50 protein-coding genes and 1 tRNA gene are annotated in these 46,229 nt (G+C 39.2%); 18 read left to right on the forward strand and 33 right to left on the reverse strand.

Annotated features, from left to right (window positions below; genetic code table 11):
- Positions 1 to 264: 264 nt before the first annotated feature.
- The 3 genes from eno to HY841_05205 form a co-directional block, all read right to left on the reverse strand.
- Positions 265 to 1,557, reverse strand: a complete 1,293-nt coding sequence (eno, locus tag HY841_05195) for a phosphopyruvate hydratase (protein MBI4930136.1) — start codon at positions 1,555 to 1,557, stop codon at positions 265 to 267.
- 78 nt (positions 1,558 to 1,635) lie between these two features.
- Positions 1,636 to 2,472, reverse strand: coding sequence for a hypothetical protein (locus tag HY841_05200; protein ID MBI4930137.1), 837 nt, complete (start codon positions 2,470 to 2,472; stop codon positions 1,636 to 1,638).
- 107 nt (positions 2,473 to 2,579) lie between these two features.
- Positions 2,580 to 3,554 (reverse strand): acetyl-CoA carboxylase carboxyltransferase subunit alpha, encoded by a 975-nt coding sequence (locus tag HY841_05205; GenBank protein ID MBI4930138.1) that lies wholly within the window; start codon positions 3,552 to 3,554, stop codon positions 2,580 to 2,582.
- A 160-nt stretch (positions 3,555 to 3,714) separates the two neighbouring features.
- On the opposite strand from HY841_05205, the gene HY841_05210 reads away from it, so the two are divergent.
- The gene (locus tag HY841_05210) at positions 3,715 to 4,575 is read left to right on the forward strand and encodes a 4-(cytidine 5'-diphospho)-2-C-methyl-D-erythritol kinase (GenBank protein MBI4930139.1); all 861 of its coding nucleotides are present in this window, start codon (positions 3,715 to 3,717) and stop codon (positions 4,573 to 4,575) included.
- On the opposite strand, the gene HY841_05215 is transcribed toward HY841_05210, so the two are convergent.
- The 10 genes from HY841_05215 to ggt all read right to left on the reverse strand — a co-directional run bounded on the left by HY841_05215 (position 4,568) and on the right by ggt (position 15,017).
- Positions 4,568 to 5,644 carry an LptF/LptG family permease gene (locus HY841_05215; protein ID MBI4930140.1) on the reverse strand — a complete coding sequence of 359 codons (1,077 nt, stop codon included), beginning with the start codon at positions 5,642 to 5,644 and terminating at the stop codon, positions 4,568 to 4,570. The two genes, HY841_05210 and HY841_05215, sit on opposite strands and share 8 nt — an antisense overlap.
- On the reverse strand, positions 5,644 to 6,015 hold the full coding sequence (gene crcB / locus HY841_05220; GenBank protein ID MBI4930141.1) for a fluoride efflux transporter CrcB: 372 nt from the start codon (positions 6,013 to 6,015) through the stop codon (positions 5,644 to 5,646). Before crcB ends, HY841_05215 begins: the two co-directional genes overlap by 1 nt.
- A complete protein-coding gene (locus HY841_05225) occupies positions 6,005 to 6,568 on the reverse strand; it encodes a phosphatase PAP2 family protein (GenBank protein ID MBI4930142.1) in 564 nt (187 codons plus the stop codon). Before HY841_05225 ends, crcB begins: the two co-directional genes overlap by 11 nt.
- Positions 6,565 to 7,986: a hypothetical protein gene (locus HY841_05230; GenBank protein MBI4930143.1), complete on the reverse strand. Its 1,422-nt coding sequence runs from the start codon at positions 7,984 to 7,986 to the stop codon at positions 6,565 to 6,567. The genes HY841_05225 and HY841_05230 overlap by 4 nt, the downstream gene beginning before the upstream one ends.
- Positions 7,987 to 7,988: 2 nt before the next feature.
- Positions 7,989 to 9,710, reverse strand: a complete 1,722-nt coding sequence (locus HY841_05235) for a two pore domain potassium channel family protein (protein MBI4930144.1) — start codon at positions 9,708 to 9,710, stop codon at positions 7,989 to 7,991.
- 60 nt (positions 9,711 to 9,770) lie between these two features.
- Positions 9,771 to 11,087, reverse strand: coding sequence for an OmpA family protein (locus HY841_05240; protein MBI4930145.1), 1,317 nt, complete (start codon positions 11,085 to 11,087; stop codon positions 9,771 to 9,773).
- A 174-nt stretch (positions 11,088 to 11,261) separates the two neighbouring features.
- Positions 11,262 to 12,269 (reverse strand): GTPase ObgE, encoded by a 1,008-nt coding sequence (obgE, locus tag HY841_05245; GenBank protein ID MBI4930146.1) that lies wholly within the window; start codon positions 12,267 to 12,269, stop codon positions 11,262 to 11,264.
- Positions 12,262 to 12,834 carry an adenylate kinase gene (locus HY841_05250; GenBank protein ID MBI4930147.1) on the reverse strand — a complete coding sequence of 191 codons (573 nt, stop codon included), beginning with the start codon at positions 12,832 to 12,834 and terminating at the stop codon, positions 12,262 to 12,264. The genes obgE and HY841_05250 overlap by 8 nt, the downstream gene beginning before the upstream one ends.
- Positions 12,835 to 12,839: 5 nt before the next feature.
- Positions 12,840 to 13,379 carry a hypoxanthine phosphoribosyltransferase gene (hpt, locus tag HY841_05255; GenBank protein MBI4930148.1) on the reverse strand — a complete coding sequence of 180 codons (540 nt, stop codon included), beginning with the start codon at positions 13,377 to 13,379 and terminating at the stop codon, positions 12,840 to 12,842.
- Between the two features lie 9 nt (positions 13,380 to 13,388).
- Positions 13,389 to 15,017, reverse strand: a complete 1,629-nt coding sequence (gene ggt / locus HY841_05260; GenBank protein MBI4930149.1) for a gamma-glutamyltransferase — start codon at positions 15,015 to 15,017, stop codon at positions 13,389 to 13,391.
- Positions 15,018 to 15,258: 241 nt separating this feature from the next.
- On the opposite strand from ggt, the gene purE reads away from it, so the two are divergent.
- From purE to HY841_05280, 4 genes are read left to right on the forward strand one after another with little or no spacing between them, the layout of a single operon-like run.
- Positions 15,259 to 15,771: a 5-(carboxyamino)imidazole ribonucleotide mutase gene (purE, locus tag HY841_05265; protein ID MBI4930150.1), complete on the forward strand. Its 513-nt coding sequence runs from the start codon at positions 15,259 to 15,261 to the stop codon at positions 15,769 to 15,771.
- A gap of 18 nt (positions 15,772 to 15,789) precedes the next feature.
- Positions 15,790 to 17,685 (forward strand): tetratricopeptide repeat protein, encoded by a 1,896-nt coding sequence (locus tag HY841_05270; protein ID MBI4930151.1) that lies wholly within the window; start codon positions 15,790 to 15,792, stop codon positions 17,683 to 17,685.
- Positions 17,682 to 18,473, forward strand: coding sequence for an alpha/beta fold hydrolase (locus HY841_05275; protein MBI4930152.1), 792 nt, complete (start codon positions 17,682 to 17,684; stop codon positions 18,471 to 18,473). The genes HY841_05270 and HY841_05275 overlap by 4 nt, the downstream gene beginning before the upstream one ends.
- Positions 18,474 to 18,499: 26 nt before the next feature.
- Positions 18,500 to 18,667, forward strand: a complete 168-nt coding sequence (locus tag HY841_05280; protein ID MBI4930153.1) for a hypothetical protein — start codon at positions 18,500 to 18,502, stop codon at positions 18,665 to 18,667.
- On the opposite strand, the gene HY841_05285 is transcribed toward HY841_05280, so the two are convergent.
- Positions 18,664 to 20,544 (reverse strand): ATP-binding cassette domain-containing protein, encoded by a 1,881-nt coding sequence (locus HY841_05285; GenBank protein MBI4930154.1) that lies wholly within the window; start codon positions 20,542 to 20,544, stop codon positions 18,664 to 18,666. The two genes, HY841_05280 and HY841_05285, sit on opposite strands and share 4 nt — an antisense overlap.
- A gap of 103 nt (positions 20,545 to 20,647) precedes the next feature.
- Here HY841_05285 and rbfA point away from each other — a divergent pair, with 103 nt between their 5' ends.
- Genes rbfA through HY841_05305 form a run of 4 tightly spaced genes read left to right on the forward strand, consistent with a single transcriptional unit; the run spans position 20,648 to position 23,599 of the window.
- Positions 20,648 to 21,046 (forward strand): 30S ribosome-binding factor RbfA, encoded by a 399-nt coding sequence (rbfA, locus tag HY841_05290; GenBank protein ID MBI4930155.1) that lies wholly within the window; start codon positions 20,648 to 20,650, stop codon positions 21,044 to 21,046.
- On the forward strand, positions 21,047 to 21,859 hold the full coding sequence (locus HY841_05295; GenBank protein ID MBI4930156.1) for a class I SAM-dependent methyltransferase: 813 nt from the start codon (positions 21,047 to 21,049) through the stop codon (positions 21,857 to 21,859). It begins immediately after the preceding gene.
- 34 nt (positions 21,860 to 21,893) lie between these two features.
- Positions 21,894 to 22,301, forward strand: a complete 408-nt coding sequence (locus HY841_05300) for a GxxExxY protein (protein MBI4930157.1) — start codon at positions 21,894 to 21,896, stop codon at positions 22,299 to 22,301.
- A gap of 47 nt (positions 22,302 to 22,348) precedes the next feature.
- Positions 22,349 to 23,599 carry an ABC transporter permease gene (locus tag HY841_05305; GenBank protein ID MBI4930158.1) on the forward strand — a complete coding sequence of 417 codons (1,251 nt, stop codon included), beginning with the start codon at positions 22,349 to 22,351 and terminating at the stop codon, positions 23,597 to 23,599.
- On the opposite strand, the gene HY841_05310 is transcribed toward HY841_05305, so the two are convergent.
- Together HY841_05310 and dusB are read right to left on the reverse strand one after the other, a co-directional pair.
- Positions 23,596 to 24,216 (reverse strand): YdeI/OmpD-associated family protein, encoded by a 621-nt coding sequence (locus HY841_05310; GenBank protein MBI4930159.1) that lies wholly within the window; start codon positions 24,214 to 24,216, stop codon positions 23,596 to 23,598. The genes HY841_05305 and HY841_05310 overlap by 4 nt on opposite strands.
- Positions 24,217 to 24,229: 13 nt before the next feature.
- A complete protein-coding gene (gene dusB / locus HY841_05315) occupies positions 24,230 to 25,225 on the reverse strand; it encodes a tRNA dihydrouridine synthase DusB (protein MBI4930160.1) in 996 nt (331 codons plus the stop codon).
- A gap of 85 nt (positions 25,226 to 25,310) precedes the next feature.
- On the opposite strand from dusB, the gene HY841_05320 reads away from it, so the two are divergent.
- Positions 25,311 to 26,255 (forward strand): CPBP family intramembrane metalloprotease, encoded by a 945-nt coding sequence (locus HY841_05320; protein ID MBI4930161.1) that lies wholly within the window; start codon positions 25,311 to 25,313, stop codon positions 26,253 to 26,255.
- Positions 26,256 to 26,278: 23 nt separating this feature from the next.
- On the opposite strand, the gene HY841_05325 is transcribed toward HY841_05320, so the two are convergent.
- The 8 genes from HY841_05325 to HY841_05360 all read right to left on the reverse strand — a co-directional run bounded on the left by HY841_05325 (position 26,279) and on the right by HY841_05360 (position 33,688).
- Positions 26,279 to 26,725: a GatB/YqeY domain-containing protein gene (locus HY841_05325; protein ID MBI4930162.1), complete on the reverse strand. Its 447-nt coding sequence runs from the start codon at positions 26,723 to 26,725 to the stop codon at positions 26,279 to 26,281.
- Positions 26,726 to 26,925: 200 nt separating this feature from the next.
- Positions 26,926 to 27,264 (reverse strand): helix-turn-helix transcriptional regulator, encoded by a 339-nt coding sequence (locus HY841_05330; GenBank protein MBI4930163.1) that lies wholly within the window; start codon positions 27,262 to 27,264, stop codon positions 26,926 to 26,928.
- Positions 27,265 to 27,867: 603 nt separating this feature from the next.
- Positions 27,868 to 29,124, reverse strand: a complete 1,257-nt coding sequence (locus HY841_05335; GenBank protein ID MBI4930164.1) for a PP2C family protein-serine/threonine phosphatase — start codon at positions 29,122 to 29,124, stop codon at positions 27,868 to 27,870.
- Positions 29,125 to 29,553: 429 nt separating this feature from the next.
- Entirely contained in the window at positions 29,554 to 30,000 is a 447-nt protein-coding gene (gene tnpA, locus HY841_05340) for an IS200/IS605 family transposase (GenBank protein ID MBI4930165.1), read from the reverse strand.
- Positions 30,001 to 30,098: 98 nt separating this feature from the next.
- Entirely contained in the window at positions 30,099 to 31,031 is a 933-nt protein-coding gene (locus HY841_05345) for a UDP-3-O-(3-hydroxymyristoyl)glucosamine N-acyltransferase (protein MBI4930166.1), read from the reverse strand.
- A gap of 9 nt (positions 31,032 to 31,040) precedes the next feature.
- Positions 31,041 to 31,565, reverse strand: coding sequence for an LPS export ABC transporter periplasmic protein LptC (gene lptC, locus HY841_05350; protein MBI4930167.1), 525 nt, complete (start codon positions 31,563 to 31,565; stop codon positions 31,041 to 31,043).
- 76 nt (positions 31,566 to 31,641) lie between these two features.
- The gene (locus tag HY841_05355) at positions 31,642 to 32,955 is read right to left on the reverse strand and encodes a hypothetical protein (protein MBI4930168.1); all 1,314 of its coding nucleotides are present in this window, start codon (positions 32,953 to 32,955) and stop codon (positions 31,642 to 31,644) included.
- A complete protein-coding gene (locus HY841_05360; protein ID MBI4930169.1) occupies positions 32,942 to 33,688 on the reverse strand; it encodes a type III pantothenate kinase in 747 nt (248 codons plus the stop codon). The genes HY841_05355 and HY841_05360 overlap by 14 nt, the downstream gene beginning before the upstream one ends.
- Before the next feature lie 92 nt (positions 33,689 to 33,780).
- Here HY841_05360 and HY841_05365 point away from each other — a divergent pair.
- Together HY841_05365 and HY841_05370 are read left to right on the forward strand one after the other, a co-directional pair.
- Positions 33,781 to 33,853 (forward strand) — tRNA-Phe (locus tag HY841_05365).
- Positions 33,854 to 33,959: 106 nt separating this feature from the next.
- The gene (locus tag HY841_05370) at positions 33,960 to 34,673 is read left to right on the forward strand and encodes a hypothetical protein (protein MBI4930170.1); all 714 of its coding nucleotides are present in this window, start codon (positions 33,960 to 33,962) and stop codon (positions 34,671 to 34,673) included.
- 42 nt (positions 34,674 to 34,715) lie between these two features.
- Here the strand turns inward: HY841_05370 and HY841_05375 are convergent, their stop codons facing one another.
- Positions 34,716 to 35,891, reverse strand: a complete 1,176-nt coding sequence (locus HY841_05375) for a hypothetical protein (GenBank protein MBI4930171.1) — start codon at positions 35,889 to 35,891, stop codon at positions 34,716 to 34,718.
- A gap of 130 nt (positions 35,892 to 36,021) precedes the next feature.
- Between HY841_05375 and HY841_05380 the strand changes: the two genes are divergently transcribed.
- From HY841_05380 to HY841_05400, 5 genes are all read left to right on the forward strand, one after another.
- Positions 36,022 to 36,690 (forward strand): hypothetical protein, encoded by a 669-nt coding sequence (locus HY841_05380; protein ID MBI4930172.1) that lies wholly within the window; start codon positions 36,022 to 36,024, stop codon positions 36,688 to 36,690.
- A complete protein-coding gene (locus tag HY841_05385; protein MBI4930173.1) occupies positions 36,668 to 36,883 on the forward strand; it encodes a hypothetical protein in 216 nt (71 codons plus the stop codon). The genes HY841_05380 and HY841_05385 overlap by 23 nt, the downstream gene beginning before the upstream one ends.
- 144 nt (positions 36,884 to 37,027) lie before the next feature.
- Complete coding sequence (locus tag HY841_05390) at positions 37,028 to 37,789, forward strand: DUF1738 domain-containing protein (GenBank protein ID MBI4930174.1); 762 nt, start codon at positions 37,028 to 37,030, stop codon at positions 37,787 to 37,789.
- A gap of 136 nt (positions 37,790 to 37,925) precedes the next feature.
- Complete coding sequence (locus tag HY841_05395; GenBank protein ID MBI4930175.1) at positions 37,926 to 38,636, forward strand: N-6 DNA methylase; 711 nt, start codon at positions 37,926 to 37,928, stop codon at positions 38,634 to 38,636.
- Positions 38,637 to 38,736: 100 nt separating this feature from the next.
- Positions 38,737 to 39,204, forward strand: coding sequence for a hypothetical protein (locus HY841_05400; GenBank protein MBI4930176.1), 468 nt, complete (start codon positions 38,737 to 38,739; stop codon positions 39,202 to 39,204).
- A gap of 151 nt (positions 39,205 to 39,355) precedes the next feature.
- On the opposite strand, the gene HY841_05405 is transcribed toward HY841_05400, so the two are convergent.
- Positions 39,356 to 40,618: a M48 family metalloprotease gene (locus tag HY841_05405; GenBank protein ID MBI4930177.1), complete on the reverse strand. Its 1,263-nt coding sequence runs from the start codon at positions 40,616 to 40,618 to the stop codon at positions 39,356 to 39,358.
- A 260-nt stretch (positions 40,619 to 40,878) separates the two neighbouring features.
- On the opposite strand from HY841_05405, the gene HY841_05410 reads away from it, so the two are divergent.
- On the forward strand, positions 40,879 to 42,033 hold the full coding sequence (locus HY841_05410; protein MBI4930178.1) for a hypothetical protein: 1,155 nt from the start codon (positions 40,879 to 40,881) through the stop codon (positions 42,031 to 42,033).
- Between the two features lie 130 nt (positions 42,034 to 42,163).
- Here HY841_05410 and HY841_05415 read toward each other — a convergent pair whose 3' ends face one another.
- From HY841_05415 to HY841_05445, 7 genes are all read right to left on the reverse strand, one after another.
- Positions 42,164 to 42,373, reverse strand: a complete 210-nt coding sequence (locus HY841_05415) for a hypothetical protein (GenBank protein MBI4930179.1) — start codon at positions 42,371 to 42,373, stop codon at positions 42,164 to 42,166.
- 351 nt (positions 42,374 to 42,724) lie between these two features.
- A complete protein-coding gene (locus HY841_05420) occupies positions 42,725 to 43,522 on the reverse strand; it encodes a DNA adenine methylase (GenBank protein MBI4930180.1) in 798 nt (265 codons plus the stop codon).
- Positions 43,519 to 43,815 (reverse strand): hypothetical protein, encoded by a 297-nt coding sequence (locus HY841_05425; GenBank protein ID MBI4930181.1) that lies wholly within the window; start codon positions 43,813 to 43,815, stop codon positions 43,519 to 43,521. The genes HY841_05420 and HY841_05425 overlap by 4 nt, the downstream gene beginning before the upstream one ends.
- 25 nt (positions 43,816 to 43,840) lie before the next feature.
- Positions 43,841 to 44,788 (reverse strand): site-specific DNA-methyltransferase, encoded by a 948-nt coding sequence (locus tag HY841_05430; protein MBI4930182.1) that lies wholly within the window; start codon positions 44,786 to 44,788, stop codon positions 43,841 to 43,843.
- 26 nt (positions 44,789 to 44,814) lie between these two features.
- The gene (locus HY841_05435) at positions 44,815 to 45,171 is read right to left on the reverse strand and encodes a hypothetical protein (GenBank protein ID MBI4930183.1); all 357 of its coding nucleotides are present in this window, start codon (positions 45,169 to 45,171) and stop codon (positions 44,815 to 44,817) included.
- Between the two features lie 70 nt (positions 45,172 to 45,241).
- Positions 45,242 to 45,631: a replication protein gene (locus HY841_05440; GenBank protein MBI4930184.1), complete on the reverse strand. Its 390-nt coding sequence runs from the start codon at positions 45,629 to 45,631 to the stop codon at positions 45,242 to 45,244.
- 15 nt (positions 45,632 to 45,646) lie between these two features.
- On the reverse strand, positions 45,647 to 45,835 hold the full coding sequence (locus HY841_05445) for a hypothetical protein (protein MBI4930185.1): 189 nt from the start codon (positions 45,833 to 45,835) through the stop codon (positions 45,647 to 45,649).
- Between the last annotated feature and the right edge of the window lie 394 nt (positions 45,836 to 46,229).

Here is a 46,229-nt window from a genome sequence, read left to right on the forward strand (position 1 = left end):
AAAAAAATCTTTAACACAGAGAACACTGAGCAGACAGAGTTACACAGAGAGTTCTGCTCTGTGAAACTCATTAAACTCTGTGAACTCTGTGTTGAAAATCGTGGATATAACATCTTAATCTGAATAATGTCTATTATATATGACTAAAAACTTTTCGATGAATAAAATTAGGAAAGTTAAATGAATGAACAATGATTAATATCATCTTATCCGCAGAATATCAAACACAAAAAACAGCAACAACTCATAGGAAAATGGAAAATTTTACAACGCAGCAAATCGAAATGTTTTTCCAAGATAGCATGCTGCTTCTCCCAGGTGTTCTTCTATTCTTAAAAGCTGATTGTACTTTGCAACTCTATCAGAGCGCGATGCGGAACCTGTTTTGATTTGCCCTGTATTTAACGCGACAGCCAGATCAGCGATGGTATTGTCTTCGGTTTCTCCTGAACGATGGCTTATCACAGCCGTATATGCATTTTTATAAGCGAGTTGAACTGCGTTGATAGTTTCGGTCAGCGTTCCTATCTGGTTCACTTTTACAAGAATGGAATTTGCCATGCCGCCATCAATTCCTTTTTGCAGACGCTGAACATTGGTTACGAATAAATCATCTCCAACTATTTGAATCTTCTTTCCAAGTTTATCGGTAAGAAACTTCCATCCGCTCCAATCATCTTCAGCTAATCCGTCCTCAATAGAAATTATCGGATATTTTTTAACCCAATCTGCCCAGTAGTCAACCATTTCGGAGGAAGAAAGTTTTTCTCCTGTAGATTTTTTCAAATAATATTTTTTCGACTTTGCGTCATAGAATTCTGATGAAGCTGCATCTAAAGCGATGAAGACGTCTTTTCCGGGTTTATATCCTGCAGATTCAATTGCTTTCAGAACAAATTCTAGCGCCTCTTTATTTGATTTAATGTTCGGAGCAAAGCCGCCTTCATCCCCAACATTCGTTGAGAAATTTTTCTCCTTAAGAACTTTTTTCAGGTGATGGAAAATTTCAACGCCCATTCTTAATCCCTCACTGAACGTAGCTGCGCCCACCGGCATGACCATAAATTCCTGAATGTCCAAACCGTTGTCTGCATGTGACCCACCATTCAGAATATTCATCATCGGAATGGGAAGTGTGTTCGCGTTGACACCGCCAATATATTTGTAAAGCGGCAAGCGGCATTCTTCTGCAGCGGCACGGGCTGCCGCAAGTGAAACTCCGAGCATTGCGTTGGCACCAAGATGTTCTTTGTTTTCGGTTCCGTCAAGCGCAATCATTTTTTTGTCAATATTGCCCTGGTCAAAAATGTACATTCCGTTCAACTCTTGCTTGATAACAGTGTTGACATTGTTTACAGCTTTCTGAACTCCTTTTCCGAGATACTGATTTTTCTCTCCGTCACGCAGTTCAAGCGCTTCGTGCTTTCCGGTGGAAGCTCCTGATGGAACGGCCGCTCTGCCGAAGAATCCAGTATCGGTAACTACATCCACTTCTACTGTAGGATTTCCTCTTGAATCAAGAATCTGTCGGGCGGTTATGTTTGTGATGAATGGCATTTTTCTTTTCTATATAAAAAAAAGCCCTCTAAGTTTTATTCAGAGGACTTTTTCATTTATTCATTTATATTTTTCTTATTAGCCAGTAATCTTATTTCTCAACGCTGTGACTGTTTCGCGGATTTTCGGCAGCGATTCAACACCAATCTTTGGATTTTTCCCAATAGCAATTAGCTGCGCTTTGAACGGCTCCATATCCTGAATGAGTTTTGCACAATCGGCATTGCTCTTGTAAGCATCCAGCAATTGAAATATATATTCAAACGAATGGCAATGAGTGCTTATATCAGCATAGATGCCTTTCGTAGTAGGGCTTGAGGGATTTGTATTTAATCCTTCCACAGAGATAAATAAACTTTCAACCCATCCGCCTGCTACCATCAGAACAGTAGTAGCAACACGCTGATTTGAACGAAGGTTGCGTTCAGCTTTATCAAAAGCTTTATCCAGCATTACCTGAAATGTATCGGGCTGTCCTATTTTAGAAATCAATTGTTTTGAAAACTCCGGATCAAATGCAGCGCTGATGCCAAGGTCTCCGGCAAGTTTGCCCATTTGTCCAAGATACTCAAGGGCATCCTGCGGCTGATTATAGGATGCAGCCATTCCAAGGTCAGAGCCAAAGGCGCCCATACCGATTGCTTTTTGATAATTGGAAGAAAAACTTCCGCCTTTGCTTGATGGAAGGAGAAAACTCTTGTTGTAATTAATTTTGGCAGCCGTAAGTTTCTTGGTTAAATTTCCTGGTGAAGGAATATTCACACGAAGCAAATCAAAGTTTACCCGAACTTCTGAGCTGATAGTATCGGTAGTCACTTCTACATCTTTCAGTTCTGAGTGTTCATCATCTTTACCGCCACCGCACGAAGAGAAAAATAATGCTGTAGCAGCAATCCCTACAGTTCCGATAGCCACCGGGATTAGATTAATGGGGAAATTTTTTTTGAACATATAAGTGTAATTGTTGGTTGAATTTGTGTTGCCAAAGATATATTTTTATCGGGATTTGCTACAAAAAAAAATTATCGGGCAATAGCGCTGTTTTCTCTGACTACAACTCCCATAGAACAGAATTTTTCAATGCGAGACTTCACTCTTTCTTCAACTGTCATGCTTTGCAGTTCTTTGAGATGTTTAAGAATATCTTCTTTAACCAATCTATAACTATCCTCCGGATTTGTATGGGCACCGCCAAACGGTTCCGGAATGATTCCGTCAATCAGTTTATTCTTAAGCATATCTTCCGGAGTAAGTTTTAAAACATCGGCTGCCTTTTCCTTGAAATCCCAGCTGCGCCATAAAATAGAGGAACAGGATTCAGGAGAAATAACCGAATACCATGTATTCTCAAGCATCAATACCTTATCTCCAACGCCAATGCCAAGAGCGCCACCGGAAGCTCCTTCGCCAATGATTACGCAAATGACAGGAACTTTGAGACGAGACATTTCATAAAGATTTCTTGCGATGGCTTCTGCCTGTCCGCGCTCTTCCGCTTCAATGCCCGGATAAGCGCCAGGAGTATCAATGAAAGTAACAATGGGTTTGTTAAACTTCTCTGCCAGTTTCATCAGGCGAAGAGATTTTCTGTATCCTTCAGGATTTGCCATGCCGAAATTTCGCATCTGGCGTTCTTTGGTTGTTCTTCCTTTCTGCTGTCCGATGAACATGATGGTCTTTCCATCCACTGAACCAAAGCCGCCTACCATTGCTTTATCGTCTTTAACAAAACGGTCGCCTGCAAACTCAGTAAAGTTCCCTTCGGTGATTGCTTGTATGTAATCAAGTGTATAGGGGCGGTCGGGGTGGCGCGATAACTGAACGCGCTGCCAGGGACTGAGGTTGGAAAAAATTTCAATCTGTTTCGCCTTGATTTTTGCTTCCAGTTCCCGAATGGATTTGCTAACATCCACTTTGCTTTTCTGAGCCATGTGTTTAAGCTTTTCTATCTGCTCAGAAAGTTCTTCAATAGGTTTTTCAAAATCGAGGTAGTTCATACATTTTGAATGTTGAGCGAATATACTAAATCATCGAAAAGCGAAAGGATTGAATTGTTGAATTGCCCTATTGCTAAATTGTCAATATAACAATATAACAATGAAGCAATATTCCATTCTTTGTAATTCGTAAATTCGTACCCATTCGTTATCCGTACATATGATTTGTTTCCCCAACGCAAAAATAAATATCGGACTTAACATTATCCGCAAGCGGGAGGATGGCTATCACGATATTGAAAGTATAATGTATCCGCTGAAGGGGATAGTGTATGATGCGCTGGAAATAATTCAGAGTTCGGAGTTTGGAGTTCAGAGTTCGGGAATAAAAATACCGGGAGATGAAAAAAACAATCTCTGTGTGAAAGCATACCATCTGATTGCAAAAGATTATCCGCTTCCTCCAATAAAAATTTATTTGCACAAAGCAATTCCTATTGGCGCGGGCTTGGGTGGCGGTTCGGCTGACGGAGCGTTTATGATTCGTTTACTGAATGATGAATTCAAACTGGGCTTAGCGTGGGGAGAAATGCATCATTATGCCCGGCAGTTAGGAAGCGACTGCTCTTTTTTTATAAGCAACCAACCGGTTTTTGCAGAAGGAAAAGGAGATGAGCTTGAACCTGTACAATTATCATTGAGCAACTATCACATTGCTGTTGTTTATCCGAACATTCATATCAATACTGCGGAAGCATATAGGGAAATGGACGAGGGACAAGGGACGAGGGACGAGGGGAAAAAACAATTGATAGAGTTGATTAAACTCCCAATTGAAAAATGGAAAGGGAACATTGTAAATGATTTTGAAGAAGCCATCTTTCCGAAACAGCCTGAAATAAAAAAAATAAAAGAAAAACTTTATTCGCTTGGCGCGCTGTATGCCTCCATGAGCGGAAGCGGCTCGGCTGTGTATGGGATATTCAACCCGTTGGACAGACGTCCTACGGGTTTCAAAAAAGAAACCAAAGTAAAAAAATACTTTAGAAAATTACAGGTTTGGGAAGGTAAACTCACTTAGGCGCTTTGCTCAGCATATAAAAAGCGAGGAATACATAAATCACATTCGGAATCCAAACTGCAATGAGTGCGGGATATCCACCGTTGGTTGCAAAAGTGGTTGATACCTGCATAAATAAAATATAAGTGAATGCGAGCATAAGCCCCAGCCCGATGTGCCAGCCAATTCCACCGCGCACTTTCCGGCTTGCCACTGACGCGCCAATAAGCGTAAGCACAAACGTAGCGAATGGGTATGAACTGCGCCTGTGTTTCTCCACTTCATAAAAAGGAATAAGGGATGAACCTTTTTTTTGTTCTTCGTCAATGAAGGCACTTAGTTCGGGTGTTTGCATGGCTTCAATTCTGTTTTCCCGCTTGCCGAAATCAGTAGGCAGAAAATCAAAAACAGTATCGAGTTTAGCGCCACGGGTAATCACTTCGTCCATGCCGCTTATCTGGCGTACAAAATAATTTTCCAAACTCCATTTATTTCCAGTGCTGTCCCACTTAATGTAATCTGATTTCAGAAAATAGAAGCGGGTGCCACCGTGAATTTTTTCGAGAGAGAACTGGTAGCCAGTATTGCGCTGGTTGTTGTAGCTGTTGAAATAAATAAAAGTGCCGGGAGCAATCTGGCGGTGTATGTTCCGGTCATTATTCGTGTACGGATTTCTGAGATACGCTTCTTCGAAAGCAAGGCGTGTTTTGTTTGCCTGCGGAATTACAAAATGATTCAGATAAAGCGAAAGGGCGGCAATGACGGTGGCAGCCATCATATAAGGTCGAAGCAGCCTTCTGAAGCTGACACCGCTGCCGAGTATGGCAACAATTTCGCTCCTGTATGCCATGCGCGATGTGAAATAAATCACTGCTATAAAAACAAAAAGCGGACTGAAGAGGTTTGCAAAAAAGGGTATGAAGTTCAGGTAGTAATCAAAAATAATTTCGCGGAGCGGAGGTTTTTTGTCAAGAAAATCTTCCATTCGTTCAGAAATATCAAATACAATCACAATCATTAAAATCAGAATGATGGAAAAGAAAAATGTTCCAAGGAATTTCCGGATGATGTACAAATCCAGTTTCTTCATCATGCGTGTGAACGAGTGAAGAGGTAAATTATTCCAAGGCAAACAGAAACACTGAGCAGCACATTCAGCACTGCATACATTGTATAACCCGATTTCATCAGTTCAACAGTTTCATAGCTGAAAGCAGAAAAGGTGCTGAACCCACCGCAGAAGCCGGTAACGATAAGCAGACGCAAGGTCATTTCCGTGTTAAATTTTTCTCCGAGTAAAAAAACCGTAAGTCCGAGCACAAAGCAGCTCAAGAGATTTGAAACCAGCGTGGCGATCGGAAAAACTGATTTGGAAACATGTAACATCAGCAGGGAAATTCCGAAACGCACAACGCTTCCGATTCCACCGCCAAGAAAAACATATAATAAATTAGTGAGCATATTTTTTATCTAAATGAATATATGATTTGTATCCGGTTACTCCCAGGAAAATGCCAAGCATCATGCCGCCAAGAATATCAAAAGGATAATGAACGCCCGCATACACCCTGCTGTACGAAACAATACTTGCCCAAAGATACATGCATAGTGCGAAATCTTTTCTGCGGAAAAATAAACTGAGAAACGTGATGAGGGCAAATGTGTTTGCAGCGTGCGAAGACACAAACCCGTATATCCCGCCACACTCTCCGTTGATTAGCTGGATTTTATCCTGAAGCAAGAGATTATGGCAAGGGCGGCAGCGCTGGAAAGTTTTTTTGAAAAGATGAACCGAAATCTGGTCGGAAAGTGTGATGAGAATGACGACAGACAAAACCACCAGCCACATTTTGTTTTTTGCTTTCTTCCAGACAAAAAATAAAAACAAAAGATATAAAGGAATCCACGTGAATTTATTTCCTGCAAAACTCATCACTGAATCCATGAATGGTGTGTGATGCGCATTGAAGAAAAGAAAAAGCCGCGTATCTATATTTTTTAACAACTCGATCATTTCTTTTTCATTTCATTTAAAATCTTTTGAAAGTCAGGATTATTTTGCAGGACTAACAGCGAGGAATCAGATTCCATTCTCGCGTAATCACTAAAGCCAAGCGTCAAAGCGTTTTTCAGCGATGAAAGAGCTTTTGCATTATCATTTTTTCTTGCATACAATTCAGCGAACAAATACTGGTGCTCGGAATTCTTCGGATCCACCATTTCATAAATCTTCAAAAAACTGACTGCCAGATCAAGCTGATTAGATTCCAAAACAGAAGACACATTCATGTAGGCTAGCAAACTAAGATAGCCCAGCAGCCGTTTATTCATTTGCGATTGCCCTTCATCGTTCTTATTATTCGTCTGCTTATTCAATTTTTTAATTTCATTTGTCCACCATGATAAATCTTTCAGAACAAAATTGTTTCGGTAGTTTTCCTGCCGGGTCATTTCTTCTTTTGAAAGGTTTCTCTGCCTGTCAATTTCTTTTGTCAGGTCATCAGATTTATTTAACTCTTCGATTTTTGTTTTGAATTGAGTAACTTCAGCAAGCCCATCCATATAATTGACAACCTTTTTGCAAATTAATAATACATCATGGATTTTTTTCTTTTCTTGCAGACGGGTTAATTCATTTTCATTTTTCGAAATGAAGTTTTTTATGATAGAATCATTCTTCGAAATTAAACCTACTCGCATGGCATTCACTTCAAGCCAGACAAAAGCATCCTCAGCAACTTCAGCAGGAGCCCATTCATGCTTGCCATTAAAGACAATGAGCTGGTGCTTTATGGGAGATTTATCCATTGAAGCGCTTAACTCAATCATTTCATTCATATTGAAATCTTCGTTGCCGGCAAAGCCGATGTAATCAAAGCGATTGTGAATGGGTTCACTGAGAGATGGAAATCCCGCGCCCATTCCAATGACGCAATTAATTCCTCCGTCAAATATTGCAACAGAACTTGCCACACGCGATCCGCCCGAAAACCCGCAGGCATAAATTCTTCTTGAATCAACATGGATTTTACTCTTGACATCCTCCATGAAAATTTTTATCTGCTGTTCGTTTTGCTCCCAACTCATTCCGTTTTTAGAATTATTGGAGCCTGCGAGAATGTATCCGTATTTTTCAGCAAGGTCCTTGTATTTCTCCAGCGGAAAGTTTCCGCCACCGTGTGAGTCGAAAAAAAATATTACAGGAAATTTTTCATCAGCTGAATACTTCTTTGGCAGGTAAAGCGCATAGTTAACAGAAGAATCCTTGAGGCATTTTATTTCCGGAATCGCTTTGCCTTTTTCTATGGAAGAATCATATTTCGGCAAAGTATCTGTGGAAACATGATTATCGCTTTTATTCTCTGAAGGATCGGAACTGCCCGAACAGGAAAACAAACAGAAAGCTAATAGCAATAAACAAAAGGATTTCATATTTATCGCAAAATTTTTCTCACGAATGCTACTGTGAAATAAGACATGAGAAATAAACCAATGAACGCTTCGGTGGCGGCAACCATTCTCAAAAACCCGGTCGGGTAAAAATCACCGTAACCCACCGTGAGGTAAGTGATAGCGCTGAAATAAAATGCTTCGCCAACAGTATTTATTTTATGCTGTTCAATGGCTGAAAAAATTGCTGCACTTGTAAAGTTCGTTAACACAAAATACATTATACTATAGAACGAATAAACTGCGAACATGCTCACAATCACGCGCGCGGGATTAGTGCCGTAATTTCCTATCTGATCAAACACCAGCCATTTGAATCCATATTGCGGATAAGCCCACAAAGCATTCAATCTATTTTCCTTAATTGCTTCCTGCAAGTCAGCAATTTGTTCGCATCGTTTGAAACGCACGTAGGCTTTGTCTTCGTCATCATATTGCCCGGTGCTGTTAAATTCTTCTTTGAGAATCCGGAACTGTTCTGATTTTGCCCGCCACGAAGTTTCTTCCTGACTGTAGATGAGGTGCTTCACATTATTTTTTTTCCAGTCAATAAAAATCCTTCCAAGATTTCTCATGCCCGAAATATTAAACGAATAAATTGTTGACATGCTGCCATCCTTGCCCTTAACTGAATCAAAAGCAGGAACAAGGTCAATGGCGTTTTTCAAAACACAATCACTCAAATCAAGAAAGCCGCAATGCTGAAAACGAAAATCAAAATGCGCATTAAGATTGCTTGAGCGGAAAGAAATGCTAGCTGCTTTCACATTGTAAAAACTAACGTGGTCAGAATCAAATTCTGTTTTTTCGAACGAAATTTCGCTCAACGAAAAATCCGCTGTTTGAAAATTAACATTCCCTTTCCCGAAGCGCGCCATCCAGAAACTAGTTTTGCCTGTTCCGAATTCAGCTGCTTCGAAAGAAACATCTCCTTCTCCGAAATCAACTCTTCTGAAATCAATTTTTCCTCCGGCAAATTCAACTGTCTTAAAATCTTTTTTCCCTTTCCCAAAAATCGTTTTCTCAAACGAAACGTCTCCTTTGCCGAAACGTGCATATTTAAAATCAATGTGTCCGTTTCCAAAAACGATAGAACGAAAATCCACCTGTCCATCGCCAAAATCGGTATTCACAAAAGAAACATCTCCATTTCCGAAGTGTGCGTATTGAAAAGTCACATTCCCTGTCCCGAATTTCGCGTACTGAAAATCCAATTTCCCGTTTCCGAATTTTGTTCTTCTGAAACTTACATTTCCCTGTCCAAAATCCGCCCCATTGAAATTCACCGTACCATTTGTGAAAACCGATGATTCAAATCCTGTTTTGTTACCGTCAAATTCAGCATAGGAAAAATCAGTAGTGCTTTCGCAGTCAAAAAAAGAATTTTTCGCAGAAAAATTTTTTAATACAATTTTTTCTCTTTCGGAAAGGTTGTACTTTTCTCTATACTCTGAAAGAGAGAAGTCAACAATACAGCATTCATTCAGGTTGATAGGATCTCCCGCTTTGATTTTTTCATAGAGTTGATTGATGTCTGTATGTCCGTAATCCTCCGTTTTAATTTTCTTTCCATACTCGTCATAAAAAGTTACATGCACCGTGCGCGGAAAAGAAATTCCTTCGGAAGAAATAAACGGTTTATCGGAAATCTCTACCTTGAATTCAAGGAGCGGGTTTTCTGTTTTATGTAAAAGCGAATCTGCCATCTTGTAGCGAAAGTACAAAAACAAAAACGACTACATACTTTTCAGCAATTCAGCAAGGTGTTATTTGGTTTTGCTTGACAAAGCAGTTTCTTTCTGAGAAAGTATCAGAACTTCAACTCGTATATTCTTGTTTGCCTGGGTTTGATTTTTAGGATCCGGAAAAATCGGATTGCTTCCGCCATAACCAATCGCTGAAAGCCGTTCGGCTTCAATTTCTTTTCCGGTTAAATAATTTTTTATAATATCGGCTCTGTATTGCGATAGTTTTTTCGAACTTCCTTTGAAGTCGCTTTCGTAGGACGCTTTGATCCGGTTATTGCCATTTGTATGCCCTTGTATCTCTATGGAAATTCCGGGATTCGCTTTCAGATAGGTTACGAGTTTATCCAGTTCAGAGCCGGAACCGGGCTTCATGTTATACGTGTTCGGATAAAAATAAATTTTATCCATCACAAAATTATCGCCCTCCTTACATGGAAGTAAATACACATCGTTGGTAAAGGATTTTGCCGTATCGCCCGTCATGAAGAACACTTCAAGGCTTTTGTAACCTATGGAAGAAAAAATAAGATGATAACCCGTATTTTTTTCAAGTGCCAATTGATATTGACCTTTTACGGCAGGAGGTATTTTTGATCCGGCAGTTTTATTCTTTACGATTCTTGCCATTTCCCCTTCAACAATAGTACGTTTTGCACTGTCCTTTGTTATGAATGTTGCTACTGGCAAAGCGGGCGCTTCGTTAACGGAATTAGTTTTAACAAACTGAGGTATCTTAATAGAGAAAGAAGGATTCAATGTTTTTTTAGAAATTGATTTTTTTAGTTGTTCTGTATAGCACGACTTATAAACAGATTTGAATTTTTGAGAATGTTTATTCGCATTTAATACGAACTGATAACCACAATCAACTCCTTTGATATGATATACATTCAGGATAAGCACATCTCCTTTTTTTGCCAGCACGGGAGCATGATATTGCGTATAATAAAAATCCTGCACTTTTGTTTTCGAACTTGCATCATAAAAGTTCACTGCAGAAGTAATGGATAATCCTGTTCCGGCAATAGCCATTTCGTTTTTGCAAAGATTAGCACGAATCGGTGCAATATTCCTTTCCTTAATCTCGGAAGGGCTTATATCGCCATTGTGCTGATACAAAAAGAAGTTGTAAATATTTTCTGATCCGAAAGGAAGAATTTGAAACGTGACTTCGCAATCGTCTTTCACACGGATCTTATACCAGAAAGATTCGTGTCCGTCAGGATAGCATTGAATTACCGTGTTAGTTTGAATATCAGTAATTATGGTATCTGACATATTTCTTGAGAGAGAATATATGCCGTTGGAATCAATACTGATTTCTTTTGCTATCATGCTGTCTCTTTCAACATGAATAGGTTGTGCAAATGCAAATGAAGAAATAAATAAAAACAACAAAATACTTTTACTTTGCATAGTGCAAAGTTCATTTCATTATGCTATTTTCAGAAGAAGAAACAGGGAGAGTACTAACAGGGCACTGTTAATTAAGAAGAGAAAAAAAATTGATTATTTATTAATCGCTTTCCAAAGCAAGTCTTTTAATTCGAGCAACCCCATTTGGGTGTGGGAGGAAAAATAAACTACAGGAATTTTCTTTTCTTTAAATTTTTTCTTCATTTCTTTTTTCATTTCACCAAGTAGCTCTTCATCTGCCATATCGCATTTGGAAATGCCAAGCACACGGTCTTTTTTCAGAAGTTCAGGATTGAATTGCTTCAGTTCGTTCACAAGTATTTTATATTCCTTAACTATGTCATTTGCATCAGCAGGTACAAGAAAAAGCAGAACGGAATTTCTTTCTATGTGCCGGAGAAATCTTACTCCCAATCCTTTTCCAGCGTGTGCGCCTTCAATGATTCCAGGAATGTCCGCCATCACAAATGATTGATGATCGCGGTATTTTACAATACCGAGATTGGGAACTAAAGTAGTGAACGGATAATTTGCAATCTCAGGTTTAGCTGCAGAAACAACAGACAGTAAAGTAGATTTTCCAGCATTGGGAAAACCTACAAGCCCGACATCCGCCAAAAGTTTGAGTTCAAAAATTTTCCATTCGCTTTTTCCCGGCTCTCCGGGCTGAGCGTTGCGTGGCGACTGATTCGTAGAAGATTTAAAAAATGCGTTGCCTTTTCCTCCACGTCCCCCATTAACAATGATTTTTTCTTGTCCTTCTTCCGTGATTTCCGCTTCTACTTCCCCCGATTCAGCGTCTTTAATAATTGTTCCGATAGGTACTTCAAGAATTTCATCTTCGCCATTTGAACCGGAACTGAGTTTTTTTTCTCCTTTTCCTCCTTCTTCAGCAATTACGTGCTTGCGGTATTTCAAGTGGAGCATCGTCCAAACATTTTTACTTCCGCGAACAATAATGTGGCCTCCTCTGCCGCCATCACCACCATCGGGTCCGCCTTTGTCAACAAATTTTTCCCTATGAAAATGCACAAAGCCAGCGCCTCCCTTTCCGGAACGGCAGCAAATTTTTACGTAGTCTATGAAATTACTTTCAGCCATTTTCTATCTCTTGACAAAGTTTTTGAAAGATTGCTTCAATACCTCCAACTCCCAAAATAATTCTCAGCTTCCTTTGTTTAAAATAAAAATCTTTCAACAGAGCTGTTTTATTATTGTACTCTTTTATCCGGTTGCGTACAATTTCTTCGTTTTGATCATCTGCTCTGCCAGAATCCTTTCCTCTGCTGAGAATTCTTTTTGTAAGTTCTTCTACCTCTACTTCTAAAGCAAGCGTCATGGTAATGGAAATATTTTTCCCTGCCATGAATTTATCAAGCTCCACTGCCTGAGCTGTTGTTCTGGGAAATCCGTCAAAAATAAATCCCTGCGGATGGGCATGTTTATTGACTTCTGATTCAAGAATTCTTATTGTGACTTCATCGGGAACCAAGTTACCTTTGTCCATATAACTCTTCGCGAGTTTGCCGAGTTCTGTCCCGCTCTTTATGTTCGCGCGGAAAATATCTCCTGTAGAAAGGTGAACGAGTTTATATTTCTCTACCAATTTTACCGCTTGAGTTCCTTTCCCGGCTCCGGGCGGACCAAACAAAACAATATTCAACATATAATTTATGATTTAAGAATATAAATGTCGGATAAATTTCTTCCCAAGCCATCATAGTCCAAACCATAACCGACCAGAAAATCATTCGGCATATTGATGCCTATATAATCAAGCTTGATTTTCTTTTTGTACGCATCGGGTTTGAAAAGCAAAGTGGCAATTTTTATTTTCTTTGGATTATGTTTTTGCAATTCGGAAATTATTTTTTCAAGCGTATTTCCAGAATCAACAATATCTTCAAGAATAACCACTGTTCTGCCCTTCAGGTCTTCACTTATTCCAATCAGCGTATTCACAATTCCTGTGGACTGGGTTCCTGAGTAAGAAGAAATCTTAGTAAAAGAAATTTCACATTCAATTTTCACCTTCTTCAGCAAATCAGCGGTGAAGAGAAAAGAACCATTGAGCACAGAAAGAAAAACCGGCTTCTCATTCTTAAAGTCTTTATTTATTCTTTCCGCAATCTTTTCAATAGCATTCTGAATCTTCCGGGAAGAAATAAATCTTTTGAATTTTTTATTATGTATTGTAATTGTATTTGTCATATTACTTTTTTAATAACCGGCAGATTTATCATCTCCTCTCGCATCAGCGCCACCTTCTGATTTTCCGTTCGGCAAAATTAATATTGCATCTGTTCTGCCGATTGGATTTCTCTTAACAAAATGATGTCCCTTTTTCTCAAGAGCAAAAACAGCCAGACTATCTACCGCGTCTTTCTCCACATAAATAGCATCAGGCTTCCATTGATGATGGAACTTTTTCGCATTCACCGCCTCTTGCATCGTCATACCGTGTTCAACCACATTCAGAATAGTCTGAAACACAGAAGTGATTATGGTTGAACCACCGGGAGTTCCAACCACCATAAAAAGTTTTCCATCCTTCTCCATAATAGTCGGAGTCATGGAACTCAGCATTCTTTTTCCGGGTGCGATGGCATTCGCGTCAGCGCCCACAAGTCCGTATGCGTTAGGAACTCCCGGCTTCGCGCTGAAATCATCCATCTCATTGTTCAGTAAAAATCCGGAACCGGGAACAAAAACCAAAGTACCGTAACTGCCATTCAATGTGGTGGTAACAGCAACAGCATTTTTCCATTTATCCACTATGGAAAAATGAGTGGTCTGTTCTTTTTCAGACCTCACCCCCAACCCCTCTCCTTTAAGAGAGGGGAGTAAATCCCCAGCAGAAATTTCTGAACTCAGAGTTGCTTTATCAGGATTAAAATCTTTCATACGGGAAATAAGATAGAGCGAATCAAGTAATTGTTTTACAGGGACAGAAATAAAATCCGGATCGCCAAGATATTCTGCGCGGTCAGCAAAAACTCTTTTCTCAGCTTCGACCATGAGATGAACCGTTTTCTCTTTGTTCCAACCCCAGTCTTTCAAGGGGGAATTCTCTATTATGTTCAGCAATTGTACAAGTGCAATTCCTCCGCTGGAAGGAGGCGGCATGGAAATAATTTTATAGTCCTCATACCAGCCAACAAGCGGAGTTCTCCAAACACTTTGATAATTTTTCAAATCATCGAAAGAAATAATTCCATCACCTTGTTGCATTTCTTTAACAATGTTCGCAGCAGTTTTTCCTGAATAGAATCCTTCACGTCCGTAATCACGAATCAACTTTAATGTTTCAGCAAGTTCTTTTTGAATAAGCGTATCTCCTTTTTTCCAATCAGCGGTATCATTTTTTAATAATGAAACCTGATAGTCTTTATTCCATTTTATAAAATCTTTCTTCATGCTATTGAATTCATCCGCTTGTCGGTGCGTGATTGAAAATCCTTGTTCGGCTAAATCAATTGCTGGCTGAAGCAACTCTTTCCAAGGGAGTTTTCCATATTTCTCATGTGCCCGAACCATTCCATCCACCGAACCTGGAACTCCAACAGAAAGCAATCCTTGCGTACTCAAGTTCGGCACAATATTTCCATCATTATCTAAATACATATCGCGAGTTGCTTTCATCGGAGCTTTTTCGCGGAAGTCGAGTGAGTTTATTTCTCCGTTATTCATCCGCACAACCATAAAACCACCGCCTCCAATATTTCCGGCATTCGGGTAAACAACAGAGAGTGCGAACTGAACAGCCACCGCGGCATCAACAGCATTTCCACCTTTCTTCAGAACATCAGCGCCAGCTTTTGAAGCTTCAGGATGAGCGCTCACAACCATTCCTGAATCGGCAATCAATCCATGGCTGTGCGTTTCTTCTTTAGGTTTATCCTGCTGTGAATTGCAAGAAAAAAAGAATACAGAACAAAGAATAAAGAATATTTTAAAAATACTTTTCATTGAGGAACAAATCTACTATTTTGAATCAACGAAAAACGAAACAGTACTAAAAATACGAAAGAGAAAATGAAAATGAGATTCTATAGAAAGGTTTATCTTTACAAATCAAAATTCACAGAGTATGAATCCAAAAGTTTCAATCATAATGGGCAGCACAAGCGATTGGCCTGTGATGCAGGAAGCCGCAAAAATTCTTGACCAGTTCAAAATTCCTTTTGAGGTGAATGCACTCTCGGCTCATAGAGTTCCTGAACAGGTTGCTGAGTTTGGAAAAAACGCTTCTTCGCGCGGAGTGAAAGTAATTATCGCGGGCGCAGGCGGTGCTGCACATCTTCCAGGAGTGATTGCCGCTTTCACCATCTGCCCTGTGATTGGCGTGCCGTGCAAATCAACTATTTCGCTGGACGGATGGGATTCTCTTCTTTCGATTGTGCAGATGCCTCCGGGTGTTCCTGTCGCTACGGTTGGAGTGGATGGTGGACAAAACGCGGGCATCCTCGCTGTTCAGATTCTCGCTGCAGGCGATGAAAAACTTTCTGCTGAACTGAAAACATTCAAAGAAAAGCTGAAAGAAAAAGTTCTGAAAGCTAACGCGGAACTGAAGCAGCATAAGTTCGGCAGCAGAACCAATTAATTGCATTATAGCTGAAGGATGAAACTTTTTTCAACTTCATTTCTTATTATTCTTTTCTCTTCCGGTTCAATTATTACTTCTTTCGGGCAATCATCATCTTCAATAGATTCGCTCGGACAAAAACTCAACACACTTCCTGAGGATACAAGCAAAGTTAATGCGCTCAATGACATTGCATTTAAATTAAGAAATAATAAACCCGATCAGGCTTTTCAATATGCAAGCCAGGCGCTCGCCATAGCGGAAAAGCATCACTATACATACGGCATTGCCGATGCGTTGAAAATCATGGGGACGACTCAGCATTACAAAGGGAATTACGGAGAAGCCATTGGTTATTTTCTGAAATCATTAAAAATATTTGAAGAGTTGTGTAAAACTTCATCAAACGAAAAAAGTATAAGAGCCGCCAAAAAAGGAATGGCATCTGTTTACAATAACATGGGATTGGTTTATTATGCTCAGAACAACAACGAAAAAGCAATTGAAAATTATGCAAACGCGATGAATCTCAAAGAAGAACTTGGCGACAAAGCAGGAGTTGCGTCCACACTAAGCAACCTCGGATTAATGTACTATGACATGAAGCAATACGAGAAAGCCATTGAATATATAAACAAGGCATTAAAAATTCATAAAGAGTTTGGCAATCAAATGGGCGTGGCTGCTTCCTATTCCCTTCTGGGAGATGTTTATGACGTGATGGAAAATTTTGAAACGGCTATGAAATATTTTCTGGATGCATTGGCTATACACGAAAAACTTGAAGTCAAATACGGAATTGCCGCGAACCTGACGAGCATAGGTGTCGCACAGATTCATTTAAAAAAATATCACGAAGCAATTGAAACCCTCAACAACGCATTTGATCTGTCAAAAGAAATGGGTTCAAAAGAAGGCACGAGTGAATGTTATCAGGGATTATCCAGGGCATATTTCAATTTAAATGATTTCAAGCGGGCTTATGAATACCACAAACTGTATTCCGAAACAAAAGATTCTCTTTTAAACGAAGAAAGCAGCAGACAGATTGCCGAAATGCAAACCAAATATGAAACCGAAAAGAAAGAACAGCAGATTCATTTACTGAATAAAGAAGGCGAATTGCAGAAGTCAGAAGTCAGAAGACAAAAGATAATTATCTGGTCAGTGGTCAGTGGATTGCTGATAGTGGTTGTTCTATCGCTGTTTATAATCAAGGAAAGAAGAAAGAGCGAAAAGCTTTTGCTGAATATTCTTCCTGCTGAAACAGCAAAAGAATTAAAAGCAAATGGAAAAGCAAAAGCAAAACAGTACGAACAAGTAACAGTGATGTTCACTGATTTTAAAGGATTCACAACGATTGCTGAAAAATTATCGGCAGAAGAATTGGTAAGTGAATTAGATTTTCTGTTTAAGAAGTTTGATGAAATAATTTATAAGTATCCAATCGAAAAAATAAAAACTATTGGCGATGCATATATGTGTGCTGGAGGGCTTCCAACGGCAAACAACACAAATGCAATGGATGTTGTGAAGGCAGCGATGGAGATTCAGGAGTTTATGCAAAACGGTTTACAGTCTACGGTCTACGGTTTACAGTTAAAAGACAACCGCAAACAGGAAACTGTAGACTGGAAACTTAGGATAGGCATTCACACAGGTCCGGTTACCGCAGGAGTGGTTGGCGATAAAAAATTCGCTTACGATATTTGGGGAGATACAGTAAATACAGCAAGCAGAATGGAATCGAGCGGAGAAGCAGGAAAAATAAATATTTCGGGCGCAACTTATCTTGCATTGAAAGAATCTCCCTTACTCCCCCTTTTAAAGGGGGAAAGCGCATCAGGGGGATTTGCATTTACCCATCGCGGAAAAATTCCCGCCAAAAATAAAGGAGAGATTGAAATGTATTTTGTTGAGCAGATAGTATGAAACTTCATTACAGAAAATCAGGACAAGGAAAACCGCTTTTCATTCTTCATGGATTATTCGGCATGTCGGATAACTGGGTAACGGTTGGAAAAATTCTAAGCCCCTCCCCGACCCTCCCCATTAGGGAGGGAGAAAAAAACATTTCAGTATATTTAATTGACCTCCGCAATCATGGCAAATCTCCGCATAGTGCGGAATGGGCTTATTCTTCTATGGCAAATGATATTTTAGAATTAATGAAAGAAGAAAAACTTGATACAATAAATTTAATAGGTCATTCGCTTGGGGGAAAGGTGGCGATGCAGTTTGCATCTATGTATCCTGAGAAATTAGAGAAGCTGATTGTGGTAGATATGTCGCCAAAAGACCTTCACCCGAAAGTATTTGATTTTGTAAAGCTGCTGCCATCAATCAAACTCGCTGGAATGAAATCAAGAAAAGAAGCGGAAGGAAAACTCTCATCAATTATCAAAGAGAAAGAAGTGGTTCAATTGCTTTTAAAAAATCTCTATTGGAATGATGCAAATAAACTGGAATGGAAATTCAACCTGGAAGCAATTGTAAAAAATATGCATACCATAGGAAACACGTTCAGTTTAAAAGAAAAGATTGAAATACCTGCCCTGTTCATACGAGGCGAGAAATCAAATTACATTACGGATAAAGATGTTCATGAAATAAAAAAAATATTCCCCCACTCAGAATTTAAAACCATTAAAGGTGCCGGACATTGGGTGCATGCCGATAAGCCGATGGAGTTTGCAAAAGCTGTTAGAGATTTTTGTTAACTTTGTACTATAAAAATTATTCGTCAATGGAATTAACTATTTCAATAAAAGACAAAAAAATATACATCTCTCTTTTGCAATTCTTAAAATCACTTGGCATAAAAGTGGATGCAAAGAAGAACGGAAAACGGCACCATCTCTACACAGGAGAAAAAATGGCGAACGCTTTGGAAAAATTAGCTAAGTCGTACTAAACAAAGACCTGCATATCATACAACTTCTTGTACACTCCCCCATTGGAAAGCAAATCATTGTGCGTACCGCGCTCAGCAATTTCTCCGCGCTGCAAAACAATTATTTCATCGGCATGTTGTATGGTGGAGAGGCGGTGCGCAATTACAACAGAAGTTCTTCCTTTCAGCAGTTGATTCAACGCATCCTGCACCAGGCGTTCTGATTCGCTGTCGAGCGCGGAAGTGGCTTCATCTAATATGAGTATGGGAGGGTTTTTCAGAACCGCGCGCGCAATGGCAATCCGTTGTCTTTGTCCTCCTGATAATTTATTTCCTCTGTCTCCAATGTTGGTCTGGTACTTTTCAGGCATCTGCATGATGAAATCGTGGGCGTTGGCAATTTTGGCAGCCCCCTCAATCCCCCGAAGGGGGAATTCAGAAATTCCACCACCTGTTTTCCCCCCTTCGGGGGGAGGGGGGGCTCCGAATGCTATGTTATTTGCCACTGTATCATTAAACAAAATAGATTCCTGCGTAACTATTCCCATCAGATCGCGGAGCGAAGTAATTTTCAAATCCCTGATTGAAATTCCGTCTATGAGAATTTCGCCTTTGTCGGGGTCATAAAAACGCGGGAGCATGTCTGCCAGTGTAGATTTTCCTGAGCCGCTTTGACCGACCAGCGCAACGGTTTTCCCTTTCGGGACTTTCAGGTTGATGTCTTTCAGAACATATCCTGTATCACCACGCGTATAGGAGAAAGAAACATTTCTGAATTCAATTTCATTATTGAAAGTGGAAAGTGTAACAGGAGATGAAACTTCTTTAATGGCTTCTTCCGCTTTCACAATTTTTTCTATGCGCTCTGCTGAAGCCAGTCCGCGCTGGATGGCGTAAAATGCCTGCGTGAGTTCTTTCGAAGGAGCAATCACCTGGTAAAAAACTGCGATGTAAGTAATGAAGGTGGATGCTTCAAGCGATTCATCCAAAACCAGTTTTCCACCGAGATAAACCAATGCCATCAATATGGAAGCGCCAAGGAATTCGCTGAGCGGGGATGACAGATCAACCTTTCGGTACATGCGAATCATCGTTTGCGTGTAGAAATTATTTTCCTGCACGAATTTTTTATTCATGAATAGTTCTCCGTTAAACGCTTTGATGATGCGGAGTCCGCCAAGCGTTTCTTCAATCATGGAAAATAAAAGTCCCAATCTTGTTTTGCTTTTCACCGATGTTCTTCGCAAACTGCTTGCCACCAATCCAATCAGCACTGCAGGGATCGGAATCAGCACCAGCACTATCAGCGTAAGCTTCGGACTCATATAAATCATGCTTGAAAGCAGAATAATAATATTGATTGGGTTTCTAAAAACCATTTCGATGGATTGCATCACGCTCCATTCTATTTCTGTTACATCGGTGGTCATGCGCGACATCAGATCGCCTTTGCGTTCGTTGGAATAATAGGAAAGCGGAAGCGCGAGAACTTTTTTGTACATGGCATTTCTCAGATCCTTCACCACTCCGTTGCGCACATTCGCCATGAAATACATTCCGAAATAGCGGAAAACATTTTTCAGAAAAATAATCGCAACCACCAGGAAGCAGATAAAGATCAGCGCGTTCAGTTTTCCTTTATCCATTATTATTTGAGAGAGATAATAATTGAAATTATCTATGAGAGAATTGGCAGATGCTTTTAATTCGGGAACTCCTTTAGCAAGAATGGTTGCATACTCATCCGTCTGCTTAAGGAAAAGAAGATTAAGGAACGGAGCAATCATGGAGAGAGAGAAAAGAGAAAAAACAACCGAGAGAATATTAAAGATAATATTCAGAACTCCATAGCTCCAGTAACCGCGGACATAGCTGAGAATATGAAGGAATCTTTTCATTAAATCACCGAAAAACGAAACGTTGCGAAAGTACGAAAAGTAACAAAGCATTTTCCCAACGCTCTCATTCGTATTTTCGTATAAATTCGCTTTTCGCAGATTTATGGCGACACTCAGGCAAAATAAAGTTTCAAGTTTAATTCAAAAAGAGATTGCCGATATTTTTCAGAAGGAAATGAAAAATGCTTTCGGCTCCGGCTTGATTACAGTTACTTATGTTTTTATGAGTCCCGATTTATCATTTGCTAAAACTTACCTGAGCATATTCGGGGCGAAAGACAAAGAAAAAACTTTGGATGCAGTAAGGAAACAGGTTAAAGAAATAAGAAATTTTTTAGGAAAGCGTGTGGGAAAACAACTTAGGGTTGTACCTGAAATTGCTTTCTTCATAGATGAATCGGCTGACTATGCAGAAAAAATCGACAAGCTATTTGTAAAAATTGCCGATGCCGGATCTTCAAACGAACTGGATGAAGCGTATACCAAAAAGAAGAAGAAATAAATGGAATACGACCCGATAAAGCGTTCGCTTGGGAATGTTTTCAATAAATCGCCTTTCTTACGGAAGGCGTTTTATCATTTGCTCGACCTGCTTTTACTAAGAGCATGGCATGTGCATAAGGAAATAAAACGCCTCACCCCAGCCCTCTCCAAAGGAGAGGGGGTCAATATCCTTGATGCTGGTTCCGGATTTGGACAATACAGCTATTGGATGACAAATAAATTTCCGAAAGCAGAAATCCTTGCTGTGGATGTGAAAGATGAACAGGTGGCTGACTGCAATAATTTCTTTCAGCAGATTGGAAAAAAGAATGTGAAGTTTGAAGTGGCTGACCTTACAAAATTTGTTCAGGAAAATAAATTTGACCTCGCATTGTCAGTTGATGTAATGGAACATATTCTTGAAGATGTTCTTGTATTTAAAAACATTCTCGCTTCTCTTAAAAAAGGCGGGATGCTGCTCATCTCCACTCCCTCCGATCAGGGCGGAAGCGATGTACACGAAGAACATGAGGGCTCTTTCATTGGCGAGCACGTGCGCGATGGCTACAACATAAAAGAGATTGAAGATAAATTGAAACTCGCTGGATTTTCAAAAGTGGATGCCCGCTACGATTACGGCACGCCTGGAAAAATTTCATGGAGATTGTCTATGAAATACCCGATGATAATGCTGAACACAACAAAATTATTTTTCATCATCATTCCGTTTTATTACATCATTACTTATCCGTTTGCTTTTATCCTGAATTATTTTGATACCAATACATCTCACAAAACAGGAACAGGATTGATTGTGAAAACATGGAAGTAATCTACGAAACACGAAATAGTACGAAAAATACGAAATGAAACAGCCAACACTTAAACGAGATGATTTAGTTTATCCTGATTTGAGTTATAAAATAGTTGGTTGCTCATTTGAAGTATTTAAATCATTGGGATACGGGCATCCCGAAAAGGTTTATCAAAGAGCAATGGCGATTCTTTTTGATGAAAAAATAATTCCTTATACAAAAGAGGAATATATACCTATAAAATTCAGGAATAAAATAGTCAATAAACAATTTATTGATTTTGTTGTAGAAGAGAAAGTCATTGTTGAGTTGAAAAAAAACTTTCACTTTTCAAAAGCGCATATCGATCAGGTGTTATACTACATGCAGGAGAAGAATCTAAAACTTGCCATTCTCATTAACTTTGGAAAAGAAGGAGCAACATTTAAGAGAATTGTAAATGTGAAAGAGAATGTTTAAATTTTCTCTTTCGTATTTTTCGTTTAATTTCGTTTTTCGGTGATTTAATGAATTTATCTTTTTTTATAGCCAAACGCTATCTCATCAGCAAGAAATCGCACAATGCGATTAATATCATCACATTTATTTCTGTAGCGGGAGTTTGCATCGGAACCATGGCACTGATCATTGTGCTTTCCGCTTTCAACGGAATTTCCAACCTGGTATTCGGACTTTACAACACGTTTGACCCGGACATAAAAATTTCATCCAAAGAAGGAAAAACATTTGTGATTGACCCTGAAACAGCGGAGAAAATAAAAAAGCTGAACGGAGTGGTTTACTATACAGAAGTATTACAGGAGAATGCCTTACTTAAATATGATGACAAACAAGTCATCGCTACCATCAAAGGCGTGAGCGATAACTTTGTGAAGATGACCCGCCTCGATACCGTTATTCGCGAAGGAGAATTTCTTTTACAGCAGGACAGCATTGATTACGCTGTGCTTGGCTATGGAATTGCAAGACGCTTAAATATTTCTCTCACTGATTTTATGAATCCGCTTGAGATTTATGTACCCAAGAGAGGAAACCAGTCAGTGATTAATCCTGAAGATGCATTTCTCATCCGCAGTGTTGAAGTCTCAGGTATTTTTTCTTTGAATGATGATTTTGATTATCGCTATTGTATCATTCCTCTTTCTCTTGCAAAAAAATTATTGAACAGAACCAATGAACTAAGCGCGATTGAGATTGGTTTAGCGAAAGGAATAGATAAAGAAAAAGTGAAAGAAGAAATTGAATTAATATTTAAAAATCCCCCTTTGTCCCCCTTTGTAAAGGGGGAAAGCGCAGCAGGGGGATTTGATATTAAAACCCGCTTCGAGCAAAACGAAGTTCTTTTTAAAACCATCAATTCAGAAAAATGGTGGACATTTTTGATCCTTGCTTTCATACTTGTTATTGCAACATTCAATGTCATTGGTTCGCTGACCATGCTGATCATAGAAAAGAAAAAAGATATTCAAACACTGATGTTTCTTGGCTCAGATAAAAGCCTCATCAGAAAAATTTTTATGCGCGAAGGATTAATGATTACAATTACTGGCGCGGTAAGCGGACTTCTGCTCGGACTGCTGCTCTGCTGGATACAAATAAAATTCAAACCTGTTCCGTTCAGCGAAGGATTTGTGGTGGACGCTTATCCTATAAAAATCATTCCAATGGATTTAGCTCTCGTCTTTACAACAGTCATGCTGATAGGATTTTTTGCAGCCTGGTATCCGGTAAGAATCTTTACGAAGAAATTCAACTAGCACTTCTCATATTTCCAGTTTCGTTTTTTCCCTTCACTCATCCATTCTACTGCTAATTGCATTCTGGAATTGCGGGTTTCTTCTGTCTTTGCTTCAGTAACCCACAGCACGTATTCTTTCTTACAGGAAGGAGAAAATTTTTCAAATGTTGCGAGAGATTTTTTATTTTTCTTAATTGCGTTTATTAAATAAGATGGAATTACTAATGCAACTTGTTTTTTCTTCGGACGCGGGGGGAGTTTCACACCTTCATCATTCAATTTCTTTGCCTGCTTGATAAAATCAATCAGCACTTTATCAGGAGGAAGATCTTTTAAACTTGTAATTCTCCCCATGTTGCCCATTGCTTCTCCGCCTTCATTGGAACGAACACCCATGTAATTCCTCGGATCTTTTATCAATTTATATTTCCAGAATCCGAATGCCACATGCTGCTTGAACGATGCCATGGAGCAGAACGGTCCTTTATAATCAAAGGAAGCAAAACTCCATTTGATAGTTTCTTTCACTTCCGGATTTGCTTCGTGGATTAGTTTGCGAAGATGTTTTAAAATAGGTTTTGCGAATGGCTGCGCTTTTTCAATATAAGCGTCAACACGTTTGTCTTTCTTTTCCATATGAATTAGGATATTATTGAGCGGTTATTTCTTCGGAATACATTTCCTTCACTCGTTCAAATGTTGAAAAAATTTCTTCCAGCGAAAATGAAGTCACCAGTTTCATGCGTGTTTCCTTGAAATGAGGAAGCCCTTTGAAATAATTTGCATAGTGGCTGCGCATTTCAAGTATGCCAACTTTTTCTCCTTTCCATTCAACTGATTTTTGCAGATGCGCACGCGCAGTTTGCACTCTTTCTTCAACGGTGGGCTTGTCCCTATGCACTCCGTTGGCAATAAAATGTTTTATCTCGCGAAAAATCCATGGATAGCCGATGGATGCCCTTCCAATCATTACTCCATCCACTCCATGTTTATTTTTCATGTCAATGGCAAACTCAGGCGAGTTCACATCACCATTTCCGAAAATCGGAATTTTCATTCGGAGATTATTTTTTATCTCGCCAATCAATGTCCAGTCTGCCGGTCCTTTGTACATCTGCTTTCGGGTTCGTCCGTGAATGGTGATGGCTTGTATGCCGATGTCCTGCAATCGTTCAGCAACTTCCACCACATTTTTTGTTGTGTCATCCCAGCCCAACCTTGTTTTCACCGTAACCGGAAGTTTTGTGCTTTTCACAACTTCTTCCGTTATCCTCACCATTTTATTAATATCCTGAAGCAAACCCGCGCCCGCACCTTTGCACGCAACTCCTTTCACAGGACATCCATAATTAATGTCAATCAAATCAGGTTTTGCTGAGGCAATAATTTCTGTTGCTTCTTTCATCGAATCAATATTGCCTCCGTAAAATTGAATGCCGATAGGTCTCTCGTAATCAAAGATGTCAAGTTTCTTCAAACTTTTTTTCGCATCCCGAATAAGCCCTTCAGAAGAAATAAATTCAGTGTACATTAAATCAGCTCCGTTCTGCTTACACACAAAACGGAATGGAGGATCGCTCACATCTTCCATGGGTGCGAGGAGCAAAGGAAATTCTCCGAGTTGTATGTTTCCGATTTTTACCAAAGTGTTTGTTAATTTATGTTAATCAAACAAAAAATATCTATCAATTGTTTTATGTTTGCTGAACCAAGCACAAAAATACAAACAAATGTCTATACAAACCACCATCCAGCGATTTCATCCTTCGGGAAAATTTTTTCTCCTGCTTGGATTATTTCTTTTGTGTTTAGGAATCGCTTCTGTGATTCAGGTGCTTATCATTCTTCCCTATGCAGATTTACAATCTATGAAGGATTTGGCGAAACTGGAAGATTTCTCCAATCCAAATATAGTTAAGGGAATGAAGATTGCTCAGGCAGTAAGCGTTTTATTTGCATTTATCATTCCTTCATTTCTTTTTGCCTTCTATTCTTCCGAGAAAAAAATTTCTTACCTGAAGATCAACAAAGGATTCAGCGCGGTTATCGGAATCGTTGTCATCCTTCTTGTTTTCGCTGTGATGCCGGTGATTAACTGGACAGGAGAACTGAATAGCCATCTTACTCTTCCGGGTTTCATGTCGGGATTAGAAAACTGGATGAAGACCAGCGAAGAAAGTTTAAAGAAACTTACGGATGCATTTTTGCAAATGAATGGCATAGGAGATTTAATTGTAAATATTATTGTTGTCGCATTGCTTGCTGCTGTGGGCGAAGAACTTCTTTTCCGCGGATGCATGCAAAATGTTTTTTTTGAATGGACGAAAAACAAACACGCAGCCATTTGGATTACCGCCATACTTTTCAGCGCACTTCACGCCCAGTTTTACGGATTCCTTCCGCGCATGCTTTTAGGCGTTGTGCTTGGTTACCTATATATATGGAGCGGTTCGCTGTGGCTTTCCATGCTCTTTCATTTTTTGAATAACGGAATGGCGGTGGTGTTTGCTTATCTTGTTGGCAAAGGAAGCATTTCTGAAACTGCCGAAACCATCGGCTCAAACGGAAGCCCGATATATTTTGTTTATGTAAGCGCTGTAATAAGTGCGGGGTTGATGTTTTTTGTATACAAGAAAAGCCCCACCCCAACCCTCCCCGTTAGGGAGGGAGAATAGAAAGTCCTCCCCAATGGGGAGGATTAGGAGGGGCTCAGCATTTGCTTAACAAGAGTAGAAATGATTTTTCCATCCGCTTTTCCGGCAAGTTGTTTGGTTGCCACACCCATTACTTTTCCCATATCGGCAGGGGAAGTTGCACCCACTTGAGAAATGATTTGCGCTACGATTGATTTTATTTCCGCTTCCGGCATCTGTTTGGGGAGATAGGCTTCAATAACTGCCGCCTGAAATAATTCTACCTCTTCCAGATCTTTTCTGTTTTGTTGATGATAAATTTCTGCGGCTTCTTTTCTTTGCTTCACCATCTTTTGCATGGCTTTTATCTCTTCTTCTTCGGTAACAGGTTTGCCCGATGATTTCAGAAGAAGCAGCGCTGCTTTGATGCTGCGTATTGCCTCCAGCTTGGGCTGGTCTTTGGCGAGCATTGCTGTTTTTATATCTGCATTTACTTTTTCTTCGAGTGCCATGTTTTACGGATTAAGAATGGAGGGCGAATTTACGAATAAAGGTGTTATTTCGATTTTGGGAGTTTGTTCATAGGACTTACGCAATTTTGTATTTCTCTGCGAAACTCTTAAAACTCTGTGTTCTCTGTGTTAAAATTTTCAACACAGAGTTCACGGAGAAACACAGAGTTTCACAGAGTGCGTAAGTCCTAGTTCATTCTTTACTTTTTCTCTCTGATTATTTTTGTAATTTCTTTTAGTTGTGCAAAGGAGAGGTTGCTGATGTCATCTGAAATGTTTTTTCCTTTTTTAAGAAAGGCAAGCGGGTGCCGGGTGTTTTTTTCTTCTTCGGCAGTGTCAGGAATCCACTCAAACAAATCATCGGGCGTGCATTTGAAAATAACGCATAGTTGCTCAAGGTCATAAAAGCCGATGCTTAGTTTTTGATTGTTTGCAAGTTGGTGGGATACCCAGTGTGAAATTCCGTTCTGCCTCAGATAAGCAGCCGTGTTTGGGAGATTTCGTGCTCGGCAATGCTTGTCTATGTCTAATTTTAGCATGGTTTGATTGTTTTTGTTGATGTTTTGATATGAAGATGTGCAAAACTAAGCATTATATTTCAAACTTACATCATTATTTTTAAAAATAACATCAATATTTTTCAAGTTTTCATCAATATATTTAAAACTTTCACAACAATTTTTCAAATATACATAATAATCTTTCAAACTATCACAACAATTTTTAAAGAAGACATAAAAGATATACTTGGATTACACAGATTTTAGAAAGATTACACCGATTACTTGACTCACATTACGCAAAATGTTCAATATTCAATGTTCAATTCTCAATTCTCAAGTAAAAAAAACAGTGCAATTCATTGAACATTGAACATTGCGTATTGAATATTGAATATTTTTAAAAAAATGACTTGTGCGTAACATCAGTACTTGATTGCCTTCATCGGTATAATCTGTATTTGTCTTTTGCCCCGTTGGATAATTCATTGACCAATGATGGTAAAGCAAGAAAACAATATCCTACGGGGTTTGCGTGAGGGATTGAAGTGGAAATCCCCTGACGCTTCGGTCAGGGATTGGAACGGAAAGCCCGACCTCCGCTTCGGAGGGCACGCCCAAGTAATTTTACTTTTGGAAGTTTTAGAAAATGCGGCAGGTGAGCAGGGCAATATCGTCAAGATATTCTTTGGCGCCTTTGTATTCTATCACGCTTGCGATGATGTGTTTGTTGAGGTCTTTTATTTTGCGCATGGGTTTGCCTTCGGCAGAAGTGCGCCCGTTATGTTGTAAAAGTTCTTTCAGCCGTTTCATTGAGAATTCTTCTTCTGCTTCGTTTTCTTGTTCCACCACTCCATCGGTATAGCACAGCAGCACGGTGCCGGGTTCAAAACTGACCACGCCTTCTTTTACTTTTTGCAAATCATCGAGCATGCCAAGCCCGGTGCATCCGGTTCTGAGCATGCTCACGGTGCCATCGGGGCTGAGCACGAGCGGTGGGTTGTGCCCTGCGTTCACGTAGGTGAACATGCGTGTGATGATGTTATATTTGGCGACAAAAAGTGTGATGAAGCGTTCTCCTTTTGCGGTGTCGTTTACTTTTTTGTTGAGTTCATGCACCAGGTCGGCAAGTGAATCGGTTCGGGGGAGAAGAATGCGCATGTTTGCCTGAAAGTTGCTCATCAGCAGGGCGGCAGAAATTCCTTTTCCGGATACATCGGCAATGCAAAACGCCACTTCGTGTTCATTGATGCGGACGAAATCATAATAGTCGCCTCCGATTTCTTCGTGGGCGATGTAAACCGCATCCATTTCCAGTTGTTTATCATTGGGGAGAATTTCGGGGAAGAGCATGTGCTGCATCTGCGAGGCAACTTCTAATTCTTTTTTGATGGATGCCTGCCGCACGCTGTCTTTTGCGAGGCGTTTGTTTTCGATGGCTACTACTAAAATATTGGTGAGCGTTTGAATAAAGTTCAGATGTTTTACGCTGGCTCCCATTCCTATTTGTTCTTCATCCAAATCACCGATGAGGGCGTATGCAAGCGCCTGATCTTTATGAAACACGGGAATAACCACATCCACATTGTGCTGCTTGAGGGCTTTCTGAATGGGAACGAGTTCGCCCGATGGAGCAAAATCCATGAGCGTTATATCTTTAATGGGAGAAAGGTAGCGCTCTACTTCGGCAGTGGTGAAGGCGGCATCCATTCCGAATTTCAAAACGCATTTCCATCCTCCGTCATAGGCATACAATATAAGTGAGCCAACATTTAACTGATGTTTGAGAACCGATTCATAAATCTTAAGCAGTTCGGGAGTTTTGGTATTGGCGTTTATCGCTTTTGTAACCTCCAATAGCGAAGCAAGCTTCACATCCAGCAATTTGGACTTGGACATTGTTCTGGCGCTTATTGATTCAGACATTTTTTTACCGTAGTTTTTCAAGAAGTAAACCCCTTAGGATAATCTGTTTGTGAATAGTATAAGTTTATCATAATCATATCCAACGGGGTAAATGTACAACAAGTATTTTATACTGAGATTACACTGATTTTAAAAACGATTACAGCGATGAAACAATAAAATGCAATCGGTTTAATCTTTTCTTTTGTTCTGAAATCTGTGTAATCTCATACATAAGACGTATAAGTAAGGTGATTGGTTGCCTGAGTTGAAAATTATTTATTAAGATCTTTCAGAATGTTTTGCTGCTGTCCCGCGAAGCGGGACAAATATGAATAACTCCGTATGAAATGCGGAGAAACTCCGTATGAAATGCAGAGAAAGTAATGTCTTTCGAACTACAACTCCGAAGGAGTTGAATATTCACAATACGTATTTTTCTTCAAATTCAATTTTATGCTCTTTCAGCAATTCAATAAACTCTTCACGAAATGTTTTTCTGGCATGATGTTCTTTCTGATTCTTCACATATTCAATCAGCCGGTCTTTTGCTTCGATTGAATAAGTAAAAGCGCCATATCCATCCTGCCAACCATTGAAATGCGGAAATATATTTTTACTCTTAATCCATTCTGAACTTGCAAGTTTTATGTCTTTTACAAGATTTGCCAAAGCAATTGACGGATGAAGATGAACTATGATATGAATATGGTCTTCCACTCCGTTGATACGGTATAAATGGCATTTTTTATTTTTCAGGATTCCTGAAATATATTTATAAAGTTCGGTGCTGTTCTTTTCTGTAAGTGTTCTTTCGCGCGAGTGTGTTGAAAAAACAATCTGATAAAGAATTTGCGTGTAAGTACTCATGAGGTATTCAACCCTTTCAGGGTTGAGATTTAGTTCATGTTTCGTTCTCCACATTTCATGTGGAGTTATTCGGGTTGAATCCCTTGGGGATTCTCCAATCATTTTTCCATCTTCACAAAAATCTCAGGAAGTTTACGAAGCATGGCGAGTTCCCTGAATTTTTTCATGGATTCATCACACGGGCTGCCCAAATATGTTTTGCCGCCTTCCACATCTTTTGCAGGTGCAGATTGTCCCAGCAGCACAGCCCCTTTGCCGATTCTTATTTTGCTTGGCACGCCCACTTGTCCCCAAAGCACCACATCGTCTTCAATCACACAGGCGCCTGAAATTCCAACCATCGAAGCGAACAAACAATTCTTTCCGACTTTAGTATCGTGTCCGACTTGAACATGATTGTCAATTTTTGTTCCGTTTCCGATAATGGTTTCTCCCGTCACACCTCTATCAATGCTTGACAGTGCGCCAATCTCCACGTTATCTTCAATCACCACTTTTCCGCAGGAGAGTAATCTGTCATAACCAGCCGGACGTTTTTTATAATAGAATGCATCTGCTCCAATCACAACTCCTGAATGCAGAATCACATTATTGCCGATGATGCAGTTGTCATAAATACTTACGTTGGGATGGATGGTGCAGTTGTCTCCAATCTTCACGTTATCTCCAACGAAGCAATTCGGCATAACGCGCGTGTTCTTGCCAATAACCGCAGAATCGCTTATTGCCTTTTGTGAAAACGAACGTGATGAAAACTGAGACGATATACGATTGAACGCGCTGAACGGATCGTCAGTAACAAGCAATGCTTTTCCGGCAGGGCATTCCACTTTTTTATTGATAATGATTGCAGCGGCTTTCGACTTCAGGGTTTTGTCATAATATTTCGGATGATCAACAAAAGCAATATCTCCATCCATAATAACATTGAGTTCATTAATTCCGTAAATAAGCAAGTCTGAATTGCCAGTAATCTCTGCTCCAATCAGCGAGGCGAGTTCTTTTATTTTTTGCGGCTTGGAAAATTTCATGAATTAAAATTACTCATTTTTATTTTCGGCATCGTCCTTCAGGTTAATTGTTCCTTTGATGTTTTTGATTTTATATTTTGTAAAATCCTGATTTGATTCCAATCCGTCTCCATAAATAATTTCGTCAGCCGTAGTGATTTTAACAAACGCTTCCGTATATATTTTATCTTTTGCTTCGTCCCATATCAGGTGTTCCGTATTCAGTTTTTCTCCTTTCACATTCACCACTTCCACATTTCTTTTTGCGTCCATCCTGCCTTCTTTTTCGTAGCGGATGCCATAATCTGCTTTCAGTTGCGAATCAATCTTCATCGAATCGTTATAGAAAAGTATTTTCACACCGAGGGGGAATTCAATGTATTGCTTGTCAACATACCGGTCGAGTTGCACAGCCATAAGTTTCATTTTCACTTTTCCGGAATCGCTGTACATAATCTCCGCATCCTTCATCGATTCGGAAGGAAGATTTTTTGCCGAAGTAATTAAGTTGATGGTTTTAATATCGGTCTGGCAGGAAGAAAAAAGAAGGCACAAGGTAAAAGGTATAAGGTATAAGGGAAAATGCAATTTGTTTTTACATCGTACATAGTACATCGTACATCGTACATTTTTAATCATACTTCCGCTTGATAAACCACCTGTCATTCAACGTAAATCCGATAACCGCTTTTAAATACTGTTCTTTGATAAGTTGGTTCTCAGTGGTTCCCATCTGCCCGATTTCAAATCCAACATTGATGATAGACTGCGAATACGTTTCGCCAACTTTTATTTTTCTCAAAGGAAATCCTGCGCCAAAAGTGATGGCAAATTCTTTGAGAGAAGTATTTCTTAACTCCATGTAAGAACTTGTGTAGGCGAATCCTACCCTATAGAATATTTTTTTGAAATACTCTTCTTTTGTTCCGGCACTTTTATTTGGGATGTATTGCATTCCCATCGCAATGCGCTGGCTGTTTTTTAAAAGCGAATCCTGCCCGAATGATTTGAACGAAGCCCAGTTCTGCGTGGAGTAATCAAATCCAATCATCCATCTCTCGCCTTTCTTTAAAACAAACCCACCGCCCAACATCATCGGCATGGTAATAGTATCTTTCACATCTTCATTATTAATGATAGTGTCCTTCATTACTTCTACTCCGAAATCATTTTTATAAGTAGCGGCAAAAGTTGTTTTCTTCACATTGATATTTGTCTTTAACCCGCCCGTGGCGCCAAGCGTCAGTGACCAGTTATTTTTCAATAGATATTTGTATTGCGCTCCGAATATGTAATGAAAATCGCTCACGCGTGTCGTCTGCGAAAATTTTGTATTAAAAAAATTTGACGCCTTTGGAAATGAATCCCGGCTGCTGAAGATTAAATCACCAAAGAGATAAGAAACATTTACCCCTGCCGAAAAATTTTTCTTCCTGAACCCATTGCCAAAATATATTTGGTTGATTCCTCCTTCTCCAACATAAGAATATTTCACAGTGCCGATGCTGTCCTGTTCCTTTTCATCATGAATTTTGTATCCCACTGTGCTGTACGGCAACAAACCAAAACTGGCGCCCCACCATTGTGCCACAGGAAAAGCCAGCGCCATGTATGCAAGAGCAGTTTGATTAGAAAGAAATTTTTTATCCTGTGTTTCAAGATTTGTTGTATTGCTTTTCAGTCCGAAGTCAAAAACAGTTAGCCGGGCTGAGGCATGTGATGCGGGATTGGACGTATTGATATAGAAAGGAGCTGTTGTGTCATTCTGAACCGCGTTATAAATCCCACCCATAGGAATGTTGTTGGCAAAACCTCCATACTGAAGTTCTCCTAATCCATAGCGCGAATAAGGAGAGTTGGTTAATGACTGGGAATAGCAGAAATAAGATGGCAGATAGCAGATAGCAAATACCAAAAAGAAAATACTGAACTTATTTTTTTTCATTAAATTTTAAAATCTGATTTAATCCTTTCAGCACTAAAAATGAATCAGCAAAGATGCTTGAATTTTCGTTACCTGAAATGTTAAAAATCCTTTCGAAGAATTTTAAATAACCGCCTGTGAAAACGACCTTTACATCAGGATATTGTTGGAGATATCTTGCAATGATTCCGCGGACTTCTTCAGCAGTTCCATTCATTACGCCAGATAAAATTGATTCATCTGTATTTTCTCCTATGAGTTTGTCAAACTGTTTGTAGTTAAGAAGCGGAAGTTTATCCGTGAATTGATTCAGCGCTTTAAAACGCATATCAATACCGGGAGAAATTCCGCCTCCGAGATATTGACTCTTCGCATTTACAAAATCATATTTGATACAGGTGCCGGCATCAATCGCCAGAACATTTTGATTTGGGAAAAGAAAGTTTGCTCCAACTGCACAAGCCAATCTGTCTTTGCCGAGCGTTTGTTTTGATTGATAAATATTCTCAATAGGAATTTTTGTAGCGGCAGATAACTCAATAAAAAAATATTTTGATTTAAGAAATCCGGAAATATCTTTATCGTGGTTTGTTACTGAAGAAAGAATCACATTTTTTACCGAAGAGTTTTTCAAAAGCAACTCTCTCAGAACATCAGTCGAAATTTTTTCAAATGAAGAAAAAGATGAAAGTTCAGCTTCGTTGAAGACGGCTGTCTTCGTGAGGGTATTTCCTATGTCAATTACTAAATTCATCGGGCAAAACTAATAAAGGAATTCCATCCGTTACAAGTTATCTCCAGATTACAGAGATTTATTTACATTTGCCATCCGTTTTTACAATTAATGGCATCTTAGCTCAGTTGGTAGAGCAACGGACTGAAAATCCGTGTGTCCCCGGTTCAAATCCGGGAGGTGCCACTTTTTTTTAGAAGAAACTAAAGGTTTGAGAGAGTTCTACGGGCTTGGGTGCGATTTTGGGTGCTAAGCTGGGTGCGATTTTCTGAGCCACAATAAATAAAAACCAATGGACGAAGAAGAAAAAAAAGATGTTACGAAGGAAATCTTAAAATCTTTTCACAATCAGTTTTCCGAAAATCAAAATCATCAGCAACGAATATTTCTACAATTTTTTTCAGCAATTCTTGTATCAGCAATTCCATTTGGCGTTGTCTTTGTCAATATTACAGATGAAGCGAAGTTTTGGGACGTTGCTAGGGATGATGAAGGAAAGATTATAAGCTACGCTATTAGTCACTTAATTGGCTCATGGCTGCTTATTCAAATCGCATTAATAACTCTTAGTGCCTTTACTTTAAAAATTGCGTATAGCTTTAGAAGGGATCAAAAAGTTGTTGAGAATATCAGAAAGACCGCTCTTGGCACTCCTCTTTATCAGGAAATATTTGGTAAAAAATCCTTCAGCGCAGAGCATAAAGAACATATGGGTGGAAAATCCTATGTCCCATTGTTTTGTGCGATCTTTTGGCAGTTCTCTATTTTCCTACAGTTTGTTTCATCATTTATTTTATTTTTTAGAACGCTAAGAATTTCTTTGGAACACCTTGGTTGGGTTTTAAGTGCAATTGCAGTCACAGCAATAATTAGTATCCTGATATCATATTTTTGGAGGTATTACTATTATTTAAAATATAAAATAACAGTAGATGGAGCGAATGCTGATGATCTGAAAGAAAAACATAAAATTAATTCTATATTTTATCGTTTTTTGGATATTTAAAAACAATTGGGTTTGCTAGCTGGTTTTCTATTTATTTTTTATTTATTCAAGGTTTCTCCTATCTTGATTGTTTGAATTAAGAATTAAAAACCGATTCAGAAGTTGAAGTTCTTTATCCAATTCATCTATTTGGTTAGACAAATTATTTACCACATATTGTTGGTCTATTAATTGTGTTCGCTTTGTTGATTCTGCGCGCCAAAGTTTCCATCGCTGAATGTCCTCCATTTTATCATTAGCTTGAAGATACTGACTGTATTTCATTTCACGCTTATCAAGTATCTGGTGATGTATAATTTTCGTAAGCAGAAAAATATTTGCATCATTTCTGCGAATAATTTTTTGAGTGTTGTTATCGTTCGCTTGAATTTGTGCAGAGGTAGATTCATGAATAGCACGAATTTGTTTCAATGTGGATTCTTCTATTTTTTCTAACTGCTGTTGGGTTGAATCAGTGACGGAATTTATAACCTTTAATATTTCTTTTTCACGAGCTGCAATTTGTTTATCTACAAATTCCTTATCAGCATTAATTTGTTTTTTCGTGCTCTTCTCAAGTTTATCTATTTGCTTCTGACTCGAATCAGCAACAGCAAGAATCAGTTTTTGCATTTCGTCTTTTTGTGAATTAATCTGTCTTCCAATATTTTTCTCTAAGGCATTAATATGCGAAGCGGTAGATTCAGAAAGTGCATTAACCACCTTGTTTGTTTCTTCTTTATGAATAGATATGTGTTGTTCTACCGACTCTTTTACTGCTTGAATTTGTTCAACTGTAGATTTGGCATTAGCAGATATTAATTCACTTGTTTCTTGTTTGTGGGCTTTAATTTCTTCACCAACAGAATTTTTCAATGCATGGATATAGGAAGATGTTGATTCTTCAATTTTTACTATGTGTTTATTGGTAGTTTGATGAAGTGTTTCAATCAATTTTTGGGTTTCCTGTCGGTTTGCTTCTATTTGCTTCTGTGATAATTCTTGTATGGCAGATAATTTTTTTTCTGTTGATTTAGCTTGCCTTTCGAGATTATACATTCCTAAGGAAAATGCAGTACAAATGGTAAAAAGTATTCCTCCTGTTTTTGTGAATTCAGGAAGCCAAGTCGAAGATTCAGGAATATTCCAATAATGGCAAATAATAGTTATATAAGTCCCGATTAAAGCCACAAAAATTATGAGCAAACATTTCCATTTATTAAAAGATGAGGGTTTCATAAATAGAACATTTTAAATGGTTGTTATAAAGATGACGATAAAATCAAAATTGGTTGCCTCAACCCCTTGACTTCCTCCCCTCCCCAAGCCATCATCCCACATGGTTATTGTTCTTTCAAAACAATTCTTTATGGAAACAAGAAAAAGACTCCGGGAAATTTACCTTGTTGTCACAAACCGTATCATTGCCCTATTGCAAAGAGATTCCGTTCTCGTCTTTGAAAAAAGCTGGAAACGAACCGCGCTTGTAAAATCAAGAAACAGAAAACAACAGCGAATAATTTTCCAAGACAAAATCCCACTTACATCAAAATCAAAAAGGAGAATTCCTGCCTGCGATGCTGTTTTAAAAAAAATGTATCTGCCGCCTGATGTCAGGAAAAGCAGCAGCAAGCCGGAGTATTGCGTGGTTTCAGACAGCATTTTTCTTCCATCAATCCGATGCTTTCGGGACTTGGATTCATATTATGAATCCCTTTTCCATGAATTGATTCATGCCACGGGGCATCCCATGCGGTTAAACAGAAAGGAGTCTTACGACTTTCGTTCTGAAAAATCTGTCTGTATAGAAGAAATAATAGCGGAAATTGGTTCCTGCTATCTGAAATACTATACGGGCATCGGAGAAAAGTATTTTAAAAACAGCGTGGCATACATTCAGGACTGGCTGAATGGCTTTTATTACGACAAGCGTTTAATTCTTTATGCCTGCAAAAAAGCACAAGATGCCGTGAATTATGTTCTCGTAACAGGCGCAAGGCAAAATGAAACAAGACATGAGCGAAAAATCATCGAGTGAAAAATTTATCAGGCGGAATCTCAAGGTATATTACGGGCAGTATGCTCACGACAGCAAACAACATCCGGTAATACGCCTTGGCGGAAAATATCTCCAGGCGCTTTTTAATTTTAATGTGGGAGATACCATCGAGGTAAGCATGCATAGCGGAGAAATCAGGATTCGCAAAATCGGTGCACCGTGTGGTAAATAAAGCGGCAATGTCACCCCGACCATCGTGTCGGGGTTTTTTAATTGACTGTAATAGTTTTTTGTTTCTTCTTATCCATTCCCTATTGTCTTTTTTCGTGCTGACGCTATCATGCTTTCAAACTGTTCTTAAAAACATAATATACCAATGGAACTAACTACTTCAAATAACAAAGATGTTTACCAAATTATCACGAATGAAATTATCACTCTTCTGAAAAAGGACATTATCCCTTGGAGAAGATTCTGGGTCAACAGAAATTTTCCGGTGAATCTTATTACCAAGAAACCTTACCGGGCTGTAAATTTTTTTCTTCTGGATTCCCTGAAATATTATGAAAATTATTATCTCACCCGCAGGCAGATAAATGAAATAGGCGCACAGGTAGAAGAAGGCAAGAATCCTTATCCGGTTGTTTTCCAAAAGAAAACCGGGCTCTGCCTTAGTTATGTGTTCAATGTAAATCAATGTGCTGGTCTTCCTGCTGGCATAGTTCCTCCGGAAACCGAGAGCCGGAGAATGATTTATTCCTGCGGTGTTATTATCCGGAATCCACGTAGCAGACAAGAATACTGCTATGATGGTAATAGCCTCAATGTTGTTTGGGGTGACCCGCTCGACTGTGTGCGTGTAGATTTCCCATCGCGATTGCGCATTCTGCCTCGGAATGAGAAAGAAGAAATTCAATGGGACAATTTTTCCCTTGAAGAAATGACAGCGGAAATTACTTCCGGTTATCTGAAATCACTTGCCGGTGTGGAGGCACAGCGATGCGTAAATGACTCTGCATACATATCTGCATGGATAAGAAAACTTGAGAGCGATAAGCATTTTATTATCCGTGCCGGCTTTCAAGCCCAGAAAGCAGTTGATGTTATCTTCGGAAAAAAGACCCGGGAACCACCCTGACCATCGTGTCAGGGTTTTTATTTGACTGCACACTCTTTTTATTTCCCCGCATCATTTCCCTATTGCATTTCTTCCCCGCCACGCTATCATGCCATCGGCTCGTTCATTCAAAACAATAATCCTAATTCCTTTTCCCATGATATCACTTTTCAAACGTGATTTTAACGAAGCGTCCAAAGGAAAAAATCCGGTTGACGTCTTCGATGATTTCCTGACCGTTACAATGGCGGTTTTTACCAAAAAGCCCAATACGGGTTTGCTTTATTATGCCGAAGAGTTCGAAAAAATTGCCAAAGAGTACAAAGAGCGCGGAACCTTTGAAACACTGATGAAACTTCCCTATCATTTCTTTTTTTATGAGCGTGCCGGTTTCGAAGGAATTGATTTGCTTGGCGAATTCTACATGCAGGAAATAGCAAGTCGCAGCAGTTACAGGTATTTTATTCCCTATCAATTATGCGTTGGGATGACCGAGGAGTTCAGCTCCGAAGCGACTCATCCGGCATGCATACTTGATACAGCCGTTGAAAGCGGACGGCTCCTGCTTGCTTTTGCAAAGAACGCTCCCAAAGTAAAGCATCGGTATTATGGCATTGAGATAGACCCGCTCTGCGCGAAGATGGCTGCCCTAAATATGTTCATTCACGATATGCCTGGAGAAGTAATACTTGCCGATAATTTCGAGCCGGATAATTTCAAAACAGGTTATCGCATTAATCTTTGCCCTGCAGGTATATTCAGTGTTCCGGAAAAAGAGAAATCCCAGCTTTGGCACATGTACAAAAACGTCTTTTCAAAAAAGAAAGTGGATGGTTCTTTATCGCAGAGCAGATTGTTGTTCTTTTAAACTTACCTCTCCCATTAACGGAGGGGTTTTTATTTGCCACCTCTTGACTTCTGTCTTTCGGGAGTTATCATGCCAGAAACGTTCATTAAAAATATTTACTATGACAAAAGAAAAAACAGAAAAACAAAAATCGCTTACGCCACGCGAAGCCGCGCAGGATTTTATTCGCCCTTATGTTTTAAAAAGTGATACTATGCCCCTTCATCCTTCCGCCAAACTACGCCATGAAACAAAAAATTATTCGGCACATATTGAAGAAACGGGAAACGTGGTAATCACAAAACTTTATGGCGAAGCCATTGAAGAAAAATTTTCACTGAAAGAAATCATGAATGATGTTACCCTTGAGTTTATCTATGGAAAAGGAATGACAAACTTTACCGCTCCCACTGCAAAAGAAGCGTATGCGCTACGAGAGAAAGAAATAAAGTTACTGCTCAAGGAACTAAAAGTGAAATTAAAAAAGCACAGGAAGGATTTCAAAAATTATACTTCCAACTGGGGATATGTAGGAGATTTGGGTCATATCAGCAGCAAGTTGAAAGAAATTGTTTTGTTCCTTCACTAAGAAGCTTGACTTCTCTTGTGCGCCAAGTTATGTGGTATATAGGGTGGCTTGTGATTCTTTTTCATAAGAACCAATCCCTACCCCAACTGCCGAAAGGCAGAGCCCGTATGGAACTTATTATTCCAGCGGGCTGTTTTTTATTAGATGTGAATTATTTTATCTGCCTTGTTTCGGATTTGCATTTTGTAATAAGTATTTGACCTTGACTTACTGCATTTACATGATAACCTTTCCATTCGGGTTTCGCTGAGTAAGAATGAGAAGTGGCTGATAAATTATAAAAACATTGACTTTCATTTGGATCTAACGTTAATGATTGCGGGTTTAGATTTTCGTCTATAGTAACAATAAGTTTTTCATTGGTAAGATTTGTAAAGCAATAATCTCCGGTACTTTTTGTTTCGCATTCCTTTGCTGTTGGGTTTGTTTCTTTTGAAGCAGTACTGCTGCCATCAGAATTTAGTGTAATTGTTTTAGTTTGGCATTTTTCTATCAATATGTTTCCTGATTTTATTGTTATTAATCCATAAGTTAAAGCTTTCGTGCCTTTTACGGTGTATTGCCATACTTTTGCCGGATATTGATAAATGCACTCCGAACTATTCGGCTGAATTGTCAAAACGGGACCATCTCCTGTTCTAACTTGTATTGAACTGCCAAATTTATTGTACTCATTATCCATATCATATAAATCAACATAAATAGTTTGGGATGTTTGATTAACAAAACAATAATCTCCCGTATTTTTAGTTTCACAATTTTTATTTTCTTTTTCAGGAGAATCATTCCCCTTTTTTGTTTGGGGTATAGTTGGTGAATCATTTTTAGAATTATTTTCTTCTTTGGCTTTATTCCAACCAACCGTTACGGCTTGCATTCTTGCACTTCTTCCAGGATGAGTGGGGCAGGCTTTTTCGGGAAATGTCATCACTGCGGATAGCGCTTGTTCTAAAGTAGCGCCAATTTTAAATAAAGCAAAACCAGCAAATTCATCTGCTTCAAGTTCTTTTGGTGGCCTGCTTCCTATGCTATCTAATGTATGACCGTTAAGATGATGACCTATTTCGTGTGCTAAAACAAAAGTCGCTGCCCAATTTGTCTTTGCTGTATTTTTTATTCCTTGAATGTAACCCTCATTATAATAAATATATCTTTCTCCTTTTTCAATTACAGCGGAAGCATTTGGCACATTTGCTGCCTTAATTTTAAAATTGGGTTTTAATCCGATTTTGTCCATAATATTTTGAACAATGTCGCGAGCTTCATTGCTTGAGGAAAAGGAATAGATTTCAGTTTCAAAAGGTTTTCCATCGATACTACAAGCATTAAAATTTGTCAAACTCACTAAATTTTGTCCAAGAAGATTTTGAACCACAAACAAAATAAATAAAAAATTAACAGTTATTCTTTTCATAGTATCTAAGTTATTAATGTACTCGTTGTTGACCTTACTCAAAGGTAAGCCAAATTTGTGAATTGAAATTTTTGGACGACTGCTTTTAATTGTGAAATCTTCTTTGATATGGTTGATTTTAAAATATCGCCTTGACACTTTCTCTATTCTGTTTTTCTTTATGATTTACCCCTTGTGTTTTTCCGACACCACGCTATGCTGTCATGCAGAAATTCTTTAAGTCAAACCATACCCGATTTATCGGGGATAAAATTTTTACCATGAGAAAAAATAGTTCTTTAAAAAAGGTAAGTAAAGAAAACACTACAAAAAACTTACCCGCAGCCACTAATCAGGAAAAGATTCAAGTGGAATACACAAATGCCTTTCTACTTGAAGGGAAAAAACTTCAGCCGTTAACAGTGGATTATCAGAAAGCAATTGAATTGCATCAGTCCAAGCCGATTGAAAAGAAAATCAAATCAGAGAGCGAGTTGGAAGACATTGTCTTGCGCAATTCGAAAATTCTTTTTGGCGGAAACACTTTACTGATTAATTTGCAAGAGAAAACGGGCATTGAATTCACTGGCGGTTTTTCGCCCGCAGGAATTTTGCTCGACTTTCAGGACAAGCAGAAACCAAAACTTTTTCTGCTCGAGGTTTTCCTTTCCGAAAAAACTTTCAGCGACCTTTTCTACCAGATGACCCGGTTGTTTTCTTTTTTCAGAGACGAAGAAAGCACAAGGCAGTTTGCAGACGCGCTGGGAGGCGTTATAGGCGCGGATAAGGCGTTAAAAAAGGAATTCCGAGCAAGGGTAGGCAGTGGAGAGATAAGAGAGGTTTTAGCGGAGATCCTGAAGCGAAAGCCCGCAGTGCTGCTTGTAACCAACAACGAAAAAAATGATTTGCCAGTGCTGACGGAAACCTACACGGAAACATGGGGGAAATTAGTGAAGCCGATTTTTCTTCGCAAGTTTTTGTGCAAGGGCGATACTATCATTACGGTTCGTCCGCTCTTTTCAGAAATCAATGGTAAAAAAGTAGTGAAGGAAGGGAAAGTAAAATCTACAGTGGAAGACCATTTGGAAAATGTGTCAGAACCTGTAAGAGAAATTTTCCTGCAAATCAAGAAAGAGTTGCTGAAGGCGGATAAGGAACTTGAATTCCGGGTAAAGCAGTATTATATTTCCATGCGGAAAAACCGCAACCTTGCGTTTTTCCAGTTAGGGAAAAAGAAACTCTCCGTTGTGATTGCCAATCCTGAAAAGGGTATGCAAAAAAAAATCAAGCATCATAAAACTTTGACGCTTGCTCCCTCCGTGAAAAAATTCTGGAATGGGAATGAGCATTGTTTTACGGTGGTGATTGAAAGCGCACAACATCTCAGCGAAATCATCAACTTGCTGAAAAAACTCGTGAAAGATACAGAAGAATGATTGTTCTTTTTTTCGAGCCGCTCCGGAATGGGCGGCTTTTATCTTTTTATAAATAATTTTACAGAAGGAGTTTTCTTGAAATGCATAATTAAAAAAAACCGGCCCGCGAGGGACGGTTTTTAGAAGAGTATTAGCCAGCGTAGGCGTCTCTTTCACTTCTAATTTCGGCAACAACTTGGTCTCTGATTTCCTCAATATCCCGTAAATCGTCTGGGGTGAATACAAACAATCCACGCTCCACACGTTTACCATTTCTAATAGTAACCACTGTTGCGCTGTTTTCATCTTCACCTCTTTCAAAATAGAAAGAGTTTCCGTTGGTGTTTTGTTTTGGGTCCATAGTAGTTGGTTAGGGTTTCTGTTTTTGTTTTTTTAATTTAGTAATTTCAGTAAATTGCTTTAAAGCATTAAATAGCCCGTCAGCGCATCCAACCAATAAATGAGGATCAATTTTCGGACTAAAAATATTCACGTCATTCGCATCTGTACACAGGAAGCCAATTATGTTATCAACTAAGAAAAACAATCCATTTAACAGGTCGGGTAGACATGAACTTCAATTGTGAGATGCGCGAAAGTAAGCAAACAAATTAAATATACCGGTTGAAAAATTTTCAAAGATACTTCCAATCCTATTGTAGAAAATACACTATTATTGTCAACTTGTATGAAAGGTTTTTGTATTTCGTAGTTACTTCATTCTTGTTTCATAATTCCCCGTCAACACCTCCTGCTTCTTCCTCTGCGGAATGGAGCAGATAGACGAAACACACAACGGCTTATCCACCACTTTAGTAAACCATTTGTTTTTCCTGATGTATTGTTTCAGCAAATCGGAAGGATAAGAACTCAAAAGAAACTTCCCTTTGATTTGAGATAGTTTATCAAGCAGTTTTTTGAAATCCTTTTCTCTGTATTTTTTGTAATGCCCGCAGTCAGAATTGAAATACGGGGGATCAAGATAGAAGAATGTATCTTTTGCATCACGTGTGCGGATTACTTCCAGCGCATCCGTGCATTCTATTTCCGTTCTCTCCAACCGCTTCGCGTATCCTTCGGCAAAAGCAATCCGTTTGTTATGTATCCTTCGTGGTGTGGTGTTATGCTTCTTGTCAAACACCCAGATGCTGTCCAACATAGAAGCGAAACTCTGATGTGCAAGCACCCATACCGACCAGGCGCGTTTCACTTCATCAAAGAGTGTCGGGTTTTGCAAAATTATTTTTGCTTCCTTGTGGAATTGTCGGCTGTGTAATGTGGTTTTAATTTCCCTCTTCAATTTCTTAAAATCATTTTTTATCACTTGATAAAAATTAATCAAGTCTCCGTTTGTATCATTAATGACTTCAATCGGTGTGGGCTCTTTGGCAAAAAAAATGGCTCCTCCGCCAAAGAACGGCTCGCAGTAAATTTTATGCTTCGGAATGAGTGGCAATATTTCCCTGACTAATTTTTGTTTTCCCCCGTAGTAAGTAAGAGGAGGTTTCATTTTACTTCTCCGGCTCTTATGATTTGCAACGCTTCGTAGAGTTTGCTCCAGAACACATACGGTATTTCCGTATCATAGAGATGCCTTATGCTATCGTATTTTCCGGTAAGGAATATTTCTTTGTATTTATCAATGGGATATGAACCGATGAAGTTCATCCCGTTTTTTGTTTCCACGGCTTTCTTCTCAATTAAAAACTCCTCAAAACTCCCCTCTCTTTTAATTTCTTTTTCAAAATGTACAAGTACATCATTCGGATAATTGAATTTGATTTTGTTTTTTGTTCGTTTCATAGAATTTTTTCTGATGAGATAAATTTTAATTCAGAACTTTTGCAATGTTTCTTCTTGCGATTCGGCAGTATGATTTCTTACCTTCAATGCCGATAAATTTTCTGCCGAGTTCAATAGCTTTAATTCCTGTAGTGCCGCTGCCGCAGAAGGGGTCAAGCACTATTCCTCCTTTGGGGCATCCCGCGAGAATGGGCTTTTCGATAAGCGCGGTGTTGAATTTGGCGTAATGCTTGTCCTTGCCGGATTGCGTGTTGATTTTCCAGAAATCAGATACATCACCGGGATTTCTTCCCTTTGGATGACACATGTTTTTAATGTTCATGTTTTCAAAAGAACTTCTCTTTTCCCTGTGCCCGTTCCATGCCCTTTTCATTCTCTTGAGAGAAACTTCCTGATGCGGTTCGCGGATACTGTCTAAGTCAAAATGATATTTTTTATTTTTAACGAGGAAGAAAACATATTCGTGCTTTTTGGAAAAACGGTCTTTGGCGCTTTCTGGAAGGGCGTTGGGTTTTCCCCAAACAATGTCGTTGCGCAGGAGCCATCCTCTTTCTATGCAGCCGATAGCGAAGCGGTGCGGGAGAAGTAGCAAACTTTTCTGCGGTACTTTTCCTTTTAGAAGTTTGTTTCCATCTTCGACATGTTTAATTTTTCCATGCTGCTTATATTTTATTCCCCTGCACGCGCCTGATTGTGTACCATATGTATCTCCGAGATTTATCCAGACTGTTCCGTTTTTCTTCAACACTCGTTTTATTTCTTCCATGAGTGACCAGAGGTTTTCTAAATATTCGTGGTATGTTTTTTCGAGCCCCCATTGTCCTTTCCACTTGTAATCCCGCATCTGCCAGTAGGGCGGAGATGTTATCACGCAGTCAATACTTTCGCTTGGAAATCTTTTTATGGTTCTTAACGCATCGCCATGAATAATTTTATTGATGTGTTTTTTTAAGCCGTTTGATGAGGAAAGCAAGTTGTTTTTTCATTGGGCTGATAATTTTATTCCCAGTCATAAACAAATATTTTTTCTTTCTCGGTTACTTCCCGAAGGTCATGCTCCGTTCCTGATATTTTTGCTTTGAAATAGGCGCAGCCATGCGTCAGGTTACCGGAATCTATGTAATCAAACTCCAGATTTTTCAATTTTACCTCTGGAAATTTTTTGAGCAGGTGTTTAACTTCCCGTCTGGCTTCCGTTTCTGCCCTTTTTGGCTGATGCCTGAGTACAGATATGATTCTTGAAGGGTTTTCTTTATGAGGAAAAACGACAAATGCCAGTTCTTCAAGGGAGATAATAAAAACTGCTTCAATCAGGATTTTGTTATTTGGATTTTGGAATTGTATTTTTTCTGACATGATTTTTTATTATTAATAATATTTATTTGTAATGAGTTTATTTTGTTATTGGCAAAAATTGCGGAGACGGCTAGGAAAGTTTTGCGCAGGTTTGGGGATAACTTCGGGGTTCTCCACTGGTTTTCCCCTGCTGTCCCACAACCGAATGGAACATACTGGAGAGTTTATAGAACATTCTTTTTTTGCCTTTTCTTTTTTCGGGCATATCCAGTAATTCTCCTTCTTCAGAAAAAACTTCAATGAAATTTTTCCCGGCAAGCATTTCAATGGCAGAAGTTATGGAACGCTGGGAACATCCTGTTTTTGCTTTCAATTGACTTGCGGAAATCCAGTCGCTTTCTTTTTTCCATCCGAGTGTCTGGCGGATAATTACAAGAAGCATTTTAAGTTCTGTTCCCTTCAGATTTCTCAGATGTTCATCAAGCAGAAAGTTGGGAACGGGAGTAGTTTTGACTTGCATAAAAATTTACTCCTCTTATTCACTTTGAATCTCTCCCATCGGCTTGACATCAAAAATGTAGAACTCCGTTTCCGGCTGATGAAAGAGCCGGATGTAGCGGTTTCCCTTGTCCGTGATTTTCATAATCCCCGCTTTGTACCATTTTGTTTTCACCACTCCGTCCTTTTCGAAAATCCTTTTGGTGCAAATGCTGAATATTTGCATGAGATGTGATGTGTGATTTATTTTTATTAATGTTCGACCTCGTCTCCCGATACTATCGGGAGGAGCTATGCTTGCGCACAGCGGTCTGTGGAAGATTGTCTATCCTGCATTACGCGAAGCCGCAAGATTACATTCGTAATGCCCTGTATTATTCTATAAAAATTCTCCACAGGCCGCTGTGCCCGACTATCCTGCAACCTGCTGCCGACAGGCAGGTTTGTGCGGGCAGGTGGTATCGGGCACAATTCATAAATAACAATTAAAGTAGGAAGCGAAGGTACAAAGTAACTTCGCCACCTCTCACACCACTGTACATGCTTAGACGCATACAGCGGTTTCATAAAGTTTTAATCGTTTGTAGTTTGCCGATAAACTGTAGTAACCTTCTTTTGCA

It is taken from the genome of Bacteroidota bacterium (assembly GCA_016213405.1).
Lineage (GTDB): Bacteria > Bacteroidota > Bacteroidia > Palsa-948 > Palsa-948 > Palsa-948.

What these genes read in the sequence shown, in the direction of transcription:
- HY841_05215 (MBI4930140.1), bottom strand. Translation starts at nt 5,644, where the DNA reads ATGAAGAAACTGGATTTGTACATCATCCGGAAATTCCTTGGAACATTT.
- purE (MBI4930150.1), top strand. Translation starts at nt 15,259, where the DNA reads ATGAATCCAAAAGTTTCAATCATAATGGGCAGCACAAGCGATTGGCCT.
- HY841_05385 (MBI4930173.1), top strand. Translation starts at nt 36,668, where the DNA reads ATGAGCGAAAAATCATCGAGTGAAAAATTTATCAGGCGGAATCTCAAG.
- hpt (MBI4930148.1), bottom strand. Translation starts at nt 13,379, where the DNA reads ATGACAAATACAATTACAATACATAATAAAAAATTCAAAAGATTTATT.
- HY841_05235 (MBI4930144.1), bottom strand. Translation starts at nt 9,710, where the DNA reads ATGGCAGATTCGCTTTTACATAAAACAGAAAACCCGCTCCTTGAATTC.
- HY841_05225 (MBI4930142.1), bottom strand. Translation starts at nt 6,568, where the DNA reads ATGATCGAGTTGTTAAAAAATATAGATACGCGGCTTTTTCTTTTCTTC.
- HY841_05435 (MBI4930183.1), bottom strand. Translation starts at nt 45,171, where the DNA reads ATGTCAGAAAAAATACAATTCCAAAATCCAAATAACAAAATCCTGATT.
- HY841_05345 (MBI4930166.1), bottom strand. Translation starts at nt 31,031, where the DNA reads ATGAAATTTTCCAAGCCGCAAAAAATAAAAGAACTCGCCTCGCTGATT.
- HY841_05390 (MBI4930174.1), top strand. Translation starts at nt 37,028, where the DNA reads ATGGAACTAACTACTTCAAATAACAAAGATGTTTACCAAATTATCACG.
- HY841_05355 (MBI4930168.1), bottom strand. Translation starts at nt 32,955, where the DNA reads ATGAAAAAAAATAAGTTCAGTATTTTCTTTTTGGTATTTGCTATCTGC.
- HY841_05425 (MBI4930181.1), bottom strand. Translation starts at nt 43,815, where the DNA reads ATGAAACGAACAAAAAACAAAATCAAATTCAATTATCCGAATGATGTA.
- HY841_05415 (MBI4930179.1), bottom strand. Translation starts at nt 42,373, where the DNA reads ATGGACCCAAAACAAAACACCAACGGAAACTCTTTCTATTTTGAAAGA.
- HY841_05250 (MBI4930147.1), bottom strand. Translation starts at nt 12,834, where the DNA reads ATGTTGAATATTGTTTTGTTTGGTCCGCCCGGAGCCGGGAAAGGAACT.
- HY841_05310 (MBI4930159.1), bottom strand. Translation starts at nt 24,216, where the DNA reads ATGGAAAAGAAAGACAAACGTGTTGACGCTTATATTGAAAAAGCGCAG.
- HY841_05210 (MBI4930139.1), top strand. Translation starts at nt 3,715, where the DNA reads ATGATTTGTTTCCCCAACGCAAAAATAAATATCGGACTTAACATTATC.
- HY841_05320 (MBI4930161.1), top strand. Translation starts at nt 25,311, where the DNA reads ATGTCTATACAAACCACCATCCAGCGATTTCATCCTTCGGGAAAATTT.
- HY841_05230 (MBI4930143.1), bottom strand. Translation starts at nt 7,986, where the DNA reads ATGAAATCCTTTTGTTTATTGCTATTAGCTTTCTGTTTGTTTTCCTGT.
- HY841_05370 (MBI4930170.1), top strand. Translation starts at nt 33,960, where the DNA reads ATGGACGAAGAAGAAAAAAAAGATGTTACGAAGGAAATCTTAAAATCT.
- HY841_05295 (MBI4930156.1), top strand. Translation starts at nt 21,047, where the DNA reads ATGGAATACGACCCGATAAAGCGTTCGCTTGGGAATGTTTTCAATAAA.
- obgE (MBI4930146.1), bottom strand. Translation starts at nt 12,269, where the DNA reads ATGGCTGAAAGTAATTTCATAGACTACGTAAAAATTTGCTGCCGTTCC.
- HY841_05360 (MBI4930169.1), bottom strand. Translation starts at nt 33,688, where the DNA reads ATGAATTTAGTAATTGACATAGGAAATACCCTCACGAAGACAGCCGTC.
- HY841_05335 (MBI4930164.1), bottom strand. Translation starts at nt 29,124, where the DNA reads ATGTCCAAGTCCAAATTGCTGGATGTGAAGCTTGCTTCGCTATTGGAG.
- HY841_05240 (MBI4930145.1), bottom strand. Translation starts at nt 11,087, where the DNA reads ATGATAGCAAAAGAAATCAGTATTGATTCCAACGGCATATATTCTCTC.
- eno (MBI4930136.1), bottom strand. Translation starts at nt 1,557, where the DNA reads ATGCCATTCATCACAAACATAACCGCCCGACAGATTCTTGATTCAAGA.
- HY841_05280 (MBI4930153.1), top strand. Translation starts at nt 18,500, where the DNA reads ATGGAATTAACTATTTCAATAAAAGACAAAAAAATATACATCTCTCTT.
- rbfA (MBI4930155.1), top strand. Translation starts at nt 20,648, where the DNA reads ATGGCGACACTCAGGCAAAATAAAGTTTCAAGTTTAATTCAAAAAGAG.
- HY841_05305 (MBI4930158.1), top strand. Translation starts at nt 22,349, where the DNA reads ATGAATTTATCTTTTTTTATAGCCAAACGCTATCTCATCAGCAAGAAA.
- HY841_05440 (MBI4930184.1), bottom strand. Translation starts at nt 45,631, where the DNA reads ATGCAAGTCAAAACTACTCCCGTTCCCAACTTTCTGCTTGATGAACAT.
- crcB (MBI4930141.1), bottom strand. Translation starts at nt 6,015, where the DNA reads ATGCTCACTAATTTATTATATGTTTTTCTTGGCGGTGGAATCGGAAGC.
- HY841_05330 (MBI4930163.1), bottom strand. Translation starts at nt 27,264, where the DNA reads ATGCTAAAATTAGACATAGACAAGCATTGCCGAGCACGAAATCTCCCA.
- HY841_05375 (MBI4930171.1), bottom strand. Translation starts at nt 35,891, where the DNA reads ATGAAACCCTCATCTTTTAATAAATGGAAATGTTTGCTCATAATTTTT.
- HY841_05395 (MBI4930175.1), top strand. Translation starts at nt 37,926, where the DNA reads ATGATATCACTTTTCAAACGTGATTTTAACGAAGCGTCCAAAGGAAAA.
- HY841_05300 (MBI4930157.1), top strand. Translation starts at nt 21,894, where the DNA reads ATGAAACAGCCAACACTTAAACGAGATGATTTAGTTTATCCTGATTTG.
- HY841_05405 (MBI4930177.1), bottom strand. Translation starts at nt 40,618, where the DNA reads ATGAAAAGAATAACTGTTAATTTTTTATTTATTTTGTTTGTGGTTCAA.
- HY841_05380 (MBI4930172.1), top strand. Translation starts at nt 36,022, where the DNA reads ATGGAAACAAGAAAAAGACTCCGGGAAATTTACCTTGTTGTCACAAAC.
- HY841_05275 (MBI4930152.1), top strand. Translation starts at nt 17,682, where the DNA reads ATGAAACTTCATTACAGAAAATCAGGACAAGGAAAACCGCTTTTCATT.
- HY841_05205 (MBI4930138.1), bottom strand. Translation starts at nt 3,554, where the DNA reads ATGAACTACCTCGATTTTGAAAAACCTATTGAAGAACTTTCTGAGCAG.
- HY841_05400 (MBI4930176.1), top strand. Translation starts at nt 38,737, where the DNA reads ATGACAAAAGAAAAAACAGAAAAACAAAAATCGCTTACGCCACGCGAA.
- HY841_05270 (MBI4930151.1), top strand. Translation starts at nt 15,790, where the DNA reads ATGAAACTTTTTTCAACTTCATTTCTTATTATTCTTTTCTCTTCCGGT.
- tnpA (MBI4930165.1), bottom strand. Translation starts at nt 30,000, where the DNA reads ATGAGTACTTACACGCAAATTCTTTATCAGATTGTTTTTTCAACACAC.
- HY841_05420 (MBI4930180.1), bottom strand. Translation starts at nt 43,522, where the DNA reads ATGAAACCTCCTCTTACTTACTACGGGGGAAAACAAAAATTAGTCAGG.
- HY841_05445 (MBI4930185.1), bottom strand. Translation starts at nt 45,835, where the DNA reads ATGCAAATATTCAGCATTTGCACCAAAAGGATTTTCGAAAAGGACGGA.
- HY841_05285 (MBI4930154.1), bottom strand. Translation starts at nt 20,544, where the DNA reads ATGAAAAGATTCCTTCATATTCTCAGCTATGTCCGCGGTTACTGGAGC.
- ggt (MBI4930149.1), bottom strand. Translation starts at nt 15,017, where the DNA reads ATGGTTGTGAGCGCTCATCCTGAAGCTTCAAAAGCTGGCGCTGATGTT.
- HY841_05325 (MBI4930162.1), bottom strand. Translation starts at nt 26,725, where the DNA reads ATGGCACTCGAAGAAAAAGTAAATGCAGATATAAAAACAGCAATGCTC.
- HY841_05410 (MBI4930178.1), top strand. Translation starts at nt 40,879, where the DNA reads ATGAGAAAAAATAGTTCTTTAAAAAAGGTAAGTAAAGAAAACACTACA.